33 protein-coding genes and 1 pseudogene are annotated in these 44,619 nt (G+C 69.7%); 14 read left to right on the forward strand and 20 right to left on the reverse strand.

Translation table 11 applies throughout. From position 1 onward, the window contains the following. The 4 genes from MCAG_RS35385 to MCAG_RS27555 all read left to right on the forward strand — a co-directional run. Positions 1–1,357 (forward strand): glycoside hydrolase family 36 protein (locus MCAG_RS35385; protein ID WP_036375555.1); only part of this gene is annotated, 1,357 nt, incomplete at its 5' end. Positions 1,358–1,566: 209 nt separating this feature from the next. After that, positions 1,567–1,986 carry an extracellular solute-binding protein gene (locus tag MCAG_RS36455; protein ID WP_198141668.1) on the forward strand — a complete coding sequence of 140 codons (420 nt, stop codon included), beginning with the start codon at positions 1,567–1,569 and terminating at the stop codon, positions 1,984–1,986. Beyond that, positions 1,869–2,669, forward strand: a complete 801-nt coding sequence (locus MCAG_RS34080; RefSeq protein ID WP_369751342.1) for a carbohydrate ABC transporter permease — start codon at positions 1,869–1,871, stop codon at positions 2,667–2,669. Before MCAG_RS36455 ends, MCAG_RS34080 begins: the two co-directional genes overlap by 118 nt. 11 nt (positions 2,670–2,680) lie before the next feature. Beyond that, the gene (locus MCAG_RS27555) at positions 2,681–5,380 is read left to right on the forward strand and encodes a hypothetical protein (RefSeq protein ID WP_007076229.1); all 2,700 of its coding nucleotides are present in this window, start codon (positions 2,681–2,683) and stop codon (positions 5,378–5,380) included. 186 nt (positions 5,381–5,566) lie between these two features. Here the strand turns inward: MCAG_RS27555 and MCAG_RS27560 are convergent, their stop codons facing one another. The 6 genes from MCAG_RS27560 to MCAG_RS27585 form a co-directional block, all read right to left on the reverse strand. Next, entirely contained in the window at positions 5,567–7,486 is a 1,920-nt protein-coding gene (locus MCAG_RS27560; protein WP_083802372.1) for a cellulase family glycosylhydrolase, read from the reverse strand. Between the two features lie 211 nt (positions 7,487–7,697). Next, entirely contained in the window at positions 7,698–8,675 is a 978-nt protein-coding gene (locus tag MCAG_RS27565) for an aldo/keto reductase (protein ID WP_007076231.1), read from the reverse strand. Positions 8,676–8,826: 151 nt separating this feature from the next. Then, positions 8,827–10,524, reverse strand: coding sequence for a chloramphenicol-biosynthetic FADH2-dependent halogenase CmlS (gene cmlS / locus MCAG_RS27570; protein ID WP_198141669.1), 1,698 nt, complete (start codon positions 10,522–10,524; stop codon positions 8,827–8,829). Positions 10,525–10,613: 89 nt separating this feature from the next. Beyond that, positions 10,614–12,026, reverse strand: a complete 1,413-nt coding sequence (locus MCAG_RS27575; protein WP_007076233.1) for a class I adenylate-forming enzyme family protein — start codon at positions 12,024–12,026, stop codon at positions 10,614–10,616. Next, entirely contained in the window at positions 12,027–12,737 is a 711-nt protein-coding gene (locus tag MCAG_RS27580; protein WP_007076234.1) for an SDR family NAD(P)-dependent oxidoreductase, read from the reverse strand. Positions 12,738–12,744: 7 nt separating this feature from the next. Next, complete coding sequence (locus tag MCAG_RS27585; RefSeq protein WP_007076235.1) at positions 12,745–13,050, reverse strand: hypothetical protein; 306 nt, start codon at positions 13,048–13,050, stop codon at positions 12,745–12,747. A gap of 248 nt (positions 13,051–13,298) precedes the next feature. Between MCAG_RS27585 and MCAG_RS27590 the strand changes: the two genes are divergently transcribed. The 8 genes from MCAG_RS27590 (at position 13,299) to MCAG_RS27625 (ending at position 24,358) form a co-directional block, all read left to right on the forward strand. Next, complete coding sequence (locus MCAG_RS27590; RefSeq protein WP_007076236.1) at positions 13,299–14,312, forward strand: diiron oxygenase; 1,014 nt, start codon at positions 13,299–13,301, stop codon at positions 14,310–14,312. After that, a complete protein-coding gene (locus MCAG_RS27595; RefSeq protein WP_007076237.1) occupies positions 14,309–15,490 on the forward strand; it encodes a hypothetical protein in 1,182 nt (393 codons plus the stop codon). The genes MCAG_RS27590 and MCAG_RS27595 overlap by 4 nt, the downstream gene beginning before the upstream one ends. Next, positions 15,465–18,218, forward strand: coding sequence for an AMP-binding protein (locus MCAG_RS27600; protein ID WP_007076238.1), 2,754 nt, complete (start codon positions 15,465–15,467; stop codon positions 18,216–18,218). Before MCAG_RS27595 ends, MCAG_RS27600 begins: the two co-directional genes overlap by 26 nt. 28 nt (positions 18,219–18,246) lie before the next feature. After that, positions 18,247–19,827 (forward strand): MBL fold metallo-hydrolase, encoded by a 1,581-nt coding sequence (locus MCAG_RS27605; RefSeq protein WP_007076239.1) that lies wholly within the window; start codon positions 18,247–18,249, stop codon positions 19,825–19,827. A gap of 54 nt (positions 19,828–19,881) precedes the next feature. Then, positions 19,882–21,939, forward strand: coding sequence for an aminodeoxychorismate synthase component I (gene pabB, locus MCAG_RS27610; protein WP_007076240.1), 2,058 nt, complete (start codon positions 19,882–19,884; stop codon positions 21,937–21,939). Beyond that, positions 21,936–22,835 carry a prephenate dehydrogenase/arogenate dehydrogenase family protein gene (locus MCAG_RS27615; protein ID WP_007076241.1) on the forward strand — a complete coding sequence of 300 codons (900 nt, stop codon included), beginning with the start codon at positions 21,936–21,938 and terminating at the stop codon, positions 22,833–22,835. Before pabB ends, MCAG_RS27615 begins: the two co-directional genes overlap by 4 nt. Next, a complete protein-coding gene (locus MCAG_RS27620; RefSeq protein WP_007076242.1) occupies positions 22,832–23,134 on the forward strand; it encodes a chorismate mutase family protein in 303 nt (100 codons plus the stop codon). The genes MCAG_RS27615 and MCAG_RS27620 overlap by 4 nt, the downstream gene beginning before the upstream one ends. Before the next feature lie 66 nt (positions 23,135–23,200). Continuing rightward, a complete protein-coding gene (locus MCAG_RS27625; RefSeq protein ID WP_007076243.1) occupies positions 23,201–24,358 on the forward strand; it encodes a 3-deoxy-7-phosphoheptulonate synthase in 1,158 nt (385 codons plus the stop codon). Positions 24,359–24,434: 76 nt separating this feature from the next. Here MCAG_RS27625 and MCAG_RS27630 read toward each other — a convergent pair whose 3' ends face one another. Next, a complete protein-coding gene (locus tag MCAG_RS27630; protein ID WP_007076244.1) occupies positions 24,435–25,619 on the reverse strand; it encodes a Cmx/CmrA family chloramphenicol efflux MFS transporter in 1,185 nt (394 codons plus the stop codon). Between the two features lie 617 nt (positions 25,620–26,236). On the opposite strand from MCAG_RS27630, the gene MCAG_RS27635 reads away from it, so the two are divergent. Continuing rightward, positions 26,237–27,526, forward strand: a complete 1,290-nt coding sequence (locus MCAG_RS27635; RefSeq protein WP_198141670.1) for a cation:proton antiporter — start codon at positions 26,237–26,239, stop codon at positions 27,524–27,526. Positions 27,527–27,751: 225 nt separating this feature from the next. Here the strand turns inward: MCAG_RS27635 and MCAG_RS27640 are convergent, their stop codons facing one another. The 13 genes and pseudogenes from MCAG_RS27640 to MCAG_RS27700 all read right to left on the reverse strand — a co-directional run bounded on the left by MCAG_RS27640 (position 27,752) and on the right by MCAG_RS27700 (position 43,719). After that, positions 27,752–28,645, reverse strand: coding sequence for a transcriptional regulator (locus tag MCAG_RS27640; protein ID WP_232290309.1), 894 nt, complete (start codon positions 28,643–28,645; stop codon positions 27,752–27,754). Positions 28,646–30,391: 1,746 nt separating this feature from the next. Then, on the reverse strand, positions 30,392–31,711 hold the full coding sequence (locus MCAG_RS27645; RefSeq protein ID WP_036375568.1) for a cellulose binding domain-containing protein: 1,320 nt from the start codon (positions 31,709–31,711) through the stop codon (positions 30,392–30,394). A gap of 119 nt (positions 31,712–31,830) precedes the next feature. Further along, a complete protein-coding gene (locus tag MCAG_RS27650; RefSeq protein WP_083802373.1) occupies positions 31,831–34,323 on the reverse strand; it encodes a non-reducing end alpha-L-arabinofuranosidase family hydrolase in 2,493 nt (830 codons plus the stop codon). A 634-nt stretch (positions 34,324–34,957) separates the two neighbouring features. Beyond that, positions 34,958–35,677, reverse strand: coding sequence for a hypothetical protein (locus MCAG_RS35390; protein WP_255349007.1), 720 nt, complete (start codon positions 35,675–35,677; stop codon positions 34,958–34,960). 94 nt (positions 35,678–35,771) lie between these two features. Then, positions 35,772–36,086 (reverse strand): annotated as a pseudogene (locus MCAG_RS35840) (hypothetical protein); the annotation flags it as partial. Next, entirely contained in the window at positions 36,083–37,399 is a 1,317-nt protein-coding gene (allB, locus tag MCAG_RS27660; RefSeq protein ID WP_007076251.1) for an allantoinase AllB, read from the reverse strand. The gene allB and the pseudogene MCAG_RS35840, both read right to left, overlap by 4 nt. A 37-nt stretch (positions 37,400–37,436) precedes the next feature. Continuing rightward, on the reverse strand, positions 37,437–38,390 hold the full coding sequence (locus MCAG_RS27665) for an aldolase/citrate lyase family protein (RefSeq protein WP_007076252.1): 954 nt from the start codon (positions 38,388–38,390) through the stop codon (positions 37,437–37,439). Positions 38,391–38,622: 232 nt separating this feature from the next. Continuing rightward, positions 38,623–39,978: an 8-oxoguanine deaminase gene (locus MCAG_RS27675; protein ID WP_007076253.1), complete on the reverse strand. Its 1,356-nt coding sequence runs from the start codon at positions 39,976–39,978 to the stop codon at positions 38,623–38,625. A 61-nt stretch (positions 39,979–40,039) separates the two neighbouring features. Then, on the reverse strand, positions 40,040–40,894 hold the full coding sequence (gene pucL / locus MCAG_RS27680) for a factor-independent urate hydroxylase (protein WP_007076254.1): 855 nt from the start codon (positions 40,892–40,894) through the stop codon (positions 40,040–40,042). Positions 40,895–40,897: 3 nt separating this feature from the next. Beyond that, on the reverse strand, positions 40,898–41,260 hold the full coding sequence (gene uraH / locus MCAG_RS27685; protein WP_050778103.1) for a hydroxyisourate hydrolase: 363 nt from the start codon (positions 41,258–41,260) through the stop codon (positions 40,898–40,900). Beyond that, positions 41,247–41,753: a 2-oxo-4-hydroxy-4-carboxy-5-ureidoimidazoline decarboxylase gene (uraD, locus tag MCAG_RS27690; RefSeq protein ID WP_036375578.1), complete on the reverse strand. Its 507-nt coding sequence runs from the start codon at positions 41,751–41,753 to the stop codon at positions 41,247–41,249. The genes uraH and uraD overlap by 14 nt, the downstream gene beginning before the upstream one ends. Before the next feature lie 204 nt (positions 41,754–41,957). Continuing rightward, positions 41,958–43,067, reverse strand: coding sequence for an XdhC family protein (locus MCAG_RS27695; RefSeq protein ID WP_007076256.1), 1,110 nt, complete (start codon positions 43,065–43,067; stop codon positions 41,958–41,960). Then, entirely contained in the window at positions 43,060–43,719 is a 660-nt protein-coding gene (locus MCAG_RS27700; RefSeq protein WP_083802375.1) for an NTP transferase domain-containing protein, read from the reverse strand. The genes MCAG_RS27695 and MCAG_RS27700 overlap by 8 nt, the downstream gene beginning before the upstream one ends. 341 nt (positions 43,720–44,060) lie before the next feature. On the opposite strand from MCAG_RS27700, the gene MCAG_RS27705 reads away from it, so the two are divergent. Continuing rightward, positions 44,061–44,619: FAD binding domain-containing protein (locus tag MCAG_RS27705; protein WP_007076258.1), on the forward strand; the 559-nt coding region annotated here is incomplete at its 3' end.

Below are 44,619 nucleotides of genomic sequence, written 5' to 3' on the forward strand. Positions count from 1 at the left end.
GTGGCAGCAGCAGCTGCAACCCGGCGACTCCTTCACCACCGTGCCGGTGTCGGTCGCCGTCTCCTGCGCCGGTCTGGCCGGTGCGGTCGCCGCCCTCACCGGCCACCGGCGGACCCTGGTGCGCCCGCACCGCGACCGGTTGACGTTGCCCGTGGTCTTCAACGACTACATGAACACGCTGATGGGGGACCCGACCACGGCGAAGCTGCTGCCGCTCGTCGACGCGGCCGCCGACGCCGGGGCCGAAATCTTCTGCGTCGACGCCGGCTGGTACGACAACGACCTCAACTGGTGGGACAGCGTCGGCGAGTGGCAGCCGTCGCGGACCCGCTTCCCCCGTGGCATAGAGGAGGTGCTGACCCGCATCCGGGACCGCGACATGGTCCCGGGCCTCTGGCTCGAACCCGAGGTGATCGGGGTACGCAGCCCGATGGCGGACAAGCTCCCCCCGGAGGCGTTCCTGCAACGCGGCGGCACCCGGCTGGTCGAACACGACCGCTACCACCTGGACCTGCGCCACCCCGCCGCGGTTGCCCATCTCGACGAGGTCGTCGACCGGCTGGTCGAGCAGCTCGGCGTCGGCTATCTCAAACTCGACTACAACATCGACCCCGGCACCGGCACCGATCTGGACGCCGACAGCGTCGGCGCCGGCCTGCTGGCCCACAACCGCGCGCACCTGGGCTGGTTGGACCGGCTGCACCACCGCCACCCCGACCTGATCCTGGAGAACTGCGCCTCCGGCGGTATGCGCATGGACTACGCCCTGCTGTCCCGGATGCAACTCCAGTCGACCAGCGACCAGCAGGACTACCGGCGCTACCCGCCGATCGCCGTCACGGCACCGATGTCCGTCCTACCGGAACAGTCCGCCAACTGGGCGTACCCCCAGCCGGACATGCCCGACGAGCAGCTCGCCTTCACCCTGTGCACCGGCATGCTCGGCCGCCTCTACCTCTCCGGCCGGCTGGACGCCATGCGGCCCGACCAGCTGCGGGCCGTGCGGGACGCCGTCGAGGCGTACCGGGGTATCCGCGCCGACCTGGCGGACACGGTGCCACTGTGGCCGCTCGGCCTGCCCGCCTGGAACGATCCGTGGCTCAGTCTCGCGCTGCGCCGCCAGAACGTCACCTACCTGGGGGTGTGGCGGCGCGACGACGCCGACCGGTCGGCCACGCTGCGCCTGCCGCACCTGACCGGTCAGCAGGTCACCGTCGAGCTGCTGCACCCGCGTCACCTGTCCCCCTGGACCTGCACCTGGGTGCCCGCCACCGCAACGCTCACCGTGACACCCACCCGCCCGGAACCGTTCACCGCGCGGATCTTCCGCATCGCCACCGACGCACCCACCCCCTGACCGGCCCGTCTCCCGGCAGCTCGTCCCCCACCACGAAAGAAGGTCCAGCACGATGAAGCGATGGACCAGCACCGTCGCCGTCGCGGCGGCGCTCACACTCGGCCTCGCCGCCTGTAGCGACCCCAGCGCCGACGGCCCCGCCGACACCACCGTCTCCTGGCCTGCCCCCACCGGCCGGCTCGACGGCGTCTCCCTGACCATCTGGGCCCATGCTGACCGCGATCAACGCCAAGAGCAACCTGCAGCCCCTCACCGACGCGCCGTGGCTGCCGGGGACGGCGCCCCAGCTGCGCGACATCACCGGGCTGCTCAACGGCACCCGTTACGCCGCCCTGGTCACCAGCCCGGCGGTCGAGGGTGTCTACTACAACAAGGAGGTCTTCGCCGCCCACGGCGTAACCGCCCCGCCGAAGAACTTCGACGAGATGGTCGCCGTGGCCCGCCAACTCAAGACCAGGGGGTCACCCCCTTCTACGAGATGGGCGCCGATCGGTGGGCCACCCAGTGGTGGGTGCAGGTCCAGCTCGCCGACACGGCCAAGAGCGGGCTCTGGGAGCGGATCAACACCGGACAGGAGAAGTTCACCGACCCGACCGTGCTCGGCGCGATCAAGAAGTACCGGACGCTGATCGACGAGGGGCTGTTCAACGCCGACATCCGGACCGCCACCTTCGACAAACAGGGCACCGCGCTGCTCGACGGTAGCCTGCTGATCGTCGTGCCCACCGTGTTCGGGGTGCTCCTCTGCGGGCCGATGGCGTCCTGGGTGCTGGCCCGCCGGGCGTCCCGCCTCACCGCGGTCCTGTACGCCATCGCGATCAGCGGCATCATCCTGCCGCCCGCCGTGGTCACCGTGGTGCTCCTGCTGCGCCAGCTCGGCCTCGCCGGCACGGTCGTCGGGATGATCGGCGTCTATCTGGGCATCTACCTGTCCACGGTGATCTTCTTCGTCACCGGGTTCGTGCGCACCATCCCGACGTCCCTGGATGAGGCGGCCCAGACCGACGGTGCCGGCCCGCTGACCGTGTTCCGGCGTGTCGTCCTGCCGCTGCTGCGGCCGGTGCTGGCCACCGCGACCATCCTCATCTGCCTGTACGTCTGGAACGACGTCTTCTACGCCTTCTTCGTCATCGGCGGCCGGCTCGACACCCTGCCGCTCAACCTCTTCCGCGTCGCCAGTGCGGGCCTTTACCTCAACAACTGGCACCTCATCTTCGCCTACGTGATCCTCATGAGCCTGCCGCTGATCGCCGTGCTCGCCGTCGCCCAACGGAAGATCATCTCCGGCATCACCAGCGGTGCCGTCAAGTAGAGGGAGAACCGATGCACACCTTCGTACGGCGCACGGCCGCCCTGACCGGCCTGACGCTGGCCGCCACCACCACCCCGATACCGCCACCCGCCGAGGCCGCCGCCGCCACCAACGACGTGCTCAGCGTGGACTTCGCCCGTACCACCGGCGCGTTCCGCGGTGGCGCGACGGGCACCCTCTACGGCTTCGGCGACGAGGGCGCGCCCACCCAGGCGCTGATCAACGGGGCGCACATCACCAACACCTCGCAGAAAGCACCGTACGGCACCCAGCACCCCAGCGGTGACGCGATCAAGGTCGAGGACGGCTTCTTCCACAAGCACGGCAAGGACATGTACATCTACGTCCAGGACTACTACCCGGACTGGCCGTACCATGGCGGTCGTCGTCCAGGGGACAGCCGCACCTACCGGCAGGCCGACGGCACGTACACCGACACGCCGAACGGCGTCTGGGACTACCTGGAGGTCGTGGAGTTCGTGGCGGAAGCCGTCGCCACCACCTCGGCCCGCCCCCGCGACTACGTGTTCATCCCCTTCAACGAGCCCGACGGCGGCAACTGGTACGCCGACTGGCACGGGCTGAGGGAAACCTTCCTGGCCGACTGGAAGGCCAGCTACGACATGATCCAGAAGGTCTACGCGCGTCACGGCCTCGGTCATGCGCGCGTCGGTGGCCCCGGTGACACCCGGTGGCAGCCGGAACGCTCCGCCGACTTCCTGCGCTACGCCAAGTCCAACGACGTCCTGCCCGACGTGTTCATCTGGCACGAGCTGGGCATCGACAATCTGGGCACCTTCCGCTCCCACCACGCCGCCTACCGGCAGTTGGAGAAGGATCTGGGCATCGACCCGATCCACGTCAACATCACCGAGTGGGGGATGCTGCGCGACATGGGCACCCCGGGACAGCTCATCCAGTGGCTGTCCATCATGGAGGACCTGAAGGTCGACGGGCAGACCGCGTACTGGAACTACGCCGGGAACCTGAGCGACAACAGCGCCCGCGTCAACGCCGCGAACGCCGGCTGGTGGATGTTCAAGTGGTACGGCGACCTGGAAGGTGCCCAGACCGTCGCCGTCACGCCACCCGCCCTCGACACGGTGGACACCCTCCAGGGCATCGGCGCTGTCGACGTCGCCAACAAGCGGGCCACTGTCCTGTACGGCGGCGGCAGCAAACCGGTGTCCCTGCGCCTGTCCGGTCTGAAGCCGCGTCTCTTCGGCCCGCGCGTCGACATCGAGGTCCGCGAGATCACCCTGTCCGGCGCGGAGGGCGTCTCCGGCACCCCGTCCGTCGTCAAGGTCCTCGACGGTGTCCGCCTCGACCGGGGGACAGTGAAACTCGACGTGCCCACCTACGACCGGTACGCCGCCTACCAGGTGATCATCACCCCCGAGCAGGACCGCGCCCTCGTGGCCGGTGGTGTCTGGACGGCCAGCACCGAGGCGGAGCACACCACCCTGACCTCGGCCACGGTGTACGACCAGGACCCGCTGGGCGGCGGCGGCTGGAAGTTCCTCGCCTCCGGTAGCCGGGACGTCGGCTCGTTCAACCGGCCGACCTCGAAGGCGGAGTGGACGGTCACCGTGCCCCGCACCGGCCGCTACCGCTTCCAGGTCATCGGCGGCGCTCCCGGCGTCCCGGGCCGCCATGCGCTCTTCGTCGACGGCGCCAACCCGACGATCGTGCAGTACGCCGCCAACCTGGCCCTCGGCTCCCACCAGAGGTGGCAGTACCGGGGCAGCGCCGAGGTGACGGTCCCGCTGACCGCCGGTCAGCACACGCTGTCCCTGCGGGCCAGCCTGGACGACACCTCCATGCTGCCGAACGCCGACATCACCCTGGACAAGTTCCTGCTCACCGACGTCACCGACGGCGAGCCCACCAGCTACCCGGCCTCGACCCTGCGCTTCGTCGGCGGCGCCGGGCTCACCTACCGCCCGGGGGCCCGCGGCCACGCCGAGATTCGCGGGGCCAAGGAGCGCGCCGACGCGTACGTCCAGGCCTGGGAGGCCGGCTACCACGACCTGAGCCTCGACTACCGCAGCACCGGCGCCACGAGCGCCAAGGTGACGGTCAACGGCCGCCGGGTGGCCACGGTCGCCGCACCCCGCCGGGGCGACTGGCGCTCCACCGTGCGGGTGCACCTCAGCCAGGGCATCAACGAGGTCGAGATCCGTTCGACCAGGGGCATCCTGCTCCAGCAGGTGACCATCACCCGGGTCGCCGAGGCCGACACCGCCGTGGTCACGGTCGAGGCGGAAGACGCCGTCCGGCGCGGCGCCGTCCGCGTCGTCCAGTACCCGGACGCCTCGGGCAGCAACGCCTCCGGCCTCGCCGGTCTCGGATACGTCGGCGACGGCGCTGCCAACACGTTCGAGGTGCCGCGCGGACCCGGTTTCGACCGGCCCGGCCACTACAACGTCACCGTCACGTACGCCAACGCCGAACTCGGCGGCAACCACGACTACAACCCGCAGGTCATCGACCGCCGGCTGAACGTCACGGAAACCGGCGGCGGCAGCGCGCACGCCTACTTCCGCTACACGTACGCGTGGAACAGCTTCCTGGAACGCACCATCCCGGTACGGCTCTCCACCGCCGACGGTCCGCTGGTCTTCGGCAACCCGGACGCCTACGCCCCCGACATCGACAAGATCAGCATCGCTCCGGTCACCCTGGGCGCGCCGACCACGGTGCGCCGTTGAACCGGCCGACCAGGAGACGCGGCCCGGGGGAGGAGACCCAGCTCCCCACGGATTGTCGACCTTGAGGAACTCCTACCGTGGCTGCCGAGGGTGGCGGCGGCCGAGGGGGTGCCCCGCCCCGGGCGGACGGATGTCCGGCCGGGACAAGGCACCCTTACGTTGCCACGGGCACGCTCGGGATAGGGCCTACCGGCGGGCTGCGGGACCGAACATGGTGTCCCGCCAGCGCAGCAGTTCCGAGCGGGCCGCGGTGAGCTGCTCGGCGGTCACCGGTGCGCCGGACGTGGCGCCGACCACGAGTGCGACGTGCACCGTACCGGTGGGGGAGTCGGCGGTGTCGACCAGCAGGCGCTGCGCGGAACGCGCGCCGACCTCCCGGGCGACCGACACCGGCCCGGTGGTGGGGACGCCATGCAGGGTGGCGACGTCGCTCACCACGGCGGTGCCGGCGGCCGGGAACGAGGCGGGCAGGTGCAGCTCGGTCGGCCCGTTCGGACGGGTGGCCGGCTGACGCCAGACCAGCACCCCGTACTGGCGTCCGGCCACCAGCGCCGACACCGCCGGCATGGTCGCCGGCGGGGTCAGCCAGGCGCGCTGCTGCCCGGCGCCGCCGTAGCCGGAGCGGGCCAGGTCCTCGTAGGCGAAGGCGAGGGTGTCGCCGGCCACCGCACTCGGGTAGAGCCGATCGAGCAGCCGCCGGTCCAGCCGCAGTGTCACGGTCCCGGCGTCGTCCATCTCGACGGCCGAGTGGTCCTCGTCGTTCCAGGCGTCCCTGTCGGTCTGCACCTTGTCCGGGTTGCCGTTCATCAGCTCGTGGTGCCGGTCGTGGTAGATGTCCCACTGCCACTGGGTGCCCGACAGCACCGTCCCGCCCGCACGCGGGTCGGCCCACCACCGGGCTCCAGCCACCCCGGCGTCCATGCCCTGGTACATCGCGCGCAGCATCCACGGGGTCCGGTCGCTGCCGTGGCCGGAGAGCTTGTTGCCGAACTCGGAGACGAACGGCGCGGTGGCCAGGTCGCCGGCCCGGCTCCGGATCCGGTTCATCGCCGCCGCGTATGTGCCGTCGCCGGCGGGGGAGGGGTCCAGGGTGATCCGGGCGCCGTCGTAGTAGTGGCTGTTGAACACGAAGCGCTCCCCAAGCGGCGGGGACTCCGGTAGCCCGCCCTGCTCGAAGAAGCCGGTGTTCCAGAAGACCAGGGGCTCGACGAAGGCCGGTTTCGCCGCCCAGCCGGCGGTGTCCATCGCCGCGCGGAAGCGCTGGTAGAACGGGAGCAGGTAAGTGCGTTCCCACTCCGCGCCGGATCGGCCCTCCAGACCCCCGTCGAAGGGCTCGTTGAACGGGTCGAACCCGATGATGTTGCGGAACGACGCGGCCGGCAGCCGCTGCGCGAGATGCCGCATGGCCGCCGTGGCCTGGGTGAGGAACGCGTCCTGGACGCCGACCTCGCCGGCACCGGTGCGCAGGGTCCGGTTGTGCCAGAAGTCGGCCATCGCCTGGCGCACGGCGGCGTTGGTCATCATGTTCTGCCCCCACAGGAAGCAGATCCCGCACGACTCGCGGGGGTAGCCGCCGGCTTGGATCACCCAGGCGGGTGCGCCGTCACCGGTGTACCAGCTGTCGCGGTGGAACAGGTGAGCGGAGTAGAGATCCTGGTGGTAGTCGACCAGGACATAGATGCCACGGTCGGTGAACTCGCGGATCTGCTCGACCGCCCGGTCCAGGTAGCCAGTGTCGATCCGGTCCGGGGCCGGCTGGACTCCCTCCCAGGAGATCAGGAAACGAATCGTGTTCGCCCCGGTCAGGTCCCGCATGGCCTGTGCGGAGACGGCGGCGTCGGCTCGGCTGCGGAACGGCAGGAGGTTGTTCTCGTACAGCTTGGTGCTGCCCGAGACGTTGAAGCCGCGCAGCACGACCTCGCGGCCCCGCTCGTCGCGGAACACCCCGCCGTGGGCGGGGTGCGGCGCGACGGAGACAGCACCACCGTCCGATGTGGTCGCCGCCGGGCCACGCGGCCCGGCGACCACGGCACCGGCGGATGTCGTCAGGGCGAGAGTCAGACCCGCCGCTCCCAGAAACGTGAATAATGCTCGCGAGGCGATCATGGACAAATGTTAATGCATGAGTGGTGTGGCGTCTCGCGGTTCCGGCGCGCCGGGTCACTCCTTTTCCGGTGCGCCGCCGGTGTGCCCGGTGCGCCGCCGGTGCGCCGGGCCCCGCGCCGACCCCACCGCACCGCTTGTTGCAATGTTGTGGCTACTGCGCAGCGCTGAGCTTGTGGTCAGCGCCGTGCGGTGCACGCTGCCGGTAGCCCGATCAGCGATCCATCATCCGCATCTGCTCTTCGTTGTGGTGCTCGCCTGCCGCCATCGGGAGGCTGTCGAGCCTGGCGATCTGTTCGGCGGTCAGTTCGACGCGGTCGGCGGCGATGTTCTCCTCGACCCGGTCGACCCGCTTGGTGCCAGGGATGGGAACTATGTCGTCACCCTTGGCGAGAATCCAGGCCAGGGACACCTGGGCGGGCGTTGCGCCGACCTCGTCGGCGATGGCCTCGACCTCGTCGGCGATGCACAGGTTACGCCGGAAGTTCTCACCGGTGAATCGTGGATTGGTCGTGCGTAGGTCGGTGGCGTCGAAATGCTCGGCCGAGCGGACCTGGCCTGTGAGGAACCCATGACCCAGCGGTGAGTAGGCCACGAACCCGATGTGCAGTTCGCGCAGGAGTGGCAGCACGGCCGCCTCGGGGTCGCGGGTCCACAGGGAGTACTCGGATTGCAGCGCGGCGACCGGGTGCACGGCGTGGGCGCGGCGGATCGTTCCGACGCTGGCCTCGGACAACCCGATCTGGCGTACCTTGCCTTCGGCGACGAGTTCGGCGAGAGCGCCGACGGTGTCTTCGATCGGTGTGTTCGGGTCGACGCGGTGCTGGTAGTACAGGTCGATGTAGTCGGTACCGAGGCGCCGCAGGGAGCCCTCGATGGCGGCGCGGATGTTCGCCGGGCTGCTGTCGAGCTGGCCCGGGCCGCCGCCCGTGTGCGAGATCAAGCCGAACTTCGTCGCCAGTACCACCTCGTCACGGCGGCCGTGGATGGCCCGGCCGACGAGCCGCTCGTTGGTGAACGGCCCGTAGACCTCCGCCGTGTCGAGCATCGTCACACCCAGCTCGATCGCCCGGTGAATGGTGCGGATGGACTCGGTGTCGTCCATGCCCGCACCGGTGTAGCCAAAGGACATGCCCATCGTGCCCAGGCCGATCCGGGGAATGTCCAGAGTCCCCAGCTTGATGCGCTTCACATGCTTCCCTCTCGACCGGGATGTGTGATCTGTTGGTGGTTCGCACCGCTGCGTACCAACCAGCACCAGCCGTCCGATCTCCGTGCATCGACATGCCGCACGGTGATCGGACGGCGGCCGCACCGGCACTTCACGCAGTCGGATGCCGGTGTCACACCTCGTATTCGACGCCGACCCCGCCGAAGTGAAGCCGGCCTTGTACGGTCACCTTGGCGCCGTCGCTGTCGTAGCCGGTGAGCAGCCCGGCCTCCATGAGCCGGAGGACAATCTGGGTGCTGAGCTCCTGCCTACCCACACCGCCGAGCCGCTTGACGAGCGTCTTGTATCCGAACTCCTCCTCGGCGAGGTCCTGGAAGACCTGCCGGGTCGCCTCGTCCAGCGGGTACTGGTTCATGTCCAGATCGTCTTCGTTGGACAGGATCTCTCGCGGCTCAAGACGAAAACTCAGCGCATCGACCCGGTAGTAGGGCTTCAAAATGGCCTTGCTGCCAGTCCACCGCAGCCGCGTGATGCTGTTGAGGCGGGCGGTCAGATCGCTGATCCAGCGCACCCGCGCCGCGTTCAGCTCGGCCTCGGAGAACTCGTCGCTCAGCTGCTGCCGCTGGTGCCTGCCGATGGAAATCATCGTGGACGCCCGGTCGCGGAAGCCGTCCAGCGTCACACCGGAGTCCTGTCCATCGCGCGCCAACTTCTCGAACCACTTCCTGCGGCTCAGCCGCTCGTCGTCGGACTCGCTGATCCGCCGCTTCCGCCAGAATTCGGAGTCCGGTTCCGTGAAGGACGCGAACGTGTAGAACGACGCCAGGAACTCGTGGTACTGCTCGTATGCCTCACGGTAGGTGCGGTTGTACCAGGCGTGCACCGCGTCGGTCTCGTCCTTGTTGTGGGTGATTCGGTCGATCGCCGCGGCCGCACAGACGGCTGACTGTGAGGCGAGGTGCACCCCCTGTGAGAACAGTGGATCGGTGAAGCACGCGGCGTCGCCGCAGAGAAAGAACCGATCCGCGGAAAACACCTCGGTGTCATAGGACCAGTCGTGCACGATCCGGACGTCGTCCACCATCTTTGCGCCAGCGAGGAGGTCCATGGCCTTGCCGCACTTCGCCAGGGTGGATCGGTAGAACGCGTCGGCCCCCAGCTGCCGCACCTCGGCGGACTTGGTGCGGTCCACGACCAGTCCGACGCTGTACAGGTCACCCTTCATCGGGATCATCCAGACCCAGCCGTCCTCGAAGGTGATCGAGTATGTCGTGCCCTTCAGGTCACCCTCGAACGGGTCCTTCCGCTGAAAGTACGACCAGACCGCGAAGTTCTTGTAGAACTCGTCGTAGCGGCGCACGCCGAGCTGCCGGACGAGCGGCCCGCCCGACCCTCCCGCGTCGATGACGAAGTCGCTCTCCACCCGCGTCGCCTTCCCGTCCTGACGGATCGTCAGGGCAACACCGTCCGCCCCGGAAAGATCCACGCCGGTTACGGGGGTTTCCTCGAGCACCGCGATCCCGCGGCTCCTGGCCTCGTCCAGCAGGAGGTTGTCGAACACCTCACGCTTCACCTGGATGGCGTGGTCGAAAACCCACGGGGCGACCTTGGGCGCCGCAAAGGAGAAGGTCCATGGTGCCTGGTCCTGTCCCCACAGGAAGGTCGCCGAGGGCTTTTTCACGAAGTCCTCCGCGTCGATCCTTTCCTGGAGCCCGAGCCGGTTCAGGATGGACATCGTGCCCGGCAGTAGGGACTCCCCGATGCGATACCGGGGGAACCGGTCCCTCTCGTAGATCGTCACGTCGTGGCCGAGCTTGTGCAGGGTGAGGCCCGCTACGCATCCCGCCGGCCCGCCGCCGATGATTGCCACCCTCGATCGTGCCATCTCACACTCCCTGATTTCCGTATAAGGACTGACGAAGACTTCCTGAGGTTGATCGCGATACCGGTCGACTCCGTTCACGCCTCGCTGTTTCCGCGTCGGGACCGTATCTTCTTCAGGCGGGCCGACATCTCGATGGAGTCGACCACCGTGACCTTCGATGGGATCTTGAACGGTTCGACCCTGCCGGAAAGAAATTCCAGCACGTGCTTCCGAACGGCCATCCGGGTCAGTGCGCCCTTCGGTTTGATGTCCACGCACACCGATTGGCCGGTAATGGCGTTAGGCCTGCCATACACCACACAGTCCTCGACGAGTGGGCTGGTCAGCAGGACCGATTCCAGTTCGAGGGGGATGAGTTTCTCACCACCGACGTTGATGACCTCCTTGGCGCGGCCCTTGATTTTTATGTAGCCGTCGGGGGTCTCCTCGACCAGGTCCCCGGTCCTGAACCAGCGATCCTCGGTCAGCGCGTCGTCGGAGGAGTTTAGATAGCCGAGGAACTGGGTTCGGCTCCGGAGTTGGAGTTCTCCGTCCACAATCCGGTATTCGACGCTGTCGTCGGAGATCTTGAAGTAGGTGCTGCTGGACGATTCGCTGGTGGTCGTGGCGATCCCGGTCTCGCTCGTTCCGAACGTCTGGAGCAGCCGCACGCCGGGAAAGTTCTGGTTGACCCGTCTGAGTAGCTCCTCGGACATCGGCTCGGTGCCGTACGTGATCAGGCGCAGGCTGCTGAGGTCGTACTTGCGGTGGTACCCGCCCACCATGATCAGGTTGAGGAACGTGGGGCTCGTGGGCAACACCAGGATCCGGTGTTCCTCGATCAGCCCGCAGATCTCGTCGGGGACGCGTTGACGGGGCAGGATCGCCGTACCACCGACGAGCAATGCACTGAGCAGAGAGTTGATGCCGCCGATATGGTCGAACATCAGCACCATCAGGATGTTCAGGGCGTTGGAGCTGCGTCGGGGCCTCTTGGTCAGCTTCTCGCTGACGAGGGCGTCGAGATTGTGCAGGATGACTTTGGGAGCTCCGGTGCTGCCGCTGCTGAGCAGGATGAGCCCTGCGGCGTCCTCGGTGCTCAGGCGGCCGATCATGCTCGCAGTGCCGGCACGCTGCTGACCGTCGCGCCGGGCGAGCGGGTCTCCCGAGGGTTGAAGGTCCTGGATGTCCAGTCCGGTTCCCGTCCTGACCAGATACCCGGGCCGACAGTGCTCGACGAGGGTATCGAGGGCCAGCGCGTTCAGCGTCACCACCGGCACGACGACGTTCCGGTTGAGGAACAACGCGAGCAGGGTCGCTATGGAGTCCACCGAATAGTCGCCATGCACGATCACGACATCGTGCGGTGCCACACCGTGCGCGGCCAGTCGGTCCCGCGTGTGGTGAATCCGGTTCAAGAGGTCTTCGTAGGTGAAGCCCGTGCCCTGATCGAACAGCGCCGTCCGGTTGCCGAATCCCGCGAACCTCCGCAGCAGTTCGTCCCGCATTCAGTTCACCCCCCCAAGGAAGATCGTCTCGCCCGTGACGAAGGCCGACTGCTGACCGATCAGGAACTCGACGGGGCCGACGATGTCGGGCATCGTGCAGATGCGTTGAATCGCCTGACGGGCCACGAGTTCGTCGATCTTTCGCTGCGGCACGCTTCTGGTCAGGACAGTGGGAACCGGCGGCAGGCCGATGCCGTTGACCCTGATGCCGAACGGGGCCAGTTCCTTGCTCATGACCCGGACGAGCTGCTCGACCGCGCTCTTGCTGGCCGAGTACGCCAAGTGCCCGTCCAGTGCCCACGGCACGGCGACAGTGGAGACATTCAGGATCGAAGCGGTCGCTCCACACGTCTTCCGCAGCAGTTTTACCGCCTCCCGGCAACAGTTGAGAACGGCGAAGAAGTTGATGTCGAAGAGTCTTCTGGAGACCTCGTCCGGAGTCGTCATGAAATGGTTCATCGTGGAGGTGCCGGCGTTGTTGATCAACGCGTCTAGGTGACTGTGCTCCCCCCGGACGTTGCGGAACATCGTTCTTATCTGGCCGGCGTCCGCAAGGTCCAACTGGTGGTGCCGATAGTTCGGATGGTCGATCGTCGCGGGTCTTCTGCTGCACCCCACAACCTGATGCCCGGACTCCAGGAAGTGCTCGGCGAGCGCCCTGCCGATCCCGGTCCGGGTGCCGGTGATCATGATGATCATGTGGTCGGCCATCCGCGTACTAGCTCTGCACGCTGGCCAGCTGTAGCTCCTCCTCGATGAAGCCGATCAGTCTGCTTACGCTGCTGAACGGGCTTACTCGGCGGGAGACGGCCTTTTCCGAAGCCAGCGACACTTCAGCTCCGAATTCATCTTCGAGACCTTCCTCGATTAGCGACAAGAAGGCCACGAGATGCATCGACTCAAATACGCCGGCATCGCCGTAGAGGCACAGGTCGAGGACGTTGCTGGTGGGGATCTGCTCCTCCCGGGTCTTGTTGATCTCGTCGATCGCCGCAGCAATGATAGCCAGGATTCGATCCGCCACGATTGGGCCTCCTTCTCGCCGGACATCAGGACGCCGCAGCGCCCGGGTTTTTTTATCCCAGCCGACCGAAGCGCACAAGGCCGCGCCGGCCCGGCACTTGAACAGTGTCCGAGGCTGCCGGGTGTACAACTGCTCCTTTCACTCAGTTGAACACCCTCCGGATTCTGCACACTCTTGCGGCCGCCGGCCCAAGTCCAGAGACTGGCAAGGGTCGATGGCCGGGAATTGACAGAAGGAAGTGGTGGGTCATGCGTGACCACACGGTGGCAGGCGCCAGTAAGGACGGGCACATCCAGCTCGCCGGGCTACCCCCTTTCGATCCGAGGGACCCGACGGAGAACGCGGTCATCTCCCGGCTCGTGGGCAACTGGCACCGGCGGGCCGCCGTAAAGCGCGCGGAACCCGATGTATACGCGCTGTTCGACCGGGACCGACCTGACTTCCGCGACGACATGATCCCGTTCCGGTCCCATCCGATCTGGCAGTCCCTGTCTGACGAGATGCGTTCACGTCTGTGCAGTTGGGGCTGGGTGGCCTACAACCGGAACACCGTGTTGATCGAGCAGCGGATAGCCAACCCCGCGTTCGAACTGGTGATCGCCGGCGAGTACCCCGGGATCGGGGGACAGCAACTGGAACTCGCCGTGGCCCAGGCCATGGTGGACGAGCAGTACCACACCTTGATGCACATCAACGGCAGTGCGGTGACCAGGCGGATGCGGCAACGGGAGTTCTCCGATCGGGTGCTGCCGGATTCCCACATCACCACGATCCATCAGCAACATCTGGACCGCTGCGGTGAACGGTGGGAGCGCAGCCTGACCACGCTCGCCTTCGCAACAGTAGCCGAGATCTCTATCAACGCATACCTCGAGTTGCTGGCCGACGACCAGGAAATCCAGGTGGTCAACTCCACGACGGTGAAGCTGCACAACCGGGACGAGTACTGCCACGCATCGATTTCCGCCGAGATGCTGAAGCAGGTGTACGAGGCGCTCCCGACGGATCGTCGCCGCTTCCTGCTCGACGAGATCGTCGCTGGGCTGGAAGCGTTCGTCGCACCCGATTTCACCACCTGGGAGACGATCATGGCGTTCGAAGGAATTGCGGGCTGGGAGAAGGCTGCCGCCGAGGTGCGGGAAGCGCAGACCGGAACGCATCTGGTGCAGGACCACTCGGGAGTGCACACCCTGCTGTCGGAGATGGACGTCCTCGATCAGGTGCACTTCGGCTGGGGCGAACGGACGGACCGGCAACGGTGAACACCTCGGAGAGGGCGACACGCATCGCACTGCGCCCGGCTGCGGTCGGCGTCCGCGACATCTACAGTTTTCTCGGCCACCTCGACCTGGACTGCGACGTCAATCCCTGCACCGGCCTGATCGGCCCGATCGACCCACGCCGTATCGACGACGCGAGCGCCATCGTGGACTTCGTTCGGCGTCTCGGGCTGACCCAGGCGCTCGCCAACGTGCTCGACCTCGCCGAACAGGACGTGATCGTGCGTGTCGTCCGGCATGACGGCACCGTAGACGGTGATCTCGACGAACTGGAAGAGCTGCTTTCCGATTACCACAACACGCACCCGCTGCGGCTCGACGAAGTGGTGCTCCTCTCCTGCTGGCCGCATGCCAGCGGAGAACACGTGGTGTTCGTCAAGATCAGCCACCTGGTCGTCGACCTGTCCGATGTCGTCGACGTGCTCACCCGTCTCCGGGCCTACCTGCGCGGCGCCGAGACGGTCAGGGTCGGTGCGCGCTACCGGCACCACGCGGCCACCGTCGAGCGGTACGCCCGCCTGCCCACGGCCGACTTCGCGCAGGTTCAGCAGGCGCTCGGCGAGGTGCCGACCCCGGGGTGCAAGGGCATCCCGACCATCTCGGGCTCCACCGAGCAGTGGCTCCCCCTCCGCAGTGGCCTCACCTTCGACGCGTTCCTCAGCGCCGTCACCGGCGCACTGCTGACCACGATCGGTGGCGGCCTGGTGCTCCAGTACCCGTTCTCCCGCTGGGACTTCGCCGCGAAGGGCGGCTACTACGTCGAGATCAAGCCGCTGGTTGTCCGGGCCGACTCGATTTCGCGGTACACGCCCGAGTACTTCGAGCGAACCCGACGGTACTACGAGTCACTCGGCCGGTTCACGATGTCCGAACTCACCTCGTTCGCGACGGCGCTCACCAGCGGTCGGATGCCGCGCATCGTCGTGTCGGACACGACCTTCATGCGCCCGGAGCCGCACCTGTGGCGCTGGATTCCGGTGCACAGTGCGAGGACCTTCGAGGATCTCAAGTTCCTCGCCGACCGGTCCTGGCCTGGCCCGCCGCTGCTGCGCCTGCAGTACAAGCGAAGGTTCCTGTCCCCTCAGACCGCGACGGCCATTCTCGGCGAACTAGAGCAGCGAATAGGAGTGAGCAGTGCAACTGTCCGACCTGCTGACTGACATCTTCCGACGCCACCACGAGCGACCGGCGCTGCGGACCGCCGGGCGCGCGTGGACGTACGCGGAGCTCGACCGGCTCACGAACGCGCTGGCCGGACGCATCGACCGCGAGTGCGCCCCCGGGCGGCGGGTGCTCGTCGTCGGGGAACACTCGGCGGAGGCCGTCATCTGGGCGCTGGCCGCGATGCGCAGCGGTGCCGTTCACACACCGATGAGCCCCGGCCTGCCCGTCGACCGGTTCGAGGACTCCGTCCGAGTGGCTCAGGCCGGTCTGGTCGTCTGCCTCGACCGTGAGAGCCTCGTACGGGCCGACAAGGCGGGTGTCCCCGCCCTCTACTCCGGTGACGTGGGGTGGCCCACCGAGGTGACCGAACGCCGGCCGAGCGGCTCCCCCGTCGCCTATTCGATCTTCACCTCAGGCTCGACGGGCGTCCCCAAGCTCGTTGACGTCGGTCACGGCGGCCTGCTCAACCTGTGCCGCTCGCTGCGCCGCCTGCTCGACATCACCCCGGGCGAGCAGGTCCTCCAGTTCGCCTCGCTGTCGTTCGACGCGTCCATCAGCGAGATTCTGGGGACGCTGTACGCGGGCGCGACCCTCGTCGTACCTGTGCGAGACCAGGCGTCGTGGCTGGGATCGGTGTCCCGGCATCTCGCCGAGCACGGCTGCGACCTCGCGATGCTGTCCCCTTCGGTGTACGCCCGCCTTGACGACGCGGCGCGCCGACGGATTCGGAAAATCGAGTTCTGCGGTGAGGCGCTGGGCAAGGCCGAATTCGACCGAGCGATCCAACACAGCAGAGTGTTCAACGCGTATGGCCCGACCGAGGCCACGGTGTGCTTCTCGCTGGCCGAGCTGACCTCCTTCACACCGGCCATCGGCACCCCGATCGACGGGTTCCGGGCGCTCGTGCACGACCCGGAGACCGGCGACCACTCCACGTCAGGGACCGGCGAACTGGTCATCGTCGGCGAGGGGGTGGCACTCGGGTATGTGGGCGGGCGCGCGGAGGAGCAGAGGGTGTTCCGGACGCTCGACGGCGAACGGGCCTACTACACCGGCGACCGCGTCACGCTGCACGACGGGACACTGTCGTACCTGGGCAGGATCGACGAGCAGGTCAAGCGGCTCGGGCACCGGGTCAATCTCGCCCACGTCGAGTCCCACCTGTCCGCCCGGCTGGACCGTGAGGTGGCCCTCGTGCGGCTGGGCGAGGAAGTCGTGCTGGTGACGACGGCCGACGGCGCCACGGAGGAGGCGCTGATGGCCCGGGTCAGAAGCTGGCTGCCGGCCTGGGAGGCCCCCGACCGGATCGCGTTCGTCGACACGCTTCCGCTCGCCACCAGCGGAAAGCTGGACAAGAACGCGTTGCGGGAGCGCATCGCGGCAGGCTCCGGCGGAGCCTCGGCCAACGACCCGGAACTTCGGCAGGTGCTGGACGTCGTGACGACCGTCCTCGGACACCAAATCGATCCGAACACGTCGATCTTCGACGCGGGCGGCAGCTCCCTGGCGATGATCCAGATACAGGTCAAGCTCTCTCAGATCTACGGCGAGCAGGCCGTCGAGGCCGCGTTCGCCGCGCTGGACTACGACTTCGTCGTCGTCGACTTTCTGCGGCATCTGCACGGCGCGGATGTCGTCCGCCGGGAGTCCCCGGCCGAGACCGTGTTCCGACAGGTCGAAACCGAGCTGGCCGCGCTGCGCGCCGAGTTGCCGCTGCTGCGGCGGGAGACGCGGCGTGCAACGCAGGCGCCGGACCAGGCCGGCAGGACGGTGCTGCTCACTGGCGTCTCCGGCTTCATCGGCGGGCACGTACTGGACCAGTTGCTGCCCACCGGACGCCCCGTGCTGGTCGTGAGCACCACCGGCTCCGATCGGGTGCTGGCCGAGCACCGCGCGCGGTTCGGGCATGACGCCGCCGACTACGACCTCGTGCGAGTGATCGGTTACGGCGACTTGGAGCGGTGGGTGGACCAACGGGAAGGTCCGGCCCTCGACGGCGTGGCGCACTGCGGGTACCAGGTCAACCATCTGCTGCCGTTGGACAGCCAGATGGCGGGCAGCGTACGCAACACGGTGCTCGTCGTCCGTGCCGCCGCCGCGTTCGGCGCGCGTTCGTTCGCCTTCCTGTCCGCAGCATCGGCGGGCGAGCACTTTGAGCCCCTGTCGGCCGCGGCGCTCGGCGCCGTCGCCGACCCTTACTCGCGATCGAAGCTGATCTGCGAGGGCTACGTGAACGCGCTCGCGGACGTGGGGTGCGCGGTGGACTGCTACCGGGCGGGCCTGGTGTACGGCCATCAGGACGGGGACCGGAGCTATCTGAAGGACGACTGGTTCACCGGGCTGATCGCGCTGGCCCGCCGGCTGCGCGCCATGCCCCGGCTGGAGGGCTACGTCCCGGTCTGCGATGTACGGGAACTGAGCCGGACCCTGCTCGCGGCGATCGACGGCCGCTCCTCCGGTTCGGCGGTCGTCGTCCACCGCACCTACGAACTCGCCGAGTTGCTGCACCACGCGGGGCTGTCACCCACCGACGTGCTCCCGCCCGCCGAGTGGTTCGAGCTGGCGCGCGGCAGCGGGCAGGCCCACCTGCCGCTGTTGGCCGCCATGCAGTCGGCGCTCGGCGGCCGGGGCTGGCGGACGCCCCAGCGCGAGGTCGACCACGACATCCTCGGCACCCTGTTCGGCACACCGCAGGAGGCGCCTCGGGCCGGCGCCCGGGCCTAGCACCAGCGAGAACGGAGACCTCCACGACATGCGCTACTCGTTGCGCCAGGACATCGCGGTCGAGCCGGTGATCGCCGGCTGGTACGGCTGGTCTTACCTCCTCCCGCCCCAGACCCTGGCCCGTTTCGTCCGTAACCGGTTCACCTCGATCATCGACAGTTACCTCAGCGATCCGCAGGTGCACGCCACCGCCGTCCGGCAGCGGAAGATGCACGGCGGCCCCTGGGTACACGCCTACGAGCACTACGACCGGATCGCCTCCTGGTACCAGGCCGCCGCCCCCCAGCGAGAGCGGCTCGGTGAACTCTTCGACGCCATCAGGCAGGTGGAGGAGGAGATCCTGCCGCGCTACCACGGTGAATGCCTGGATCCCGTCTACCAGGAGCTTCCCTCGGCGCTCGCCGGCCGTCTGGAGGTCTTCTACGGCAGGGACAACCGAACCGCCGACTACCGGTTCATCGAACCGTTGATGTACGCGTCGGAGTACTACGACGAGACGTGGCAACAGGTGCGGTTCGGCCCGGTCACGCGGGACGCGCGGGAGTTCGCGCTGACCACACCGATGCTGGAGTACACCCCGGACCAGCTGCTCGTCGACGTGCCGTTGAACTCCCCACTGCTCGACCTGATCTTCCGGGGCGGGCTGACGGAGGCCGAGTTGGCCGATGTCACGGCGCGGTTCGGACTGACCGATCAGCGGGCCGAACTGTTCGCCTCGTACTTCGAGCCCGCACCGCAGCCCACCGGCACCGCGACCGGCGACGTGCTGGAGTACGTGGGCCACGCCTGCGTGTTCGCTCGGCATGATGGCACGACGTTCCTCGTGGACCCGGTCCTTAGCTACGGCGGCTACCCCGGCGGGGCGGAGCACCGGTTCACCTTCGCCGACCTGCCCGAACGCATCGACTACCTGCTGATCACCCACAACCACCAGGACCACATGTTGTTCGAGACGCTGATCCGTATCCGCCACCGGGTCGGCACGGTCCTGATTCCCAAGTCCTCCAACGCGAGCCTGGTCGATCCCGGCCTCGGCGGCATCCTGCGGCGGTTGGGATTCTCCCACGTCGTCGAGGTCGACGACCTGGACACGCTGGACTGCGGGTCGGCCCAAGTGGTTGCCCTGCCGTTCCTCGGTGAACACGGTGACCTGCGGATTCGCAGCAAGACCGGCTGGCTGATCCGGTTCGGCGAACGGTCCGTACTGTTCGCTGCCGACTCCACCAACATCGCCCCGACCATGTACGCCAAGGTCGCCGAGGTGATCGGCCGCGTGGACACCGTCTTCATCGGCATGGAGAGCATCGGCGCGGCGGCAAGTTGGATCTACGGCCCGCTGTACGGAACGCCGCTCGACCGTCGCACCGACCAGAGCCGCCGACTGAACGGCTCCAACTTCCAACAGGCCAAGGACATCGTCGACGCCCTGGACCCCGACGAGGTCTACGTCTACGCGATGGGCCTCGAACCCTGGCTGGGCGTGGTGATGGCCATCGACTACGACGAGAACCATCCAGCCATCGTGGACAGTGACCTGCTCGTGAAGCACGTACGGGACAAGGGGAGAACCGCCGATCGGCTGCAGCTCCGACGGACGCTGCGCCGGTGACGGCGCACTCCATCGAACCCTTCGCCGCGTCCCCCGACGACAAGGTGCCCTGCCATGCGTACTCTCTTGATCGACAACTACGACTCGTTCACCTACAACCTCTTCCAGTACATCGGCGAGGCCACCGGTCAGTCGCCCGTCGTGGTGCGCAACGACTCGGAGTGGTCGCGGATCCGCGTCGAGGACTTCGACGCCGTCGTCGTGTCGCCAGGCCCCGGTAGCCCCGAGCGGGCACGGGACTTCGGCATCAGTCGGCAGGCGATCCTGGAAAGCGGCCTTCCCGTGCTCGGCGTCTGCCTCGGCCACCAGGGCATCGCCCAGATGTTCGGCGGGACCGTCGGCCCGGCCCCCAGCCCCATGCACGGCCGGGTGTCACAGGTGCGGCACACCGGCGTGGACGTCTTCAAGGGGCTGCCGTCGCCGTTCAAAGCCGTCCGTTACCACTCGCTGGCGGCGAGCGAACTCCCCGACGAACTCGAGGCGATCGCCTGGAGCGACGACGGCGTGGTGATGGGCCTGCGGCACCGCGAGAGACCCCTGTGGGGCGTTCAGTTCCACCCGGAGTCGGTGGGCAGCGACTTCGGCCGCGAACTGCTGGCGAACTTCCGCGACCTCGCGCTTTCCATCAACCGCGTCCGGCGGGAGCAGGTCCCGCCCTACGAAACCCACGTTCGCCGGGTCGAGGTGCTGCCGGACGCGGAAGCGGTGCACAGGACCTGCCTGTCGACCTCTGGCTCGACGTTCTGGCTGGACAGCAGCGCCCTCCTCGAAGGCATCTCACGATTCTCGTTCCTCGGTGACGACAGCGGCCCGCTCGCCGAGTACGTGACCTACCGGGTGGCGGACGGGACCGTCTCGGTCCGCGGGGCCGACGGCCGGGCGACACAGCTCCGCCAGCCCTTCTTCACGTACCTGGAAGAACAGCTCGACCGCCGGCGCACCCCCCTGCCGGACGCCCTGCCGTTCGAGTTCAACCTCGGCTACGTCGGCTATCTCGGCTACGAACTGAAGGCAGAGACGATCGGTGAACCCGCGCACCAGTCCGCTCATCCGGACGCCGCGCTGCTGTTCGTCGACCGGCTGATTGTGCTCGACCATGAGGATCGCTGCTGCTACCTGCTGGCGCTCGAGCGGCGTGGCCAGGACACCGGGGCGCGCGCCTGGCTGACGGACACGGCCGAGCGTCTGGCCGCCCTGGGCGAGTGGACCCCGTCGGACAACACGGCCGTCCTGCGCGGCAGCACCGAGGCGGCGACGGACTTCGGCCCCCGGGCGCAGGCACGCCTCGACAAGGACGCCTACCTCAAACGCATCGACGCGTGCCTGGCGGAGATCCGCAACGGCGAGTCGTATGAGATCTGCCTGACCAACATGGTCACGGTGCCCACGCAGTCGACGCCGTCGGAGCTCTATTCCGCGCTGCGTACGATCAGCCCGGTGCCATACGGCGCGTTGCTGGCGTTCCCGGAGCTCGCGGTGCTCAGCGCGTCGCCCGAGCGGTTTCTCACCATTGGCACGGACGGCAGCGTCGAGTCCAAGCCCATCAAGGGGACCAGGCCGCGGGGCGACAGCGCGGAGGAGGACGAACGGCTCCGGCGGGATCTGGTCAGCAGGGAGAAGGACCGGGCCGAGAACCTGATGATCGTCGACCTGGTGCGCAACGACCTCAACAGCGTCTGCGCGATCGGCTCGGTCCATGTGCCAAGGCTGTTCGGAGTCGAGACCTACGCGCCCGTGCACCAGTTGGTGTCGACCATCCGTGGCAAGTTGCGCCCCAGCACGACCACCGCCGGCTGTGTCCGGGCGGCCTTCCCGGGCGGCTCCATGACCGGCGCGCCCAAGAAACGCACCATGGAGATCATCGACCGGTTGGAGAGCGGGCCGCGTGGGGTGTACTCCGGCGCGCTCGGCTGGTTCTCCCTCAGCGGCGCGGCCAACCTCAGCATCGTCATCCGCACCATCGTGCTCTCGGCAGGGCAGGCGGAGTTCGGCGTCGGTGGCGCGATCGTGGCCCTGTCCGACCACGAGGAGGAGTTCATCGAGACTGTCGTCAAGGCGCGCGCCATGCTCTCCGCCCTTGACAGCGCCGCGATGGCGGGTGGGCGACGATGACCTTTCGGCGGTGCGTCGTCGTCGGTGGCGGCGGCGCGGTCGGCGCCATGTTCGCCGATCTGCTGCGGCAGTCGGGCAGTGACCCGTTGATCGTGGACCTCGTGCCGGGCGGCACGGACCCGGTCCGGTGGCTCGTAGCGGACATCACCGATCCGGATTCCGCGTCTGCCGAGGCCGTCACCCGCGCGGATCTCGTCCTCCTGGCGGTGCACGAGCAGGTCGCCCTCAAGGCCGTCGGGCCGGTCACGGACCTCATGCGGCCCGGCGCGGTGCTGGCCGACACCCTGTCGGTCAAGACGCGCATGGCCGCTGAGCTCGAGGCTCGCGCGATCGACATCCAACACGTCGGCCTGAACCCGATGTTCGCGCCGGCCGCAGGGATGCCCGGCCGCCCGGTGGCCGCCGTGGTGACGCAGGACGGCCCGGGCGTGACGGCCCTGCTTGGACTGGTCGAACGATGGGGTGGCCGGCTGGTGCGGTGCACACCAGAGCAGCATGACCGAACGACGGCCGCCAGCCAGGCGCTGACTCACGCGATGATCCTCTCCTTCGGACTCGCGCTTCCAAAGCTGGGCGTGGACGTCGAGCAACTGACGGCGACCGCCCCACCGCCCCACCTGACCCTGCTCGCCCTGCTGGCCCGGGTGCTCGACGGCAGCCCCGAGGTGTACGAGGAAATTCAGCGCGCCAATCCCTACGCGGGCGCGGCGCGGCAGGCCCTCGCAGATGGACTGCGTGCCTTCACCAGCGTCGTCGACGACGGCGAGCAGGGCCTCGACGCCACCTTCGAGGACCTGCGACGGCTGATGGGAGCCGGACTCGGGGAGCACCAGAAGCGCTGCCGAGAGGTCGTCCGGATCATCCACCAGACGGGCGGAGGCGACACGAACCAATGACCGACCAGGACCATCTGAACGACCTGCGTGCGGAACTCGATCTTCTCGACGAGAGACTGCTGGACACGCTGCGGCGGCGCATCGAGTGCGGAGTCCGGATCGCGGAGTACAAGGCACGGCACGACCTGCCGATGATGCAGCCCGGCAGGGTTCGGCTCGTCAAGGAGAGGGCGGCCCAGTACGCCGCCGCCAACGGCCTCGACGCCGACTTCCTGGTGAACCTCTACGACGCCATCATCGGCGAGATGTGCCGGGTCGAAGACGTGGTGATGAGTCGGGCAGCCAGTGACCGGCGGTGACCCTCCGGTGCCGGCAGAAGGCGACAGCGCAAGCGACAGCTCCTTTGTGGGGCGAAGGAGGACACGATGTACACATCTCTGACCCGGCGGCCGGCTCTGCAACAGCCGTACTGGCCTGACGAGGCGGCGCTGGCGGAGGCGGAACGCGAACTGGCCGGACTGCCGGCGCTCACCACCGAGGACGAGGTGGTCGACCTGACGCGGGGCATGGCACTGGTCGCCGAGGGCTCGGCGCTGGTCCTGCAGGGTGGCGACTGCGCCGAGCGGTTCCATGAGGCCGTGCCGGACCTCGTCCGGCAGAAGGTCGACCACCTGCAGGGACTCGCTGCACTCCTGCGTGCCGGCAGCCGGCTTCCCACCGTGCCGATCAGCCGGATCGCCGGTCAGTACGGCAAACCACGATCCTCCCCGTTCGAGACGGAGGACTCGGGCCGGCAGATGCCCAGCTACTGCGGCGACGCCGTGAACGACCCCGCCTTCGACCCCGTACTGCGCACCCCCGACCCGCGTCGGCTGATCACCGCCTACCACTGCTCCGGGGCAGTGCTCAACGAGATCCGCAAATCCTGGTCGGGACGGCCGATCACCGAGCGCGTCTACGCTTCCCACGAACTTCTGCTGCTGCCCTACGAGAGCCCACTGGTCCGCGACGGTGTGCGGGGCGGGTACAGCGCGTCCACGCACTTCGGCTGGATCGGTGAGCGGACCCGCAATCCCGGCGGCGCGCATCTCGAACTCGCCCAGGCCGTGCACAACCCCATTGGCGTCAAGCTCGGTCCGTCCACGTCGCCGCAGGATGCCGTCGAGCTGAGCCGGAGTCTGAACCCGGAGGATGTCCCGGGGCGGCTGACGTTCATCGTCCGCTTCGGCGCCAAGGAGGTGGACCGGCTGCTGCCGCCGGTCGTCGAGGCGGTGGCGAGGTGCGGCGCGCCGGTCGTCTGGCTGTGCGACCCCATGCACGGCAACGGTCTACGGCTGTCCGGCTTCAAGACGAGGCTGATCGAGCCGATGCGGGCCGAGATCACTTCCTTTGCCCGCATCCTCCAGGCCAACCGGCGGTGGCCCGCCGGTCTGCACCTGGAGCTGACCCCGGACCCGGTGACCGAGTGCGTCTCCGCCCTCACCGCCGATCCGCAGTTCTCCGACTATCGGTCAACCTGCGACCCACGGCTCAATCCCGAACAGTCGGCTGGCATGGTCGCGCATTTCCTCACGCTGCTGTAGCGGGACCGCATGACGGTGGCCCGTATCCCGGCGGAGGGGGCCACCAGCCGGGGTACGGGCCACCGAGTGCAGCCGGTTACAGGTGAACCTCCTGGAGTTCCGCCTGGCTGCGTACGGTGCTGCGGCCGAACGCACGGGCCGCGCCCCCGAGCAACAGGGCAACGGCCACCAGTGACGCGCTGACCAGCAGCGGCGACCGGTAGCCGAGGCCCGCACTGAGGGCCACGCCACCGAGGGCCGGACCGGCTGCGGCACCGACGTTCATCGCCGCGGTGGCGAACCCGCCGGACAGCCGCGGTGCATCCGAGGCCAGGTAGAGAACCTGCGAGATCAGCGTGGAGCCGACGGCGAACGAGAGAATTCCCTGCACGAACACGAACACGAGGGCGGTGACCGGGTTGGCGGCCGTGAGGGCGAAGAGGATCCAGCCTGCCATTAGTGCAGTACCGCCGATTGTCACCACCTGGATGGGCCGCTTGTCCGCCAGCCTGCCGCCCAGATTGACACCGATGAAGGAGCCGACGCCGAACAGCGCCAGGATGCCCGGCAGCCAGCCGGTGCCGAGGCTGGTGACCTCGGTCATCACCGGTGCCAGATACGTGAACGAGCAGAACGTCGCCCCGTTGACGCACGCACCCAGTAGCAGCGTCACGATCAGTTGGGGGCTGCGCAGCGCCCGCAGTTCGTGCCGGGCGGTCGGGGCGTCAGGGTCAACGGGAGTGGGCGGCACGGAACGCAGAATGGCGATGACGGCAGGTGCGGAGATGGCGGCCACGCCCCAGAACGCCGAACGCCAGCCCCAGACCTCACCGAGTACGGCACCAAGGGGAACTCCCGCGACGCAGGCGAGGGTCACGCCGCTCAGCAGCACCGACGTGGCCCTGCCCTTGGCCTGGGGACCGGCCATGCCTGCTGCGGTGGCCAGGCCCACGGCCAGGAAACCGGCCATGGCAAGCGCGGCGATCACCCGGGTCACCAGCAGCACTTCGAAGCTGGAGGTGAGCGCGCCGACCACGTGCGCCAGAAGGAAGGTGATCAGGAAGGTCAGCAGCGCCCTGCGGCGGGGCCAGCGCATGCTCAGCATCGCGACCAGCGGCGCACCGACGATCATACCGACGGCGAAGGCCGAGGTCAGTGAGCCTACGGCCGGGATGGACACGCCAAGATCGGCGGCGATGTCCTGTACTAGACCAGCAAGCATGAACTCCGACGTTCCCTGGGCGAAAACAGCCAGCCCAAGGACGTAGATGGCGAAAGGCATTGAGAAGCTCCAACTACTTCGCACACGAAGGGGGGACGCGACACCACACGGGGGTGGTGCGTTGAAAGAGCCTGGTGAGAAGGCACAGGCGAGATCCCACGATGCGGTTGATCAACGGCAGGAGACACACGAAGCGCTGCTCTACTTCGGAGCAGGTTGTCACCCGACTACGCGATCAGCCATCGAATCACCGATGGCTAGCTTCTTTCCGCCTCAGGAGTAGACACGACCACAACATAGCAATGCCTGGGTCGCCTTGTCTAACGCTTGGGCCGGGTTCGCGATCCGTCAGCGGATTCGCTGGAAGTGGCCATGGCCCGCGCAGACGGTGAGTCCGCCACGGGCGCGCGGACGCGGCACTGCGTCGTTCAACGCCGGCGGATCCTGCCCTGGCCGTGGCGCGGCTCGCCGGCCCGGCGGCGGCGCTTGGCCGACCGGTTGAAACAAGCCGCCCTGCCGCCTCTTGCGAGCCTATCCCGTTGTCCCGGGTTGTCCGCGGACGATCTCCACGATGCGGTCGAGTCCTCCCGGCCCAAGTCGCCACGTAGCCGGCGAAGCCCTCCACCTGGTCACGTCACAACTGGAGATGAGGTCTCATGGCCCCCCATCAAACCGCAATGACGATGTTCGCCCTGGCACTGATCCTGGCGGCCGCGCACCTGCTCGGCACCCTGGCGAAACGGTTCGGGCAGCCACCGGTGGTCGGCGAGATCCTGGCCGGAATCCTGCTCGGCCCGTCCCTGTTCAACGGTGCCGTCTCGGAAACCCTCTTTCCCCCAGACGTCCGACCGCACCTCGTCACGCTCGGGAACCTCGGCGTCGCGTTGTTCATGTTCGTCGTCGGCCTCGAAATCGACCACAGGCTGTTACGGGGGAGCCGACGCGCGGCGGTCGGTGTCTCGATCGGATCGATGGTGTTCGCGTTCGGGCTCGGCTGCCTGCTCGCGCTGTACCTGTGGCACGACCACAAGGTCCCCAACCACCTGGGGTTCGTGCTGTTCATGGGGGCGTCCATGTCGATAACGGCGTTCCCGGTACTGGCCCGCATCCTCACCGACCGGGGCATACAGCACACCAGACTCGGTGCGCTGGCGATGGCCAGCGCGGCCATCGGGGACGTGGTGGCATGGTTTCTGCTTGCCGCCATCGTGACGCTCACGGGCGGCCAGCATTTCTGGCAGGTGCTGCTGGCCCTGCCCTACGCGCTGGTGATGGTGTGGGTGGTGCGACCACTGCTCGGCAGGATCGTCTCCGCACCGGCCCGCGGCGACCGACGAACTGCCGAGCGGGAACTCACCGCTGGGCCGGTCATTGTGCTGATCGTGCTGCTACTTCTCTCCGGCGGGCTCAGTGAATGGTTCGGACTGCACTTCATCTTCGGTGCGTTCTTCGCCGGTGTGATCATGCCGCGTCACGGTACCGAACGGCTGCGCACGCAGGTCAGTGACCGGGTCGGCATGGTCACCTGGATACTGTTGCCGGCGTACTTCGCGGTAGCCGGGCTGAGCGTGAATCTGGCCGCGGTGGGCGACGACGGGTTCGGCGAGTTGGCGTTGATCCTTCTTGTGGCGATCGGTGGCAAGTTCATTGGCGCGTACACCGGTGCGCGGGCCGGCGGCCAGCCCGGGCGGGTGGCCACGACGCTGGGTGTCCTCATGAACACCCGGGGCCTCACCGAGCTGATCATTCTCGGCGTCGGCCTGCAACTTCATCTGCTGGACAGCGACCTGTACTCGCTGATGGTCGTCATGGCCGTGGTTACGACAGCCATGACCGCGCCGCTGCTGCGGTGGTCCTACCCTCGACAGATGATCGACGCCGACCTGCTGAAGCTGTCCCAGGAGTGGCGGGAGACGGCGCGAACGGTGCCAGGCCGGTCGGTAGCTGCCCGGCCGCCGGGGGAGTAGCGCACCTGCCCACCCCCGTCGGTGCTCCCCGCAGCCCATCTTGGCGCGGTGGTGTCCGGACGCCGGATGATCCTGCCTGCCTGCGTTTCTCGCCCACGCTCATCGCACGACCGCTGGTCCAATCCGGACACGTACGAACCTGCGCCAGGCGGCACCGGTCAGTGTCGACGGCGAGACGGGGCGCGCCCGACGCCTGCTGCCGGCGCGTAGACGGCGAGCGGTAGGTCAGCCCGCCAGCGACTCTTCGATCCTGCGTAGTTCTCGCGCCATCCCGATGAGATCATCCGCGCAGGCGGACAGTATGTCTGCCACGGCGCTCCTGCCATGCATCGGAATGGTGGGGGCAAGGCGCTTCCATTCCTCGGTGCTTCGCAACTGCGTACGCAGCTGGTGCAGGACGAGCCGTCCGCTCTCGCTGAGCCGGATCGAGGGATCTCTGCGCAGCCCGTCGAAGAGCGTGATGCGGCGTGCGAGATCAGGGACGGCCCCCACATCCGTGCGTTTCGCCCCGGCCGCCATGAGGCTGCTACTCGCCGGATCCTCCTTCCGAGCTTTGGCGGGGATCGGCTCCTGGCCGTTGGCCAGGCGCTGCCGGACGTCCCGCGCGGTTCCCACAGAGATCCCGGCCTGTCGTGCAATATCCCGCAGGGATGCCGTCGGGTTCTGCTTGATCACCTCTGCGGCTGCGGAGCGTCCGGCTGCGGCGCTTGAGGGACGCACCCGGCCGTCACGCCCGATGCGCGCCAACGACTCGGAACTTGCCTCAGTCGAACGCCGTCGGATCTCCCCCACGCTCTTGGCATTCAAGCCGGTCATCTCCGCGATGCTCCGATCCGACCAGTCCGGATGAGAACGCAGGATTCGCAGGGTGGCATTCTTTCTTTCCTCGCGTGACAACGGCAGGCCATGCCTCATATTTGACTCTACCGCGAGCAGGAAAGCCCTCTGCTCGTCTCCGTCGAACCACTGCACCGCAATGGTGTGCCGGCTGCGCAGCATCGCGGCCCGCACCCGGTGCATCCCGTCCACGACACGCATGGTCGCTCGGTGCACCAAGATCGGGGGAAACTCCACCTCGCTTTCGGCCAGCACTCTCACATGCTCATGGTCGATTTTCATACGTGGAGAGTCTGCCGGGAGTAGGGAGCTTATCTCGATTTCGGAGCTTGGTTCCTGCCCGGACTTGACAACTTCCGGCATGAATCCCTCCAGGGGTCAGGTGATGGCTGGAGAAGGCGTGCGGGCCGCTGACGCGGGCGAAGGCCGAGGAAAACCGATGCCAACCGCCCCTCGGCGGCTCATGGCTGCTCCGACCGCAGAAATGATCTCTTTGCACATGGTCGTTCCCCACGCGCCGCTTCCGCATGGTCTGGGCATCGCTCGCCGGGCGCACCGACCGCGATGGGCTACACCCTTGCCGTCACAGGCGCCGGGGAGGGGCCAACCAACTCGTCGCCGTCGATCTCAAACACGCTTCGCCGACGAACGTCTGAACCCGCGACCGGGGTCGACCAGCCACGGCAGCTGGCGGGTTCTCCCGAACGCACTGGCACCACCGCACCCGCGGCTACCACCGCTGACGCTGAACTGGTTCGCGCTACCGGACCTGCCCACTCGCTGCACCATGCGACTGCGATCCTTTCTAGCGGACGGAATGATCCACCTGCGACCTTCTGTTACCGCGAAGTGACGATAACCAGCAGTGCAAGGCGCGTCAATCGATCCGTAGGAATGTATTGAGATCACTCGTCTGTGACGTCTCCGATCATGTCGGCCACTGCGGTGCATACCCGGCAACCAGGTCCGCTGCGACGCTTGGTCGCGTCTGTGGGCGTGCAGGACACGAGAATTACGTAGTTGGTGGACGGGCGTCCTGACCTGGGAATTCACCGCAGGAGGCGGCCTCTATGGACAGGTGGGGCGAGTGAGGCGTGATGCCGTTGCGTTAAGAAATTGAACGGCGGGCCAACCCTTGCTGAATAATGCGAACGAAAACTCCCCGGCGGACCACCTTGTGCCGAGCAAAAAGATTGGGTCCCGGGACTCCCACCGCAGGAGAAATCTGTTTGTCATCGCAGCGGAATAACCCCCGGACCGGCACTCGGTCGCCCTGGCATTCGTGGGCCCGGCTGGACACCGCCTTCGGAGCCGTCGGAACCAGGGTGGAGCGGCTCCCTGGCCGGTACGACCGCGACCGCTTTCGGTGCTCCGCAAGCTACCCCGGCGCTTGCCCGGCTTCGGCGGCCGAGCCGCACTGCCCGCCCAGCTCGACGCGGGTCGCGCCGGCTGCGGTGTGCCCCCGCAGCCGACAGTGAGGGCGAGTCGGCGGTGCCTCCGGTGCCCCAGGCGGTGATCTACCTTGTCGGATTCAACTCCACCTACCCGGGCGACCCGCTCCCGCCGACCGGGCCGGCGCGGCGCTTCTCCTACCGGGGCGTCGACGCTGACGGCCGGGCCCGCCCAGCGACACCCATCAGTCGATCATCGACAGCGCGGCGCGGCTCCTTGCCGAGCAGGTGGACCGGACGCACGCGCAACCGTCAGCCGGTTGCGCTGACCGGGGAGGGGGATCGGGACCGGCTGGCTGCTGCGCGGGCTCCTCGTGGCGCCTGGCGGACCCCTGCCGGGATGAGGTGACGCACCGTTCGTGGGTTCGCTGTTGGACACTGCGCCGCTCTTCCGCAACGAGTTGCTCTGTCCGGTGCCCCGAGTGCGGATGATCGCTCTCCTGCCAACCACCGAGGTCGCACCAGCTTCACCGGCCGGGTCATCGGTAGATGGGCCACCGAGGGCGCGGCGGGCTCGCGGTCCGGACACCGGTGGGGCCCGGAGCCAGATGGCTCCGGGCCCCACCGGCTGCCGTGCTCAGGGGCTGGTGCAGGTGATGTTGCTGGGCGGGATGGCGCCGTCGCCGGTGGCGGTGAACCCGAAGGTGGTCGTGGCGTTCGAGCCCAACGTGCCGTTGTAGGGGGCGTTCTTGACGCTGACGTTGCCGGTGGTGCCCGTATTGATGCCGTTCCAGACGCTGCTGAAGGCCTGGCCGCCGCTCAGGGTCATGCGTACGGTCCAGCCGTTGAGTGTGCTCGCGGTGTTGTTGGCCACGATGACCTCACCCTGGAAGCCACCGGGCCAGCTGTTGACCGCTCGGTAGGTGGCAGCGCAGGTGCCGGGCCCGCCAGTCGGGGGCGGGGTCGTCGGCGGAGGGGTGGTCGGCGGAGGGGTGGTAGGGGGCGGGGTGGTCGGGGGAGCGGTGGTCGGCGGCGCGGTCGTGGGGGGCGTGGTGGACTCGAACTGGCTGAAGAATCTCCAGATCTCACCCGACGTCCAGGTCCGGGAGTCGTTGGGAGTGGAGGACCCGTCCACGGGGCTGGGCGTGTGGTCGCCGTCGAAGGCTGCCCACTGCACGGGGTAACCAGCCCGGCATCCGGAGTAGACGGTGGTGATGTGGGTCAGGCTGCCCCGGCTCGGCTCGCGTGGGCTCTGGGCGGTGCAGCCGTTGTTCCTGACGAACGTGTCGCGCAGTGACCGGCCCATCGAGATGTTGAGCACGCTGTCGTAGGTGCCGTGGATGCCGAAGTACGGGACGGGTTGGGTACCGCCGTTGCAGCCGCTGAGGTTGGCGCCGGACAGGACGGCGACCGCCCGCACGATGGTGGGCCGGGCGCAGGCCACCGCGTAACTCATGGCCCCGCCGTAGCTCCAACCGAGCGCGAAGCGCTGGGTCGTGTCGACGCAGAGGTCGTTCTCGATTTGCCGGGAGATGTCGTCGAAGAGGGTCAAGTCTCGACCGTTGGGATTGGCCCAGCCGTTGTCGATGCCCTGCGGCGCGACGAAGATCGCGCTGTTGTTCGACAGCGGCTGGAGCCCGTAGTAGCCGGCCGAGGCGACGTTGTTGGCCGAGCCGTTCAGCCAGTGGAAGCCGAAGATTAGCCGGTAGGGGCGGTTTCTGTCGTATCCGTCTGGGATCCGCAGGATGTAGCTGCGATTCTGGCCGCTGCTCTGGATCGTGCGCGTCCCGTTGGTCAGCGTGGGGGCCCTACCGCAGCCGCTGGTCGTCGCGAGGGTGCCGTTCGTCGCGGCCACCGCTGCCCCGTGGAAGCCGCCGCTCAGCGCGCCGCCGGCGGTGGCCGCGAGAAGCACCGCCGCGGCCGCGATGGATGGGAGGAGGTACCTGCGTTTCCACATCGCCTGGCTCCTTGCCATTGATGGTCGTGTCCCGGTGGAACTGATTGCGCTGGTGGCCCGCGGCGGGCCCGGCCTTGCGCCGAGCCCGCCGCTTCAGTGCCGTCCGGTCCTGATCGTGACTAGCGTTGCAGGGTCAGCAGGCCCGGTCGGTACGGCAGGAGGCCGTAGTCCGTGCCGTCGGAGCGGGGGTCACGCCCCTGGTAGAGCAGTTGGAGGTTGCAGGGGTCGACGGTCATGGTCTGGTCGGCGCTGGTACGCAGCAGTTCACCGTGGCTGATGTCGTTGGTCCAGGTGGCGCCGCTGTTGGCCTTGCCGGCGAAGGGGTTGCTCTCCGTCGCGGCCTGCGGGGTCCACGAGCCGTCCAGGCTGGTGGCCGTGAACGAGCGGAAGTAGCGGCCCTGGGCGCCGATGGCCTCCACGATCATGAGGTAGCGGTTCTGGCCCTGGAGCTTGTAGACCTGGACCGCCTCGAACAGGTTGTTCGTGGTGTCGCTCATGATGGTGGTGTACGACGTGCCGAAGCTGCCCGGGAAGTTCCCGATGGGCATGCTGGCCCGGTAGATCTTGCCGTTGTCCCCGGCGAAGAAGAGGTACATGTTCCGGTCGTCACCGATGACGGCCTGGTCGATGGGGCCCGTGTTGGAGCCGGTGATGCTGCCGGAGAACAGCGTCTGCGGCGCGGACCACCCGTTGGGGTTGGTGGGGTCGCTCGACGTGCGGTAGGAGAACGCCGGCCCGCCCCACTGGTAGGCGAGCACCCAGATGTTCTTCGGGGCGAAGTAGAACAGCGACGGCGCGACCGTGCCGGAGGACATCGCGTTCTGGCTGGCCGTGGCCATCTCCGACCAGTTCGTGAACAGGCTGAAGTTCATCGAACCCCACGACGTGCCGTAGTCGTGCGTCGTCGCGTAGACGAGCTGCTTGCCGTTGTACGGGGCGACGGTGAAGTCCTTCAGCGACACCCAGCCCGACCTCGGCTGCGCCAGCACGCCCGTGGACGACCACCGGTACGTCGACGGAAGGTTGCACGATCCCGGCGGCGTCGGCGTCGTGCTGGCCGTCGGCGTCGGCGGAGTGGTGGGCCCGCCGACCCGGGCCAGTTGCCACTGCTGGTTCGTGCCGTTCCGGTCGGTGTACTGGATGACGGGAGCGCCGTCAGCGGTGGACGCGCCCTGGACCTCGACCACCTTGCCGCTGCTCCGGCTGATCAGCCGAACGTAGCCGCCCGAGTCGGCCACCCGGAACTGCTGGTTCGCCCCGCCGTGGTCACCGTACTGCACGATCGCGGCACCATCCGCGGTCGAGTTGTTGGACACGTCCAGCACCTTGCCCGAGTGGCGGGCCCGGATCCGGTAGTAGCCTCCACCGGAGTCGACGAACTGCCACTGCTGGTTCTGCCCGCCCGTGCGGGTGTACTGCTGGATGCAGGCGTTGTCCGCCGTGGACACGCCGCACACGTCCAACGCCTTGCCGCTGTTGCGGTTCAACAGCTCGTACCAGGCGTTCGTGTCGATGCCCCCCGACGGGGGCGGGGTCGCGGTCGTGGTCGGGGTCGGGGTCGTCGGGGTGGGGGTGGGAGTCGCGCTGTTCAACGCGTCGAGGGTGGCGGTGTAGGCGGGCTTCTTGTTGCCGTTGCACTCGAAGAGCAGCGGGGTGCCACCGGACCGCCACGAGTCGCAGTCCCGCACGCCCCACGTCGTGACACCGTTGCAGCGGGCGACGGCCAGACAGTCGTTGATCACGTTGCGGTAGGCGTTGGCCTGCGTGCTGCCGGAACCCTCGATGTCCAGCTCGGTGATCTGCACGTCCACGCCGAGGGCCGCGAAGCTGGACAGGGTGGTGCGGTAGTTGCTCGGGTACGGCGAGTTGGCGTTGAAGTGCGACTGGAAACCGACGCAGTCGATCGGCACGCCACGCTGCTTGAAGTCCCGCACCATGTTGTAGACGGCCTGCGTCTTCGCGTGGGTCCAGTCGTCGGTGTTGTAGTCGTTGTAGCAGAGCTTCGCGCCGGGGTCGGCGGCGTCCGCCGCCCGGAACGCGGCCTCGATCCAGTCGTTGCCGGTGCGCTGCAGGTTCGAGTCGCGCCGCGCGCCACTGGGGCCGTCGGCGAACGCCTCGTTCACCACGTCCCAGGCGACGACCTTGCCCCGGTAGTAGGAGGCGACCCGGGTGACGTGATTCAGCATCGCCTGGCGCAGTGCGCTGCCGCTCATGCTCTGCATCCACGGCGGCTGCTGCGAGTGCCAGGCCAGGGTGTGGCCGCGCACCTGCCAGCCGCGGCTGAGGGCATGGTTGACGATCCGGTCGGCGCTGCCGAAGGTGAAGTTGTTCTGCTGCGGCTCGGTCGCGTCGATCTTCATCTCGTTCTCGGGAGTGACGCTGTTGAACTCCCGGTTCAAGATCGTTGTGTACGCGCTGTCGCCGAGCTTCTGCCCAGCGACGGCGGCGCCGAAGTACCGACCCGACTGGGCCGCGGCCGCGCCCAGGGTGGTCTCGGCGGCCTGGGCGAAACTGGGAAGCAGGGAGAGGGTGAGAGCCGCCACGGCGGTGGCGACTCCGGTGACCGAGAGCGTTCGAAGTCGACGTCTCTTGGGACGGGTCGAGGAGAACATGCTGATCCTCCAGCAGGCGGGACGGAAGTACGAAGGCTCGCCTCGATGCCGAGGCCGGCCGTGGCACTTGCGCCTCACGGCAGCCCCGGCGACACGGCCCAGGTCAGGCGCGAATACCGGGACGCAGTGCGCCTTGGGCTGTGCGACCAGCGAGTACAGCGTGCGGGGAGTGGTCCGGTGCCCGGCTTGCAAGGGGTGGTGGCTACGGGCGCTGGGCTCTCCCCGCGTGGTCGACTCGAGCACCTCCTAGGGTGTGGGTTGAGCGTTGCCGGGGTGACCGCCTCGCCCGGCTGGTGGTCGGGAGTCGGGGCGGTGGCGCGTGCACTTTGGGTCGTTTTGCGATGGGCCTCGGGGGCGAGCCGGCCTGTGTCGGCGCTCACCTTCATCGATGGATTCAGGTTTTCAGAAAGTTGCGGATTTATCAAGCGATAGTTTCGAGCCGGTCGCTATGGTGTGACGGGCTCGCGAACGTGTTCGGACGCGGTCCGGGCCCCACGACGCACGGCCCGGCCGGGCGAGGCCGTCTTTGCACCTCACCCGACCGGGCCGTGACCCGTGCTCACCCACCTGACGATGAGGCCCTTCGAGGCCGCCAAGCCCTTCGGGGCCGCGAAGCCCCGAAATCTTGCGGCCGTCAGGCGGGTCCGCCGGTGACCGAGGTCCCGGACCTGGTCAACTGTTCGGGGCTGGCCGCCGGCGGGCGGGTGCGCCGCCAGCGGGCCGCGAGTGCGTCCCGGCCGGCGGGGTCGATCTGGCCGGTCACCCGCAGCCGGGCCATTCCGCCGTCGGGGAAGATATCCAGCCGGACGTGGGTGGCGGCCCGGGGCTCGGCGACCGGGAAGCGGTGCCGGGTGTCCGGCCGCAGCCGGGTGTCCGGCAGCAGCGGGAACCACGCGCCCGGGTCGTCGAGGTCGCCGTGGCGGTCGTCGGCGGCGCGTAGCGTGGCGCGTCCCGGGGCGTTGCCCTTGAAGTGGCTGGTGTCGAGGTCGACGAAGTGCGCGACCCCGGGCACGCCCAGCCGGACCAGCACCCAGTCGTTGCCGTCGTCGCGGCGGCGGGCGGTCTCCCAGCCTTCCCCCATCACCCGGGCCGGGCCGGGCGCGAGCAGGTTCTGCGGGGCGCCGTAGAACCGGTCGCTGCACCCCTGCACCTGTCCGCCGTGTTCCGTCGCCGCCAGGTCGAGGACGTCGGGCAGCAGGCGCGGGTCGGGCACCACGTCCCCGTGCACCCGCAGCCGGGCGACCCCGCCGTCGGGGAAGATGGTGAGCCGGACGTGGGTGACGTGGTGGGGCACGCTGACCGGGAAGGCGTTGCGGGCGTCGCCGGCCAGCGGCGAGCGGCCCAGCAGCGGCACCCACCGCGCCCGGGCCCAGCTCGGCCGGCCCCGGATAGCCGTCGACGGCGCACCCGTCGACGGCGGCGAACGGCGGATAGTTGCCGGTGAAGAAGCTGGTGTCGACGACCAGCAGGCGCACGATGCCCGGCAGGCCGAGCCGGACGATGGCGTGGTCGGAGCCGGGCTCGCGGCGGCGTCGGGTCTCCCAGCCGTCGTAGACCTGCCCTTTCGCGGCGAAGGTGCGGGGCGAGAAGGTCGGGGGCAGCGGCTCCACCAGGTTGTCCGCGGCGGCGAAGAACTCGTCGTTGGCGGTGACGACGCCACCGCCGAAGGCACGCGAGGCCAGGTCGGGCAGGGTGGCCAGCGCACGCAGGGCCGCCGGAGCGGGGCGGGCGGCCGGGCCGGCGGACTCGCCCGGGGCGCTCACGCCGCACCCGCCCGCAGCAGCCGGCCGCGCGGGGCGTCGCCGGTGACCGGTTCGCCGCGCAGCCAGGTGGCCCGCACGACGCCGGTCAACTGCTGCCCGGCGTACGGCGTCACGGGGTGCCGGTGGTGCAGCAGGCCCGGCTCGACGCGGAAGCCGGCGTCCGCGTCGAAGGCCACCAGGTCGGCGTCGCAGCCCACCGCGAGCCGTCCCTTGCTGGGCAGCCCGGCCAGGTTGGCCGGGCCGGTGGCCATCCAGCCGACGACGTCGGCCAGGCCGTGCCCACGTCGGCGGGCCTGGGTCCACACCACCGGCAGGCTGAGCTGCACCGACGCGACGCCGCCCCAGGCCGCGGCGAAGTCGCCGGTGTCGGCCCGTTTCAGCTCCGGCGGGCAGGGCGAGTGGTCGCTGACCACGCAGTCCACGGTGCCGTCGGCCAGCGCGGCCCAGAGCCGGTCCTGGTTGTCGCGGTCCCGGATCGGCGGGCAGCACTTGAACTCGGTCGCGCCGTCCGGCACCTGCTCGGCGGTCAATGCGAGGTAGTGCGGGCAGGTCTCCACGCTCAGCCGCACGCCGTCCGCCCGCGCGGCGACCAGCTCGGGCAGAGCCCCGGCCGACGACAGGTGCAGCACGTGGACCCGGGCCCCGGTCCGGCGGGCGGCGGCCACCACCGTCGCGACGGCGGACCGCTCGGCCGCCGGCGGTCGGGACGCGACGAAGTCGGCGTAGCGCGGCGACGGGGGCGACTGGCGCACCGACCCCGGGTCCTCGGCGTGCACGACGAAGAGGGCGTCGACCGTACGCAGGGCCTGCTCCAGCAGGTCGGCGTCGACCGGGGGGAACTCCGGCACGCCGGAGTCGACGAGGAACGCCTTGAAGCCGAACACCCCGGCCCGGTCCAGTGCCACGAGGTCGCCGAGGTTGCCCGGCACGACGCCGCCCCAGAACCCGACGTCGACATGGCAGCGGCCCCGCGCGGCGGCGCGCTTGGTCTCCAGCGCGGCCACGGTGACCGTCGGTGGGACGCTGTTCAGCGGCATGTCGATCAGGGTGGTGACACCGCCGGCCGCGGCGGCCCGGGTTGCGCTGGCGAAGCCCTCCCACTCGGTGCGGCCGGGCTCGTTGACGTGCACGTGCGTGTCCACCAGGCCGGGCAGCAGTGCGACGTCGCCCAGGTCCTCGTCGACGCCGGCGTCGAGCGGTTCGTCGTATCCGGCGAGCGCGGCGATCCGGCCGGCGCGCACGCCGATCGCCGCCGGCCGTTGCCCGCCCGGCAGCACCGCCCGCCGGGATCGCACCACCAGGTCGTAGCTCATCGGCCCTCCTCATCTCCTCGGCCCGGCGCCGGTCAGGTCACGACGCGTGCCGCCGCAGCTCGGCCCGGTCGAATCCGGTCCCCGCGACGGTGAGCGCCCCGCAGTGCAGCCCGCGCAGCAGGAACCCGGCGAGCGCGCGTCGGGTCGCCGGCTCGTCCAGCACCCCCTCCGAGCGGCGGTCCAGGTAGGCCCGCAACCGCCGGGCCGCGTCGGGCGCGCCGTCGCGGAAGAAGGCGTACGTCGCGGCGAACCGGGTCGGCAACTGCGCCGGGTGCAGGTCCCAGCCCTGGTAGAAGCCGCGTTCGAGGGAGCGGCGGACCAGCCGGGAGTGCAGCGCCCAGGCTGCCCGCACCGCCGTCGCCCCGCCCACCGGCAGCACGTTGGTGGAGCCGTCGCAGACAGGCACCCCGGCACCGGCCGCCGCCACCTGCATCACCGCCTTGGCGTGGTCGGCGGCCGGGTGCTCCATGCTCTGGTACGGGCCGGCCACCCCGCACGCCGCGCTGTAGTCGTACGTGCCGAAGTGCAGCCCCGCGCAGCGGCCCCCGGCGGCGGCGACCAGCCGGGCCACCGTCGCCGTGCCGTCCGGGCCGAGCACCGCGCGGGGCACCTCCACCTGAACCTCGAACCGTAGCGCCTCGTCCGTCAGCCCGTACGCCGTCTCCAGGCGAGCGCAGAGCGCGGCCATCGCCTCGACCTGCGCCGGGTGGCTGACCTTGGGCAGGGTCACCACGAAGCCGGCCGGCGGCCCGCCGCAGGCGTCGAGGAACAGGTCGAGGCTGCGGACCGCCCGGCGCCGGGTCGCCGCCTCCAGGCACTTGATCCGTACCCCGACGAAGGGCGTGGCGGCCCCGGCGGAGTGGGCCTGCACCAGCGCCCGGGCGGCCGAGCGCACCGCGTCGTCCTCGGCGTCGTCGTCGCGTACCCCGAAGCAGTCCTCCAGGTCGACCCGCAGGTCCTCGATCGGTTCCCGGGTCAGCTTGCCCTCCACGGCGGCGCGCAGCTCCTCGGCGAACGGCAGCGGCGGGTGGTCCCGCAGCGCGGGCAGCGCGGTCGGTCCCCCAGGACGGCCCGAGGTCGGCGTCTGACCCGGTCGGCGGGGACGTACACGGTGTGCACCGGCTGCCGGACGGCGACGGGGGGTGGCTGCGCGCCGCCCAGCTCGGCGTCGACGGCGGCGAGCCGGTCGTCGAGGTCGGCGTAGGCGTCCCGGGCCAGGCGCATCAGTCGGCCAGCGCCAGCAGCCGGCGGTGCGCCCGGGCGGCCTGCCCGGCGAGGATCTCGGCGTCGGCGGTGCGCAGCTCCGCGTGCTCGACGACGGTCCGGCCGCCGACCAGCAGCAGCGCCAGCGGTGCGGGTGGGCCGAGCACCAGCGCCGCGACCGGGTCGTCGATGCCGGCGTGCCCCAGCCCGTCGAGACGCCAGAGCGCGACGTCGGCGAGCTTGCCCACCTCCAGCGAGCCGATCTCGTCGGCGCGGCCGAGGCACTCGGCGCCGCCGACGGTGCCCAGGGCGAGGGCCTGCCGGGCGGTCAGCGCGGCCGGGCCGCCGCGCAGCCGGGCCGCGTAGAGCGCCTGCCGCAGTTCCGCGCCGAGTTGGCCGGCCTCCTGGGAGGCGGCACCGTCGACGCCGAGGCCCACCGGTACCCCGGCGGCGAGCAGCTCCGGCACGCGGGCGGTGCCGGCGCCGAGGCGGGCGTTCGAGCTGGGGCAGTGCGCCACCGCCGTCCCGGTGGCGGCCAGCCGGTCCAGCGCCGGGTCGTCCAGGTGTACGCCGTGGGCCAGCCACACGTCGTCGCCGAGCCAGCCGAGCTGCTCGGCGTACTCGACCGGGGTGCAGCCGTGCGTGGCACGGCAGTACTGCTCCTCCTCGGCGGTCTCGGCCAGGTGGGTGTGCAGCCGGACCCCCCGACGCCGGGCCAGCGCGGCGGACTCCCGCATCAGGGTGCTGGTGACCGAGAACGGTGAGCACGGGGCCACGGAGATCCGCAGCATCGAGCCGGGCGAGGGGTCGTGGTAGCGGTCGATGGCGGTCTCGGTGGCCAGCAGCGCCGCCTCGGTGCGCTCCACCAGCGAGTCCGGGGGCAGCCCGCCCGCCGACCGGCCGAGGTCCATCGACCCCCGGCACGGCTGGAAGCGCAGCCCGACCAGCCGGGCGGCCTCGATCTCGGCGGCCAGCGGGTCGTCACCGCCCGGGGGGAACACGTAGTGGTGGTCGGTGCTGGTCGTGCAGCCGGACAGGGCGAGCCAGCCCAACCCGGCCGCCGCCGCGGCGTTGACCATCTCGGCGTCCAGCCCGGCCCAGACCGGGTAGAGGGTGGTGAGCCAGCCGAACAGGTTTGACTGCTGGGCCAGCCCCCGGGTCACCCACTGGTAGAGGTGGTGGTGGGCGTTGACCAGGCCCGGGGTGGCCAGGCAGCCGGTGCCGTCGACCAGGCGGGCCGACCGGTCCACCGCATCGGCCCGCCCGGCCCCGACGGCGGTGATCCGGCCGTCGTCGCCGATCACCACGTGACCGACGGAGTACTCGGTGCGGGCGGCGTCGACCGTGGCGACGGCGCAGTTCTCGATGACGATCACCGGTGCCCCCGGCGTGATGCGGCGGTGCCGGCGGGCCAGGCGGGGTGGGCGGGCACGGCGCTCACCAGTCCCCGCCGGCCGGGGCGACGTCGTCGCGGCCGACGGTGCCCTCGATCACCCCGTACGGCCGGTCGGTGGCGACGAACACGGCGTTGGGGTTGTCCAGCCCGAACGGCGACAGGTCGACCGGGATGTGGTGCCGGTTGGGCAGCGACAGCTTGATCTCCGCCAGCTCCGGCCGGGTCTGGAGGACCCGCCGGCCCATCGCGTACAGGGTCTGCTGCAACGACCTGCTGTACGTCTCGACGAACGCGGCGACCAACGCCTCGCGTACCCGCTGGTAGGCGGCATCCCAGTCCGCTCCGGCGTCGAGGTGCCGCCAGCGGGCGTCCACGGCGGTGGCCAGGATCCGGTCGGTGGTCTCCGGCAGCGTCGTGTACTCGTCGCGCACGTAGCCGTGGAACTCGGAGTTCGTGGTGTTCATCAGCACCAGACCGGTCAGCCCGGACACCACCTGGGCGGTGTCCCCGTCGTAGCTGACCGTCGCGGTGCGGGTCTGCGCGCCGTCGCGCTGGAAGGAGTGCGGCCCGAGCCGCTGCCAGCCGAACTCCTGCACGGCCACCCGGGCGTGTCGGACGGCCGCCTGGCTGTGCACGAAGTGCCGGGCCAGCAGGAGCGCGAACGCCTCGGGGGAGGCGACGCCGTGCTCGCGGGCGAACGCGTAGACGGTGTTCTTCTGCGAATCGGTGGGCAGCACCTGACTGTTGTCGCCGGTGAGATGGGTGGCGTCCAGGTCCCCGGCGAGGGCGGTGCGGACGTCGAGGTCGCGCAGCGTGTGCCGGTCGCCGTCGCGGGCCACGTGGACCACGCGCACCTCGGCCTTGCCGTACCGGTTGGGCCCCAGCACGATCCCCATCTGTCAACTCCCTCGGTAGGTGGTGTAGCCGAACGGACTGAGCAGCAGCGGCAGGTGCAGGTGCGCGTCGGGATCACCGACCAGAAAGGACAGCACGACCTCCGGGAAGAAGGGATCCGGTCCGAGGTGCCCGTCGAGGTCGAAGACGAGCCGGTACCGGCCGGCCGCCCACTCACCCGCCGGCACCCAGTCGCGCAGCCGGCCGTCGGCGTCGGTCCGCCCGGCCCCGACCTGGCGCCACCGCGTACCGCCGAGCCGGTCGAGCCGGACCGGGATGCCCGGCGCGGGCAGCCCGACGACCGTGTCGAGCACGTGCGTGGACAACGGCGCGAACGGGCCACCGCGGCCCGCGTCAGGCCGGCTCATCGAGCAGCTTCCTGATTCGCAGCGCGGCGATCTTGGTCAGCTCATCGCGTATCACGGCCCGCTCGGTGGCCTCGTCGTGCGCCAGCCGGGCCCGCGCGGCGGCGAGCAACTCCACGTCGCTGCGGCCGGTGGCGCAGATCAGGAACAGGTGTCCGAAGCGGCGCTCGTACTCCTCGTTCGCCTCGGCGATGGCGGCGCGGGTCCGGCCGGACGATGCGTCCAGGCCGGACTGTTCCCCCCGCGACCAGCCGTCCTCCCGGCGCTGCCCCACCGGGCGCTGGCCGATGCGCGGGTGGGCGGCGAGCGCCTGTTCGACCTCGGGCCAGGTGAGCCGCGCGCTGGCGGCGTCCGCCGCGGCCAGCAGCGCGGCCAGGTTCTGATACGGCCGCCCGGCGACGATCTCGCGGGCCCAGCGGGGGACGGCGCAGCAGGCCGCAAGCTCGTCCTCGGCCCGCTGCGCGGCGAGCGCGTTGAACTCCTCGATCCGACCCACGGTCGCCCTCCCGTCACTCCCGGAAGGAGTCACACAGGCGGGCCGGCGGGCCGAACAGCGCCGCGAGGTCCAAAACCGGCCGGGTTACCGACGCCGCCGTTGTACGTTCCTCCAGCCTCCAGCCTCCAGCCTCCAGCCGCCAGCCGCCAGCCGCCAGCCGCCAGCCGCCAGCCGCCGATCAGCGGGTGGATGCTGCCGGTGGCGTCAGCCGTGGATGCTGCCGGTGGCATCGCGCAGCCGCCCGCCCCGGCGGCCGTTGCGGACCGCGACGAGTTCCGCGGCGATGCTGACGGCCGTCTCGGCGGCGCTGCGCCCACCCAGGTCCAGGCCGACGGGCGAACTGAGCCGGGCCAGCGCCGCCTCGGTGACGCCGGCCTCGCGGAGCCGGCCGAGCCGGTCGTGGTGGGTCCGCCGGGAGCCCATCGCCCCCACGAAGCCCAGCTCCAGGTCGAGGGCCAGCCGCAGCGCCGGGACGTCGAACTTCGCGTCGTGGGTGAGCACGCACACGGCGGTCCGTTCGTTCAGCCGGCCCGCCGCGACCTCGGCCGCGAGGTAGCGGTGCGGCCAGTCGACCACCACCTCCTGCGCCTGCGGGAATCGGCGCGCGGTGGCGAAGACCGGGCGGGCGTCGCAGACGGTGACCCGGTAGCCCAGGACGACGCCGATCCGGGCGAGCTCGGCTGCGACGTCGATCGCGCCGAACACGATCAGCCGGGGCGGCGGGGCGTAGGACCGCACCAGCACCGTCACCTGGTCGGCCGCGCCGCAATCGTCGGGCGGCAGGCGCAGCGGCCCGCTGCGTCCCTCGGCCAGCAGCCGGCGGCCGGCGGTCACCGCCGCCTCGTCCAGCCGGGTGTCGCCGAGGGTGCCGTGGTGGTCGTCCGGCCCGGCCACGATCCGCCGGCCGAGGCGCCCCGCCGGCCCCCGCACGCAGGTCAGCACCGCCACCGCGGCACCCGAGCGGACGGCCTCGGCCAGCACCGCCAGCTCCGGGAAGCCGGCGCTGGTGACCCGTTCGACGTACACGTCGATGGTCCCACCGCAGGTCAGTCCCGCCGCGAACGCGTCCCGGCCGGTCACCCCGAAGCGCAGCAGGGCGGGTCGGCCGGTCCGGAGCGCCTCCTGGCAGGACTCGTGCAGCGCCGCCTCGACGCACCCGCCGGAGACGCTGCCGGTGACCGAGCCGTCCGGGCCGACCAGCATCGCGGCGCCGGCCGGGTGGGGGGCGCTGCGCCAGGTCTCGACGACGGTGGCCAGGGCGACGGCATCGCCGTCGTCGCAGCGGCGCAGCAACTCGGCGAGCACCTCATCCACCGCCGGGCCGCCCCTCGTCGGCGGGCGGCACGTCGAGGTCCGCGTCGTGGGCCACGTCGGCGCACGGCACGATCCGCACCCGGTCGAGGCGCTGGCGCAGGTAGCCGCCCGCGCCGGTGTCGCCGGTTGCCGAGGCGAGCACGCCTGTCCAGTGTTCCCGGCCCAGCAGCACCGGGTGACCCCGGCGGCCCGGCCCGTAGCCGGCCGTGGCCAGGGCCGCCGGGCCGGCGTCGGCCGCGACCCGCCGTATCGCCTCGGCGGAGATGCCCGGCATGTCGACGAGGAGCACCACCACCGCCACCGCGTCGGTGGCGGTCAGTGCCGTCAGCCCCACCCGCAGCGAGGAGCCCATTCCGGTGGCCCAGCGGGGGTTGCCGACCACCCGGGCGCCGGAGAGGTCGGCGACGGCACGGACCCGGTCGGCCGCCGCGCCGAGCACCACCAGCGCCGGGGCGCAGCCGGCCTCGACGAGGGTACGCACCGCGCGTTCCACCAGCAGCGGGCCGCTGTGGCGGACGAGCGCCTTGGGCCTGCCGTAGCGGCGGCCGGCACCGGCGGCGAGTACCAGGCCGGCGACGGTCCCGGGGCTCGGCCCGGTCGTGGTGGGTAGCTGCACGACATCTCCCTCACGCCGGGCGGGACCGCCGCACATCCCCGGCCCGGGGCGGCCGACGACGGCACCGGGCCACGATTTGCCTGGCGGCGGGGCTGCCCGAGCAGGCGGGCGGATCGGCTCACCATGCGGAGCGGGCCCGCAGGCTGTCAAGGGGTGGCCGGCCCGGGCGTGGCGGCCGCCGCCCCGGTTTGGAGCTTCGTCCAACGAGGCCGGGTTCGCGTCCGACCGTGTTGTCACCGGCGCGCATTGTCGGGCCGGCGGCCGTGTTGCTTGGATTCCCCCATCGGTCACCGCCGCCCGCCCCGCCCGCCGCACCCACCCGACCGGTCAGCTGACGTCGGCGGGCGGCACCCGCCCCGAGCGAAAGGGCGAAGCCTGTGGACCTGTTCACCGTGCACGACGTGATCGCCGCGGACGCCGACGCGTGGCAGCCGGGCGACCGCTGGCTCGCCGGCGGCACGTTCCTCTTCTCGCAGCCGCAACCGCGCACCCGCCGGCTGCGCGACCTCACCGCCCTGTCCTGGCCCCCGTTGCGGACCAGCCAGGACCCGGCCGAGCCGGGCCTCGACATCGCCGCGACCTGCACCATCGCCGAGCTGTTCCGGTACTCGCCGCCGGCGCGCTGGCCGTCGCTGGGCCCGCTGATCCAGGGCTGTTGCCACGCGTTCCTCGCCTCGTTCAAGGTGTGGAACGTCGCGACGGTCGGCGGCAACCTCTGCGCGGCGCTGCCGGCCGGGCCGATGATCTCCCTGGTCACGGCCGCCGAGGGGTCCTGCCTGCTCCAGGGGCTCGACGGACGGCACCGGCGCGTGCCGGCGGCCGAGCTGGTCCGCGACGTCGGCGCGACGGTGCTGCGCCCGGACGAGTACCTGCACACGATCCGGTTGCCCGCGCGCACCCTGGGCGGCCGGTTCACGCTGCGGCGGGCGTCGCTGC

It is taken from the genome of Micromonospora sp. ATCC 39149 (assembly GCF_000158815.1).
Classification (GTDB): Bacteria; Actinomycetota; Actinomycetes; order Mycobacteriales; family Micromonosporaceae; genus Micromonospora.

Excerpts from the sequence above, each read along its gene's own strand:
- MCAG_RS36455 (WP_198141668.1), top strand. The coding sequence starts at position 1,567 with ATGCTGACCGCGATCAACGCCAAGAGCAACCTGCAGCCCCTCACCGAC.
- MCAG_RS27555 (WP_007076229.1), top strand. The coding sequence starts at position 2,681 with ATGCACACCTTCGTACGGCGCACGGCCGCCCTGACCGGCCTGACGCTG.
- MCAG_RS27560 (WP_083802372.1), bottom strand. The coding sequence starts at position 7,486 with ATGATCGCCTCGCGAGCATTATTCACGTTTCTGGGAGCGGCGGGTCTG.
- MCAG_RS27575 (WP_007076233.1), bottom strand. The coding sequence starts at position 12,026 with ATGCGGGACGAACTGCTGCGGAGGTTCGCGGGATTCGGCAACCGGACG.
- MCAG_RS27580 (WP_007076234.1), bottom strand. The coding sequence starts at position 12,737 with ATGGCCGACCACATGATCATCATGATCACCGGCACCCGGACCGGGATC.
- MCAG_RS27590 (WP_007076236.1), top strand. The coding sequence starts at position 13,299 with ATGCGTGACCACACGGTGGCAGGCGCCAGTAAGGACGGGCACATCCAG.
- MCAG_RS27605 (WP_007076239.1), top strand. The coding sequence starts at position 18,247 with ATGCGCTACTCGTTGCGCCAGGACATCGCGGTCGAGCCGGTGATCGCC.
- pabB (WP_007076240.1), top strand. The coding sequence starts at position 19,882 with ATGCGTACTCTCTTGATCGACAACTACGACTCGTTCACCTACAACCTC.
- MCAG_RS27615 (WP_007076241.1), top strand. The coding sequence starts at position 21,936 with ATGACCTTTCGGCGGTGCGTCGTCGTCGGTGGCGGCGGCGCGGTCGGC.
- MCAG_RS27620 (WP_007076242.1), top strand. The coding sequence starts at position 22,832 with ATGACCGACCAGGACCATCTGAACGACCTGCGTGCGGAACTCGATCTT.
- MCAG_RS27625 (WP_007076243.1), top strand. The coding sequence starts at position 23,201 with ATGTACACATCTCTGACCCGGCGGCCGGCTCTGCAACAGCCGTACTGG.
- MCAG_RS27630 (WP_007076244.1), bottom strand. The coding sequence starts at position 25,619 with ATGCCTTTCGCCATCTACGTCCTTGGGCTGGCTGTTTTCGCCCAGGGA.
- MCAG_RS27635 (WP_198141670.1), top strand. The coding sequence starts at position 26,237 with ATGACGATGTTCGCCCTGGCACTGATCCTGGCGGCCGCGCACCTGCTC.
- MCAG_RS27640 (WP_232290309.1), bottom strand. The coding sequence starts at position 28,645 with ATGAAAATCGACCATGAGCATGTGAGAGTGCTGGCCGAAAGCGAGGTG.
- MCAG_RS27645 (WP_036375568.1), bottom strand. The coding sequence starts at position 31,711 with ATGTGGAAACGCAGGTACCTCCTCCCATCCATCGCGGCCGCGGCGGTG.
- MCAG_RS27650 (WP_083802373.1), bottom strand. The coding sequence starts at position 34,323 with ATGTTCTCCTCGACCCGTCCCAAGAGACGTCGACTTCGAACGCTCTCG.
- allB (WP_007076251.1), bottom strand. The coding sequence starts at position 37,399 with ATGAGCTACGACCTGGTGGTGCGATCCCGGCGGGCGGTGCTGCCGGGC.
- pucL (WP_007076254.1), bottom strand. The coding sequence starts at position 40,894 with ATGGGGATCGTGCTGGGGCCCAACCGGTACGGCAAGGCCGAGGTGCGC.
- uraH (WP_050778103.1), bottom strand. The coding sequence starts at position 41,260 with ATGAGCCGGCCTGACGCGGGCCGCGGTGGCCCGTTCGCGCCGTTGTCC.
- MCAG_RS27700 (WP_083802375.1), bottom strand. The coding sequence starts at position 43,719 with ATGTGCGGCGGTCCCGCCCGGCGTGAGGGAGATGTCGTGCAGCTACCC.